Annotated in this window: 55 protein-coding genes (2 of these 55 cut by a window edge); 27 read left to right on the top strand and 28 right to left on the bottom strand. The window is 55.8% G+C overall.

Annotated features, from left to right (window positions below; translation table 11 throughout):
* The 5 genes from PQR63_RS08515 to PQR63_RS08495 all read right to left on the bottom strand — a co-directional run.
* A protein-coding gene (locus tag PQR63_RS08515) for an FAD-binding oxidoreductase (RefSeq protein WP_408167348.1) crosses the window boundary here: on the bottom strand, positions 1–1,345 show its 5' portion. 173 nt of this gene lie to the left of the window's left edge; only the first 1,345 of its 1,518 coding nucleotides appear in the window; the start codon lies at positions 1,343–1,345; its stop codon lies off the left edge, out of view.
* A 497-nt stretch (positions 1,346–1,842) separates the two neighbouring features.
* The gene (locus PQR63_RS08510; protein ID WP_408167346.1) at positions 1,843–2,973 is read right to left on the bottom strand and encodes a GGDEF domain-containing protein; all 1,131 of its coding nucleotides are present in this window, start codon (positions 2,971–2,973) and stop codon (positions 1,843–1,845) included.
* Between the two features lie 393 nt (positions 2,974–3,366).
* Entirely contained in the window at positions 3,367–3,606 is a 240-nt protein-coding gene (locus PQR63_RS08505) for a hypothetical protein (protein ID WP_408167344.1), read from the bottom strand.
* An 84-nt stretch (positions 3,607–3,690) separates the two neighbouring features.
* Positions 3,691–4,242: a hypothetical protein gene (locus PQR63_RS08500; RefSeq protein ID WP_408167342.1), complete on the bottom strand. Its 552-nt coding sequence runs from the start codon at positions 4,240–4,242 to the stop codon at positions 3,691–3,693.
* A gap of 74 nt (positions 4,243–4,316) precedes the next feature.
* Positions 4,317–4,700 (bottom strand): TipAS antibiotic-recognition domain-containing protein, encoded by a 384-nt coding sequence (locus PQR63_RS08495; RefSeq protein WP_408167437.1) that lies wholly within the window; start codon positions 4,698–4,700, stop codon positions 4,317–4,319.
* 793 nt (positions 4,701–5,493) lie between these two features.
* Here PQR63_RS08495 and PQR63_RS08490 point away from each other — a divergent pair.
* From PQR63_RS08490 to PQR63_RS08445, 10 genes are all read left to right on the top strand, one after another.
* Positions 5,494–6,402, top strand: coding sequence for a nitrilase family protein (locus PQR63_RS08490; RefSeq protein WP_408167341.1), 909 nt, complete (start codon positions 5,494–5,496; stop codon positions 6,400–6,402).
* Positions 6,403–6,505: 103 nt separating this feature from the next.
* Positions 6,506–7,477, top strand: a complete 972-nt coding sequence (locus PQR63_RS08485; RefSeq protein ID WP_408167339.1) for a porin — start codon at positions 6,506–6,508, stop codon at positions 7,475–7,477.
* A gap of 98 nt (positions 7,478–7,575) precedes the next feature.
* The gene (locus PQR63_RS08480; RefSeq protein ID WP_408167337.1) at positions 7,576–8,748 is read left to right on the top strand and encodes a substrate-binding protein; all 1,173 of its coding nucleotides are present in this window, start codon (positions 7,576–7,578) and stop codon (positions 8,746–8,748) included.
* Between the two features lie 92 nt (positions 8,749–8,840).
* Positions 8,841–9,674 carry a branched-chain amino acid ABC transporter permease gene (locus PQR63_RS08475; RefSeq protein ID WP_408167335.1) on the top strand — a complete coding sequence of 278 codons (834 nt, stop codon included), beginning with the start codon at positions 8,841–8,843 and terminating at the stop codon, positions 9,672–9,674.
* Positions 9,667–11,526, top strand: coding sequence for a branched-chain amino acid ABC transporter ATP-binding protein/permease (locus PQR63_RS08470; RefSeq protein ID WP_408167333.1), 1,860 nt, complete (start codon positions 9,667–9,669; stop codon positions 11,524–11,526). The genes PQR63_RS08475 and PQR63_RS08470 overlap by 8 nt, the downstream gene beginning before the upstream one ends.
* Positions 11,523–12,230: a branched-chain amino acid ABC transporter ATP-binding protein gene (locus PQR63_RS08465; protein ID WP_265215725.1), complete on the top strand. Its 708-nt coding sequence runs from the start codon at positions 11,523–11,525 to the stop codon at positions 12,228–12,230. Before PQR63_RS08470 ends, PQR63_RS08465 begins: the two co-directional genes overlap by 4 nt.
* A 25-nt stretch (positions 12,231–12,255) precedes the next feature.
* On the top strand, positions 12,256–13,524 hold the full coding sequence (locus tag PQR63_RS08460) for an amidase (protein WP_408167331.1): 1,269 nt from the start codon (positions 12,256–12,258) through the stop codon (positions 13,522–13,524).
* A 58-nt stretch (positions 13,525–13,582) separates the two neighbouring features.
* Positions 13,583–14,770 carry a transporter substrate-binding domain-containing protein gene (locus tag PQR63_RS08455; protein ID WP_408167329.1) on the top strand — a complete coding sequence of 396 codons (1,188 nt, stop codon included), beginning with the start codon at positions 13,583–13,585 and terminating at the stop codon, positions 14,768–14,770.
* Positions 14,771–14,779: 9 nt separating this feature from the next.
* A complete protein-coding gene (locus PQR63_RS08450; RefSeq protein ID WP_265215722.1) occupies positions 14,780–15,391 on the top strand; it encodes an ANTAR domain-containing response regulator in 612 nt (203 codons plus the stop codon).
* Positions 15,392–15,529: 138 nt separating this feature from the next.
* A complete protein-coding gene (locus PQR63_RS08445; protein WP_408167327.1) occupies positions 15,530–17,125 on the top strand; it encodes a methyl-accepting chemotaxis protein in 1,596 nt (531 codons plus the stop codon).
* Positions 17,126–17,273: 148 nt separating this feature from the next.
* Here the strand turns inward: PQR63_RS08445 and PQR63_RS08440 are convergent, their stop codons facing one another.
* From PQR63_RS08440 to PQR63_RS08420, 5 genes are all read right to left on the bottom strand, one after another.
* The gene (locus PQR63_RS08440; RefSeq protein WP_408167325.1) at positions 17,274–17,966 is read right to left on the bottom strand and encodes a hypothetical protein; all 693 of its coding nucleotides are present in this window, start codon (positions 17,964–17,966) and stop codon (positions 17,274–17,276) included.
* A gap of 151 nt (positions 17,967–18,117) precedes the next feature.
* Positions 18,118–18,708, bottom strand: coding sequence for a hypothetical protein (locus tag PQR63_RS08435; RefSeq protein ID WP_408167323.1), 591 nt, complete (start codon positions 18,706–18,708; stop codon positions 18,118–18,120).
* Positions 18,709–18,864: 156 nt separating this feature from the next.
* Positions 18,865–19,227: a hypothetical protein gene (locus tag PQR63_RS08430; RefSeq protein ID WP_408167321.1), complete on the bottom strand. Its 363-nt coding sequence runs from the start codon at positions 19,225–19,227 to the stop codon at positions 18,865–18,867.
* Positions 19,228–19,449: 222 nt separating this feature from the next.
* Positions 19,450–19,797, bottom strand: coding sequence for a hypothetical protein (locus tag PQR63_RS08425; RefSeq protein ID WP_408167319.1), 348 nt, complete (start codon positions 19,795–19,797; stop codon positions 19,450–19,452).
* A gap of 270 nt (positions 19,798–20,067) precedes the next feature.
* Complete coding sequence (locus PQR63_RS08420) at positions 20,068–20,934, bottom strand: LysR substrate-binding domain-containing protein (protein WP_408167317.1); 867 nt, start codon at positions 20,932–20,934, stop codon at positions 20,068–20,070.
* A 114-nt stretch (positions 20,935–21,048) separates the two neighbouring features.
* On the opposite strand from PQR63_RS08420, the gene PQR63_RS08415 reads away from it, so the two are divergent.
* On the top strand, positions 21,049–21,351 hold the full coding sequence (locus PQR63_RS08415) for an antibiotic biosynthesis monooxygenase family protein (RefSeq protein ID WP_408167315.1): 303 nt from the start codon (positions 21,049–21,051) through the stop codon (positions 21,349–21,351).
* Between the two features lie 181 nt (positions 21,352–21,532).
* Here the strand turns inward: PQR63_RS08415 and PQR63_RS08410 are convergent, their stop codons facing one another.
* A complete protein-coding gene (locus tag PQR63_RS08410; protein WP_408167313.1) occupies positions 21,533–22,894 on the bottom strand; it encodes a branched-chain amino acid ABC transporter substrate-binding protein in 1,362 nt (453 codons plus the stop codon).
* A 666-nt stretch (positions 22,895–23,560) separates the two neighbouring features.
* Complete coding sequence (locus PQR63_RS08405; protein ID WP_408167311.1) at positions 23,561–24,547, bottom strand: NAD-dependent epimerase/dehydratase family protein; 987 nt, start codon at positions 24,545–24,547, stop codon at positions 23,561–23,563.
* Positions 24,548–24,628: 81 nt separating this feature from the next.
* Here PQR63_RS08405 and PQR63_RS08400 point away from each other — a divergent pair, with 81 nt between their 5' ends.
* Complete coding sequence (locus PQR63_RS08400) at positions 24,629–25,168, top strand: TetR/AcrR family transcriptional regulator (RefSeq protein WP_408167309.1); 540 nt, start codon at positions 24,629–24,631, stop codon at positions 25,166–25,168.
* 287 nt (positions 25,169–25,455) lie between these two features.
* Here PQR63_RS08400 and PQR63_RS08395 read toward each other — a convergent pair whose 3' ends face one another.
* Positions 25,456–26,202: a DUF2076 domain-containing protein gene (locus PQR63_RS08395; protein WP_408167307.1), complete on the bottom strand. Its 747-nt coding sequence runs from the start codon at positions 26,200–26,202 to the stop codon at positions 25,456–25,458.
* A gap of 379 nt (positions 26,203–26,581) precedes the next feature.
* The gene (gene yddG, locus PQR63_RS08390) at positions 26,582–27,505 is read right to left on the bottom strand and encodes an aromatic amino acid DMT transporter YddG (protein ID WP_408167305.1); all 924 of its coding nucleotides are present in this window, start codon (positions 27,503–27,505) and stop codon (positions 26,582–26,584) included.
* Between the two features lie 457 nt (positions 27,506–27,962).
* On the opposite strand from yddG, the gene PQR63_RS08385 reads away from it, so the two are divergent.
* Both PQR63_RS08385 and PQR63_RS08380 read left to right on the top strand, forming a co-directional pair.
* Positions 27,963–29,111 (top strand): GGDEF domain-containing protein, encoded by a 1,149-nt coding sequence (locus PQR63_RS08385; protein WP_408167304.1) that lies wholly within the window; start codon positions 27,963–27,965, stop codon positions 29,109–29,111.
* 221 nt (positions 29,112–29,332) lie between these two features.
* A complete protein-coding gene (locus PQR63_RS08380) occupies positions 29,333–30,814 on the top strand; it encodes an MDR family MFS transporter (protein WP_408167302.1) in 1,482 nt (493 codons plus the stop codon).
* 87 nt (positions 30,815–30,901) lie between these two features.
* Here the strand turns inward: PQR63_RS08380 and PQR63_RS08375 are convergent, their stop codons facing one another.
* The gene (locus PQR63_RS08375) at positions 30,902–31,246 is read right to left on the bottom strand and encodes a hypothetical protein (protein WP_408167300.1); all 345 of its coding nucleotides are present in this window, start codon (positions 31,244–31,246) and stop codon (positions 30,902–30,904) included.
* Positions 31,247–31,470: 224 nt separating this feature from the next.
* Between PQR63_RS08375 and PQR63_RS08370 the strand changes: the two genes are divergently transcribed.
* Positions 31,471–31,941, top strand: coding sequence for a cupin domain-containing protein (locus PQR63_RS08370; protein WP_408167298.1), 471 nt, complete (start codon positions 31,471–31,473; stop codon positions 31,939–31,941).
* A gap of 233 nt (positions 31,942–32,174) precedes the next feature.
* On the opposite strand, the gene ilvD is transcribed toward PQR63_RS08370, so the two are convergent.
* Complete coding sequence (ilvD, locus tag PQR63_RS08365; protein WP_408167297.1) at positions 32,175–34,037, bottom strand: dihydroxy-acid dehydratase; 1,863 nt, start codon at positions 34,035–34,037, stop codon at positions 32,175–32,177.
* A gap of 153 nt (positions 34,038–34,190) precedes the next feature.
* Here ilvD and PQR63_RS08360 point away from each other — a divergent pair, with 153 nt between their 5' ends.
* Positions 34,191–35,204, top strand: coding sequence for a GlxA family transcriptional regulator (locus PQR63_RS08360; RefSeq protein ID WP_408167295.1), 1,014 nt, complete (start codon positions 34,191–34,193; stop codon positions 35,202–35,204).
* Here the strand turns inward: PQR63_RS08360 and PQR63_RS08355 are convergent.
* Entirely contained in the window at positions 35,179–36,174 is a 996-nt protein-coding gene (locus PQR63_RS08355) for an SLAC1 anion channel family protein (protein ID WP_408167293.1), read from the bottom strand. The genes PQR63_RS08360 and PQR63_RS08355 overlap by 26 nt on opposite strands.
* A gap of 371 nt (positions 36,175–36,545) precedes the next feature.
* On the opposite strand from PQR63_RS08355, the gene PQR63_RS08350 reads away from it, so the two are divergent.
* From PQR63_RS08350 to PQR63_RS08325, 6 genes are all read left to right on the top strand, one after another.
* Positions 36,546–37,307, top strand: a complete 762-nt coding sequence (locus tag PQR63_RS08350; protein ID WP_408167291.1) for a hypothetical protein — start codon at positions 36,546–36,548, stop codon at positions 37,305–37,307.
* Positions 37,308–37,435: 128 nt separating this feature from the next.
* Positions 37,436–38,395 carry a GGDEF domain-containing protein gene (locus tag PQR63_RS08345; protein ID WP_408167289.1) on the top strand — a complete coding sequence of 320 codons (960 nt, stop codon included), beginning with the start codon at positions 37,436–37,438 and terminating at the stop codon, positions 38,393–38,395.
* 538 nt (positions 38,396–38,933) lie between these two features.
* A complete protein-coding gene (locus PQR63_RS08340) occupies positions 38,934–40,226 on the top strand; it encodes an EAL and HDOD domain-containing protein (RefSeq protein WP_408167287.1) in 1,293 nt (430 codons plus the stop codon).
* 269 nt (positions 40,227–40,495) lie between these two features.
* The gene (locus tag PQR63_RS08335; RefSeq protein WP_408167285.1) at positions 40,496–42,052 is read left to right on the top strand and encodes a PAS domain-containing sensor histidine kinase; all 1,557 of its coding nucleotides are present in this window, start codon (positions 40,496–40,498) and stop codon (positions 42,050–42,052) included.
* The gene (locus PQR63_RS08330) at positions 42,049–42,711 is read left to right on the top strand and encodes a response regulator (protein WP_408167283.1); all 663 of its coding nucleotides are present in this window, start codon (positions 42,049–42,051) and stop codon (positions 42,709–42,711) included. The genes PQR63_RS08335 and PQR63_RS08330 overlap by 4 nt, the downstream gene beginning before the upstream one ends.
* A gap of 261 nt (positions 42,712–42,972) precedes the next feature.
* Positions 42,973–43,254, top strand: coding sequence for a hypothetical protein (locus tag PQR63_RS08325; protein WP_408167281.1), 282 nt, complete (start codon positions 42,973–42,975; stop codon positions 43,252–43,254).
* A 96-nt stretch (positions 43,255–43,350) separates the two neighbouring features.
* Here PQR63_RS08325 and PQR63_RS08320 read toward each other — a convergent pair whose 3' ends face one another.
* Positions 43,351–43,518, bottom strand: a complete 168-nt coding sequence (locus PQR63_RS08320; protein ID WP_408167279.1) for a hypothetical protein — start codon at positions 43,516–43,518, stop codon at positions 43,351–43,353.
* A 246-nt stretch (positions 43,519–43,764) separates the two neighbouring features.
* On the bottom strand, positions 43,765–44,268 hold the full coding sequence (locus PQR63_RS08315) for a MarR family winged helix-turn-helix transcriptional regulator (RefSeq protein ID WP_408167277.1): 504 nt from the start codon (positions 44,266–44,268) through the stop codon (positions 43,765–43,767).
* Positions 44,269–44,381: 113 nt separating this feature from the next.
* Between PQR63_RS08315 and PQR63_RS08310 the strand changes: the two genes are divergently transcribed.
* From PQR63_RS08310 to PQR63_RS08300, 3 genes are read left to right on the top strand one after another with little or no spacing between them, the layout of a single operon-like run.
* On the top strand, positions 44,382–45,506 hold the full coding sequence (locus PQR63_RS08310; RefSeq protein ID WP_408167275.1) for an HlyD family secretion protein: 1,125 nt from the start codon (positions 44,382–44,384) through the stop codon (positions 45,504–45,506).
* Positions 45,503–47,056 carry an MDR family MFS transporter gene (locus PQR63_RS08305; protein WP_408167274.1) on the top strand — a complete coding sequence of 518 codons (1,554 nt, stop codon included), beginning with the start codon at positions 45,503–45,505 and terminating at the stop codon, positions 47,054–47,056. The genes PQR63_RS08310 and PQR63_RS08305 overlap by 4 nt, the downstream gene beginning before the upstream one ends.
* Positions 47,056–48,501 carry an efflux transporter outer membrane subunit gene (locus PQR63_RS08300; protein ID WP_408167272.1) on the top strand — a complete coding sequence of 482 codons (1,446 nt, stop codon included), beginning with the start codon at positions 47,056–47,058 and terminating at the stop codon, positions 48,499–48,501. Before PQR63_RS08305 ends, PQR63_RS08300 begins: the two co-directional genes overlap by 1 nt.
* A 29-nt stretch (positions 48,502–48,530) precedes the next feature.
* Here PQR63_RS08300 and PQR63_RS08295 read toward each other — a convergent pair whose 3' ends face one another.
* On the bottom strand, positions 48,531–50,249 hold the full coding sequence (locus tag PQR63_RS08295; protein WP_408167270.1) for a methyl-accepting chemotaxis protein: 1,719 nt from the start codon (positions 50,247–50,249) through the stop codon (positions 48,531–48,533).
* Positions 50,250–50,449: 200 nt separating this feature from the next.
* Here PQR63_RS08295 and PQR63_RS08290 point away from each other — a divergent pair, with 200 nt between their 5' ends.
* Positions 50,450–50,923: a GNAT family N-acetyltransferase gene (locus PQR63_RS08290; RefSeq protein WP_408167268.1), complete on the top strand. Its 474-nt coding sequence runs from the start codon at positions 50,450–50,452 to the stop codon at positions 50,921–50,923.
* Positions 50,924–50,925: 2 nt separating this feature from the next.
* Here the strand turns inward: PQR63_RS08290 and PQR63_RS08285 are convergent, their stop codons facing one another.
* From PQR63_RS08285 to PQR63_RS08265, 5 genes are all read right to left on the bottom strand, one after another.
* Positions 50,926–52,005 (bottom strand): NAD(P)H-dependent flavin oxidoreductase, encoded by a 1,080-nt coding sequence (locus PQR63_RS08285; RefSeq protein WP_408167266.1) that lies wholly within the window; start codon positions 52,003–52,005, stop codon positions 50,926–50,928.
* Between the two features lie 45 nt (positions 52,006–52,050).
* Positions 52,051–52,635, bottom strand: coding sequence for an MFS transporter (locus PQR63_RS08280; RefSeq protein ID WP_408167264.1), 585 nt, complete (start codon positions 52,633–52,635; stop codon positions 52,051–52,053).
* A 57-nt stretch (positions 52,636–52,692) separates the two neighbouring features.
* Entirely contained in the window at positions 52,693–53,181 is a 489-nt protein-coding gene (locus tag PQR63_RS08275) for a RidA family protein (RefSeq protein WP_408167262.1), read from the bottom strand.
* The gene (locus tag PQR63_RS08270) at positions 53,175–53,900 is read right to left on the bottom strand and encodes an SDR family NAD(P)-dependent oxidoreductase (protein ID WP_408167260.1); all 726 of its coding nucleotides are present in this window, start codon (positions 53,898–53,900) and stop codon (positions 53,175–53,177) included. The genes PQR63_RS08275 and PQR63_RS08270 overlap by 7 nt, the downstream gene beginning before the upstream one ends.
* Positions 53,901–53,979: 79 nt before the next feature.
* Complete coding sequence (locus tag PQR63_RS08265; RefSeq protein ID WP_408167259.1) at positions 53,980–54,528, bottom strand: carboxymuconolactone decarboxylase family protein; 549 nt, start codon at positions 54,526–54,528, stop codon at positions 53,980–53,982.
* Positions 54,529–54,662: 134 nt separating this feature from the next.
* Here PQR63_RS08265 and PQR63_RS08260 point away from each other — a divergent pair, with 134 nt between their 5' ends.
* Positions 54,663–55,559, top strand: coding sequence for a LysR family transcriptional regulator (locus tag PQR63_RS08260; protein ID WP_408167257.1), 897 nt, complete (start codon positions 54,663–54,665; stop codon positions 55,557–55,559).
* A 14-nt stretch (positions 55,560–55,573) separates the two neighbouring features.
* Here the strand turns inward: PQR63_RS08260 and PQR63_RS08255 are convergent, their stop codons facing one another.
* From PQR63_RS08255 to PQR63_RS08245, 3 genes are all read right to left on the bottom strand, one after another.
* Positions 55,574–56,473, bottom strand: coding sequence for an EamA family transporter (locus PQR63_RS08255; protein WP_459251785.1), 900 nt, complete (start codon positions 56,471–56,473; stop codon positions 55,574–55,576).
* A 211-nt stretch (positions 56,474–56,684) separates the two neighbouring features.
* Positions 56,685–57,131, bottom strand: coding sequence for a type II 3-dehydroquinate dehydratase (locus PQR63_RS08250; protein WP_408167254.1), 447 nt, complete (start codon positions 57,129–57,131; stop codon positions 56,685–56,687).
* A gap of 50 nt (positions 57,132–57,181) precedes the next feature.
* Positions 57,182–57,267: the 3' portion of an MFS transporter gene (locus tag PQR63_RS08245; protein ID WP_408167252.1), read on the bottom strand. The gene runs 1,306 nt beyond the window's last position; the window shows 86 of its 1,392 coding nt (coding positions 1,307–1,392); the start codon falls outside the window, past its right edge; it ends in the stop codon at positions 57,182–57,184.

Here is a 57,267-nt window from a genome sequence, read left to right as displayed (position 1 = left end):
GCATGGCCGCAAAATATTCCGTGAGCCACGCTTGCTGCCTGCGCACCACATCCGGACGATCTATCGGCGCCCAGGCGCTTTCCATTTCAAATATGTAGTTGGCCTTTCGGTGCACGTACGCGGAGGCATCCGGCGCTACGTCCCTGACCTTGCCTCCGATGGCAAATAGAATCCCCATATTTTCCGGCAGCAGCGAGCCTCCGGGCCATTTCATCATCCATTGCAGCATTGTCTCCAGCGCTTCCGGTGGCAGGGTTTCGGCCACGTAGCTTGAGCGCAGGTCATACATGCCGTTCGGATCATCGGTTATGAGATAGTCACGCGCTTGCCAGTAGCTCATCTGGCGGATATCGCGCTTGATCGGTTTGACCAGCTTGAGTGCCGGAGCGAGCGCTTCCAGCGCCTTGTCGAGCGGCCCGAAAAACTGGCCCAGTGTGGTTACTTGCAACTGATCGCGTCGCGGCCGCGGTCCGGGGGCATCGGGATAGGCCTTGGTGCGGGTTGAAATCTGCAGCGCGTGATTGTTTTGTATTTCCTGCAATGTACTGAGCAACTCGATTTGCTTTTCGGCCGGCCACAGGATGTTGAAGATCGTCACGTCATCCTTCACCTCGTGCAACGCGAAACTGAATCCCGTGTTGACGCCAAAGTTACCGCCGCCACCGCCGCGGAGAGCCCAGAACAGGTCATTGAAGTCGCCGTTGGCGTCGGCGCTGATCTGCCGGCCATTGGCCAGCACGATATCCGTTTGTACCAAGCTATCGCAGGTCAGCCCTGCATGGGTTGCAGCAAAACCCCAGCCGCCCCCGAGCACCAGGCCGCTGGCGCCCACGGTGGGGCAGCGGCCGGAGGGAATAGCAAAGCTGGAGCCGCTGAAGGCGTCGGCCATATTTTGATTGTTGGCGCCAGCCTGAATGTAGCCGCGATTTTTATGGATGTCGAACCACACCTTGTTCATGGCCTTGACGTCGATCAGCAAGCCTCTGGTGGTTGAGAAGCCAGCATAGTTGTGGCCCCCCGAGCGAATCGCAAACTTCTCGCGATGGTCTGATGCCCAGCGCAGGCAAAGCTGGACGTCGTGCGCGTCTGCGCACATCGCTACTGCCAGCGGCAATACATCGGCATAACGGGCATTGTTGGGCGCTGCAGCCATCGCGTAGCCCATTTCACCTGGCAATATCAGGCGACCATGCAAGCTGCTGCGCAAAGCCCGTAAATTTTTTGGTGAATGGAGTGCAGGCGCCGCATTCACTGCTGCAGGAAAACCGCCCGCGTATAACAACGCAGATAACGCAGCCCCTGTTTGCAAAAACTTGCGCCGTGGCATGAAATTGGAATCGCGCATTATTACCCCCGTTGAAGTTTATTTTTTCTGTTCGCGCGAATGGATTCGCTTAGGGGATTAATTTTATCCGAACCGTATGACCGTATTATTTTGGTTTACCTTGATCAGCCAACAAGTGCAGTTCTTTCTAGACCTCCGGTATGGTGATCCCTGTAAGTATTGCCAAAAACCAACGAAATACTGTCGGTGTGCTTATTGGCAAGAGATGATTCCCCTCTGCAATTGCTAAACAACGGAGGTGCGGTCAAGGTTTCTTGGACGTTAGGTCACAAGATGATTGGTGGTCAGATTTACTGCGGCCTAATGCAAACTCCGATGCCTCGGTGCAAACGCGTAAAAATAGTCCGGACGAATTTGTCTATTTGTGTTCATGCATGTTTCGCTACTGGCCGGAACCTACCGTTAATACCGAAGCGACCAAGTCACGCGAGTGACTTCATGTTGTGCTGCGAGTTTCGAGTGATGAGGAGGGGCTTACGATCAATGCGGGGCTGTGGCTATAAACAAACCGTGGCGTTCCGTCCACTCGCCTTTGCCTGATACATCGCCATATCCGCACGGTGCAGCAGCGATTCCAGATCGTAGCTATCGGCAGCGACGCCGATGCTGATGGTCACGCCGAGATTTTCTGTTTGCCAGGGAATCGCCGTGTCGGCGACGGTTTCCCGAAATTTATCGGCAAGTATTTTGGCAGCGGCGATCTCCGTATTCGGCAGCAGGACGGCAAACTCTTCCCCGCCGAAGCGGCCGCATATATCCGTTTTACGGAATTGAGATTCGAGCAAATGCCCCATTTTTTTCAGCACAAGATCGCCGGCGCCATGACCATGGGCGTCATTGACGTGTTTGAAAAAATCGATATCGATCAGCAGAATGCTGACTGGATGCGCGTTGCGTTCGCACAGGCGAATTGCCTGTTCGCCGCATTCGGCGAAGGCCCGTCGGTTGAAGATGCCGGTGAGGGCATCGGTACGGGCCATGTTTTCTGCGATATCGCGGGCGTGTTGCAACTGATAACTCAGCAACAGGCTGCTCTGCATGGCCTTGGAAAGTACTTTTGTCCCCAGAAATGCGGTGGCGATCATGACGGTGGAAGCGATCGCCATGCCAAGTGCGGCCTGGCCCGGCTGGATGTACAGCCATAATGTGCTGGGTACCATCACGCAGCTCATTGCGCAGATTGTCATTACGCGATGAGAGGCGTAGGTAACCATGCTGCCACCGAGCATGCCGGCCAGGAAGAACAGCACAATCCCCTGTTGCATCGTTTTGACTTCGTGTATCAGATACAGCGCCCCCAGTCCCCATATAAGCGAAGACAGCATGAGCGTTACCGCATAGGGACGTTCCCAGGCAAGAATCTGCTGCCCCTGAGGGCGAGTCCCAAAATAACGCAAGAACATGATCAGGCGGATAAGTGTGCTCACACCAAGCACGCTAATCCATGCATAGACAGCGTGCGGCGAAATGCTCCCCCACAGTGTCCAGCACATGATGCAGGCGATCAGCAGACTCAGAAAAAGAGCCGGGAAAGACTGACGAAAAAGAAGTGAAAGCCTATCGGCGCGAATCGCCGCGTCATAGGGGGATACAAGCTGGTCGGGAATCGTCGGCGGAACGTTTGTCATTATTTTATTGGCTTTAACGAGTTCCCGTGGGCTGCCGCCATTTTTGCAGGAAGGAGAGAACGACGCTGTCTTTACGTTTGTCGAAGCATAGGGAGCGCGCTTATCTTCTAATTATTTGTCATGTTGTGCAAGAGGGAAAGAGCTTGCCCGAAGAGTTGCTCGTGCGACATTTTTAAAATTGAAATGTCGATGATTATTGATTTGCAGGTTCGTTTCAGTCAGCGTCGACTAGGAAGCGGTGGCCTTTTCGATTTTCTGGTAAAGCTCTGCGGCGCCTCATCTTTACCGTATCCGTGTTGAATTTCGTGCCTATTGAAAGACGGCTTCTGGCCGAGAGCTGCCATCTTCAGATGGGCTTATGCTAGCTGTACGAATAAATTTTAGTCATTATTTTTACCCAAAATCTCTTTTGGCAACACACACAAGTACTTCAAAATCCTCTGCAATTTGCTCGTAAGGGTTTCCAATGTAGCCGCATCGGCCATTCGCAATTGCCGCCCCCTGACGCAGTGTGTCTAGATGTTCAATAAAGCTCTCTGCAGTACCGAACACGGGGCCAACTGCCTCGACCAAACGTTCAGTTCTTTCAGGATGTAATGACCGCAGCGCAGCCCAAAGGTTAATTGCGTCCATGTTTAACATTGGTGGTAAGGGCCTGTTGCGCGAGGTAAATTAGATATCTTCTTCTGGCCGTTTGCTGACGTCAAAAGAAATAACCTACAAGCGCGTCTTCGATCGGTGAACGGTACGCCCGATAATAAAACCCGCCAGAGTAGCCAGGAGGGAAATAGGCCACTTTTCTGCGTCGTCGAGGAAATAGGACTCCAAGACGGTATTCAGTGCTACCCAGGCGAATCCAAACGCGGCCAGAGCCCCCATAACACCATAGGCACTATGTTCTCGTGCCGATACGGCGATTGAGGCAGTCGCAGGGGGATTTGCATTCCGAGAGGTGTCCACGTAACGATCTTTCAGTCGGAAGACGAAGTGCAGCGTCCTATCACCGACAAGCCATTTAACCGGGGTTTCTGGTCCGACATCGGCCATCCAAACCGGTGGAGCTGACGGAAAAACCTCTGCAACCTGGCGATCATCGATTTCGACGCTTAATCGATCATGGGTAGATGAATACTGCAGAAAATCTGATTCACATATTTTTCCTAGCAGAGTTTCCATTGTGGCTTTTGAGTCTACCTCGTAGACGGCATCAAGCCTGTTGATCTGGTCATCAGCAGAACAACAAGCTTGGCGAAGAACGTTGATTCGCATGGTTTAATTAATGAAGTAGTCTGCTTCTGGCCGGAAGCGGACACCGTGCAGTCATGTTCCGGGCGCACTAATTCTTAGAGATATTGATGCGAATAGTGTTGAATGGCTATGCCAAGAAAGCTAACCATAGCAGGATGATATGCATTGTGGAAATTCCGCATGTCTTCATTCTCTTCGTAAAACAAACTAATCCCAATATAGGCTTGCTTCGATGGAGTATAAAAACGGGAGAGAATTTTGTAGTGACGCTCTATTAACGATTGGACCTCCGGTGAGGTAGCGTCAGAATCTTGAATTAGTGGGCTTAACTCTTTATATAGAACGTCCCAATCTTGATGAACCTTATTTTTATCTACATGGGACCAGTTGTCAGTTGCGGATAGGGACGCGGCCTGCTCTGTAGCGAGTGCATCTCGGCATTCTTGAAAGTATTGAGGGGTTGTGTTTTGTGTCGTCATTATTTTTGGGTGATAAGCGGTTCTACTCATAGTCTCCAAGAAAAAAATCTTCTTGTAGCGATTGCGGGCATCATAGCGACGCACAACTAGGAGAGCAACGGAATCTTAAAGGTCTGTTCCCAAACGACAAAAACCTTCAGCATTTTCTCTTCCCCCTCCAAGCAAGAAAACACATCGACGCTACAAGATATTGTGTATTGGATGGCTGCTTCTGGCCGATTGCGGTCGTTGAGACTCTGGTGCACTGGATCTTGCATCAAGTTGCATCGTTTTTTGAAATACATAAATTGGCAGATGAGTTCTTTCTCAGGCGGGCTTCTTTCAGAGATTGCAAAGTCTCTCGGATAGAGGCCGAGTTCTTATCTGATATACCCACGATTCTTCACGAAGAGTTATACGGATATCACTCATGTTTTCACTTAAGATCAGAAGAGCGAGATGGACTACGAACCGTGACGCAAGTCAATTGCGTCACCCGATGTTTATAAAAAAACCGAGTGCGTTTAGTTTATACAATTTACTTGACACGGTATTTTGTTGGACCGATACTAAAACCCATATTAATTTTGTGACTATAGAAGTTACGAAATTTTCACTCTGTTTTTTGGCAGCAATATTGCTGCATAAATAGTGGCTATACAGCCTTCGATCTGCGCGTCAGCGCATCGAAGGCTTTTTTTTTCAAATTCACGGTTGTGGCAGCAGTACTGCTGCTTTACATATACCGGGCTATAAAGCCCCCGCTTTGCGCATGTGCGCATTCGGGGGCTTTTTTTTTGCGTTAAAGGCGGCTATGGCAGGGCATGGACAAAAAATTGAGACAGTAAAAATCGCTTGCATACAAATGGAGCCGCATATCGGCGACGTTTCCGGCAACCGGGCGGCGGGCATCTGGCTGATTGAAGCCGCGGCGCGCCAGGGCGCCAAGGTGATCGTGCTGCCGGAGCTATCCAATTCCGGCTATGTCTTCAACAGCACTGAAGAAGCGTTCGGTCTGGCTGAAGAGGTGCCGGACGGGGCATCTTGCCAGGAATGGATTGCCGTGGCGCAGCGTCTCGGCTTGCATATCGTGGCAGGCATCGCTGAGCGAGAAGGAGGGGTGCTCTACAACAGCGCCGTGATGATCGGGCCGGATGGCTACATCGGAAAATATCGCAAGCTGCATCTCTGGAACCAGGAAAACATTCACTTTGCGCGCGGCAATCTCGGCGTGCCGGTGTTCGACACGCCGTACGGGCGCATCGCTGTGGCGATCTGTTATGACGGCTGGTTTCCCGAGGTCTATCGGCTTGCCGCGCTGCAAGGTGCGCAGCTTGTTTGCGTGCCCACCAACTGGGTGCCGATGCCGAGCCAGCCCGCCACGCGCGACCCCATGGCGGTCACCTTGACCATGGCGGCGGCGCACGCCAATTCTCTCTTCATTGCCTGTGCCGATCGTGTCGGCGTCGAGCGCGGTCAGGAGTTCGTTGGTCGCAGTCTCATCACCGATTGCAGCGGCTGGCCGGTGGCCGGGCCTGCCAGCATCGCGCAGGAAGAAATCATCTACGCAGAAATCCGTCTGGCCGATGCGCACGAGCAGCGTCGCCTGAACAAATTCAATCAACTTTTACAAGATCGACGCAACGATGTCTATGGCAGTTATGACATCGCTGACGCGACAATCGCCGCCGCCGAAGTATTGAAACAGACATTCGAAAAATGAAGTGTCGGGGCGAGGCGGCATGCGTGGGGACGGAAGTGGTGTGAAGGGTAGCGAACAGGGAGTTCTTTCATTTTCAATCATGGGGAAAACAATGAAAAGTTTCATGAAGAAAAAATCGGCAGGGATGGTGCCGGCAGCAATCGTGGCGGCAATGGTGGCTGGCTTCGCATCGCCGGCGAAGGCACAAAGCAACGTGACTATCTATGGCAATCTCGACACCGCCATCGGCAAGACCAGCAACGGCGCCGTGACGATGGGGCCGGGATATTTCAACTGGCTAGGCTTCAAAGGCACGGAACAACTCGATGGGGACCTGAAAGCCGTGTTCAATCTGCAGATGCGGTTCAATCCCGACACGGGCGGCTTGTCGAATCCAGGTACCTTTTGGCAAGGTGAATCTACCGTCGGCCTGCAAAGCGCCACGCTCGGGACGGTGCGTCTCGGACGGGCGATGACGCCGATGTGGAATTCGCTCTGGTTGTTCGAGCCGTGGGCCAATGGCGCGACTTTTGCTACGTTGTCGGGATACCAGACGGGCAGCTACAGCAGTGATGGGGTAACCGACACGGCACAGAATTTTGCAACGTTTGCGCGTATTAACAACGGCGTCTTTTACGATTCGCCGAGCTGGTCCGGCGTCCATTTTTCCGCTGCGGGCGAGGCGGAACTGGCGCAGGGCGCGCGTGCGCGCAACAAGGGTCTGTCGTTGAACTATGACGGCGGGGCCTTGACGGCGATGGTGTCGTACGAAAAGAACCATCAGTACGATGAAATTGCCTATGCGGGCGCCACGTATGTGCTGGGAGGACTCAAGGTGTTCGGCAGCTATGCGCATACCAAAGTATTGAACGTGAAACCGGAAAGCCTGTATCTGCTGGCCGCGACTTATGCCCTGAATGCCAGCGATTCGCTGCGCGCCGGCCATGGTCGCAACAGCGGACTGCGCAGCCACAAGACCAGTCTGGGTTACGTACATGCTTTCTCGAAGCGCACCAGCGTGTATGCCGACGTGTGGAATGAACACGTCACCACCGGCGTCAACGGCTACGTCGTTGGTATCAGTCATTCGTTTTAAGGCCGGCGTAAACGGCCGGCTCGGCAATTAATGTTCAACGCTGCTTGCGTCACACGCGCAAGAGGGCGTTCAATGAAACCATCTCAGGGAGATACATCATGTTCAAACACATTCAACTTCACACGCAACTGCATACCCTTGCCCTGGCCGTCGCCTGTCTGGCGGCAGGTTCCCCGGCGCTGGCGGCGGACGCCATCAAGATCGGCGTGCCGATCGGCCTGTCCGGCGCCAACAGCGTGGTAGCGCCGGGCGTGGTGCAGTCAGCGCAATTGGCGGTCGATGAAATCAACGCCGCCGGCGGCGTGCTCGGTCGCAAGCTGCAACTGGAAATCGCCGATGACGGCTCCGGTGCCGTCGGCGCACAAAAGGCCTTCGATTCGCTGGTGTTTCAAAAGAAGGTCGACGTCGTGATCTCGATGGAAACCAGCGCCGCCCGCAATGCCGGTCTGCCCATCGTCAACCGTGGCAAGGTGCCGTACATCTACACCTCGTTCTATGAGGGACATTCGTGCAGCCCGTGGCTGTTCGTCAACGCCTGGGTGCCCGAGCAGCAGGTGCCTCCGGTGGTCGATTACTTCATGCACTACAAGAAGGCACAAAACTTCTTCCTGGTCGGCAGCGACTATTCCTTCGGTCGCGGCATGCTGGCGTTCACCCGCAAGTTCATTGAAAGCCAGGGCGGCAAAGTGGTCGGTGAGGAATATCTGCCGATGGATGGCACCGACTGGACCGCGATCCTGAGCAAGCTGCGCGTCAGCAAAGCCGATGCGCTGATCACCTCGACCGCCGGCGGCGCACCAAACGTGTCGCTGACCAAGCAGCTGCGCGCCACCGGCCTGAACATGCTGTATGGCAATCTCGCCGTGGATGAAGGCACGGCCAAGAGCATGGGGGCGGACGGCCAGGGCTTGTATATCTCGGCGTCCTACGTCACTGGTATCGACAGCCCACAAAACAAGAAATACCTGAGCGACATCACGAAGAAGTTTGGCGCTGACCTGAAGGTGCCCAATGACTTGTCCGTGCCGCAATACGAAGCCATCTATCTGTACAAGGCAGCGGTTGAAAAGGCCGGCGGAACCCAGGCCGACAAGGTACGCCTGGCGCTCAGCGAAGTGTCCTATGACGGTCCGCGCGGCCACGTGCAAATGTCCAAACAGCATCATGCGCCCTTGAACATGTATCTCGGCCAGGTGCAGGCGGACGGTAGCGTCAAGGTGATCCAGAACTTCAAGAATGTCAGCCCCGGAGAGCAATGCCCAAGTAATTGAAGCAGTGCGGGCTGCATGGTAGTGAAGCAGGTTCGCGCACCGGCCCGGCCGGTGCGCGGCGGCAAACCGGCAAACAAGTATAAGGAGGAGAGATGTCGTTGTTTTTGGATATTGTGAGTTCAGCCGCGATTTTGTATCTGGTGGCGGCGGGGCTGCTGATGATCTTCGGCGTGATGAAGATCATCAATTTTGCGCATGGCGCATTTTTGACGATCGGCGCCTATGCCAGCCTGGTCGTCACGCAACTGGGACTCAGTCCCTGGCTGGCGCTGCCGGCGGCGATGATCACCGGCTGGGTGTTCGGCATGGCAATCGAGTATTGCATCGTGCGGCCCTTGTATGCGCGTCCGCTGGACGCCATCCTGGCGACCTGGGGACTGGGCATCGTGATTGCCCAGGTCATCACGCTGGTGTTCGGCCGCGAAGGGCAGTTCGTCAACAGTCCTCTGTCCGGGCCGCTTGACGTTTTCGGTACCGATTACTCTGCCTACCGCCTGCTGCTGATCGTGTTGGCGGCGATCCTGGCGCTGGCCATGAGCCTGCTGCTGACCAAAACGCGCTTCGGCCTGGTCACCCGCGCCGTGATCATGAATGAAGAACTGGCACGTGGACTCGGTATCCATTCGGGCCGTGTGCGTTTCTTCACGTTCAGTCTGGGTGCGGCGCTGGGTTGTCTGGCAGGCACGCTGATTACGCCACTCTCGGGCGTAGATCCGAATATGGGCATCCCTTGGCTGATCAATGCCTTCATGCTCGTGATGGTGGCGGGTTCTTCCATGTTCGGCCTGGTGGCGGCAGCGTTGCTGTTCGGCGGCATCCAGATTTTGTTGAGCACTTACGTCAGTCCGGTGCTGGGTGGGATCGCCATTGTGCTGTTGTCGGCGATCACACTGCGTATTCGTCCCAAGGGGTTTTCTCATGATTAACAGTATTTCCACGAGCGGCCTCACACGCCAGGCACGAGCCAGTCGGTCCTTGTTGCCGGTGGCAGGCGTCTCGATCGCAGCACTGGTGCTGGTGGCAGTGATGCCGTCCGTGTTGGACACTTACCTTCTTAACATCCTGATCCGCGCCTTTTGCTTTGCCATGGTGGCGCTGACGGTCGACATCCTGTGGGGCTATACCGGCGTGCTGACTTTCGGCCAATCGGCGTTCTTCGGCATCGGTGCTTATGCCGCCGGGCTGGTGTTTACCCACATGGGCTTCAGCCCTGCCCACGCCTGGCTGGCGCTGGGCATCGCCGTGGCAGGCGCTGCAGCCGTTGCGGTGCTGGTCGGCTGGCTGTCGTTTTATCAAGGCGCGACGCCGCTGTATGCCTCGGTGATCTCGCTGGTGTTGCCGATCGTGATGACGCAGTTGCTGTTCTCGGGCGGCACCTTCACCGGATCGAGTTCGGGTCTGACGGGCTACACCATGATCGACCTGTCGCTGGAAGCCTGGTTCTGGATCGCCGGCGTGACGCTGGTGCTGGTCACCGCCGCGGCCTGGGTGTTCGTGCATAGCGACGCCGGCAAGATCCTTATCGGCATTCGCGACAATGAATCGCGTTGCGAATACCTTGGTATCAATCCCTCGCTGGTGAAGATCGGCTTGCTGGTCGTTACGGCCGTGGTCGCCAGCGTGGCCGGTTTCGGCTACGCCTCGTTCAGCGGCGTGGTCGCGCCGGAACTCTCGGGCTTTGTGTTCGGCACCGAAATCATCATCTGGGTTGCACTCGGTGGACGCGGCACGCTGATCGGGCCGGTGCTCGGCGCCATCTTCATCGAAACTACCAGCGCCTACCTGAGCGGGAGTCTGCCGTTCTTGTGGAAGTTGCTGGTCGGCGTCGGTTTCGTGCTGGTCATCATTCTGTTGCCGCAAGGGCTCATGCCGCTGGCGCTGCGACTGCGCCGGTTCTTGCCGCGCCGCCTGGCCGGTGGCGTCAACGCGGCGGCGCCGACATTGCTGGAAGCGCCTGGACAGAAACCCCACAGCATCGATCGTTCCACCCCGGCCATGCGGCTCGAACATGTCGCCAAGAATTTCGGCAGCCTGAAGGTGCTGGAGGGCATCGACATCGTGGCCTATCCCGGTGAACTGGTCAGTCTGGTGGGCCCCAACGGCGCCGGCAAAACCACCCTGATGCGTTGCATGAGCGACGGTGCAGAGAGAACTTCCGGCACCATCAGGATCAATGAACATGATATCCGCCGGTTGCCCGCCTACCGCTGCGTGGGATTCGGTATCGGCAGGAAATTTCAGACCGCCAACGTGTTTGAATCGCTGACGGTGGCCGAATGCCTGCGTATCGCCAGGGCCAAAGTCGAGCGGCCGTCGTTGCTGCGGCAAAAAAACACGCTGTCGCTGCCGTCGTATGCACTGGCGGTGTTACGCGCCACCGAGCTGGATCGCAAGCTTGATCAGGTCTGTCGCAACTTGTCGCACGGCGAGCAGCAGGCGCTAGAACTGGCGATGGTGCTGGCGCTGGAGCCGCGCGTGATTTTGCTCGATGAGCCGACGGCTGGCCTGACCAAGGCCGAACGCACGAAGATCGGTCATATTCTTATCGAGCTGTCGCGCGACTACGGTCTGTGTTGCCTGCTGGTGGAACACGATCTTGATTTTGTGTGTGAAATATCGTCGCGCGTGGTGGTGCTTCATCAAGGAAAAATCGTCATGCAGGGCACCGTGAAAGAAGTGGTCGAATCCGAACTGGTGCAATCGGTGTACGCGGGTAACGCAACGCCGGTATCCCAAGCCTTGCAGCAGGCAACAGCATCGAAAGGAGCGACGGCATGAGTGAAGCAGCATTGACCCTGAGCGACATGTCGAGCGGTTACAAGGATTCCATCGTCGTCAGAAACGTGTCCTTGTCGGTTCATCCCGGCGAAATTGTCGCGCTGGTAGGCAAGAACGGCATGGGAAAAACCACGCTGCTCAAGTCCATCATGGGCTATTTGCCGAAGCAGAACGGGTCCGTACGCCTGTTCGGCAAAGACGTCACCAGACAGCCCGCGCATCGGGTGGCGCGCAGCAACATCGCCTACGCTCCGCAGTCGAGATCGCTATTCCACGATCTGAATATCCGCGACAACCTGCGCCTGGGGCTATCGAAGGATAAACTCTTCGACGAGCGCTTTGCCGAAGTGGAGGACTTGTTTCCTTTCCTTAAGGGGCGCATGGCGCAACGGGCCGGCACCCTGTCCGGCGGTGAACAAAAGATGTTGCTCATTGCCCGCGCCCTGATGGTGCGTCCGGCGCTGATTCTGATCGATGAAGTGACCGAGGGCATGCAGCCGTCGGTGATTGATCGGGTCGCCACGGCCTTGCTGCATCAACGCAAGACGCATGGCACCTCGATACTTTTCGTGGAACAAAACGTGCCGTTTGCGGTGGCCGTTGCCGATCGTTACACGGTGCTCAAGCTCGGTGAAATCGTGGAAACCGGTGACACCGCCGGTGCCGACTGCCAGCGCGATATCATGCGCCATCTGAGCGTATGACGCCGCTTTGAAGGGAATAAGGACGATGGAAAAAAATTCAGGAGTGCAGCTCGCGCGGCGCATTGCTGCCGGCGAGTTGCCGGCGCAAGACGCCATGGCCGAAGCTTGTGAACGGATTGCCACATCGGAGCCGGAAATCCAGGCCTTTGTGGCGACGCTTGACCGCGCTACAGCGCTGTCCCATGCGGCACAGGCGCGCGGACCTTTGGCTGGTCTGGCGGTGGCGGTCAAGGATATTTTCGACACTGCCGATCTGCCCACCGCCTATGGCTCGAGCATCTATGCCGGCTATCAACCGGGCAGCGATGCCGCCATCGTGTCCTTGATCCGGCGCGCGGGGGGAACCGTGATCGGCAAGACCGTGACCTGCGAATTCGCCTACATGGCGCCGACGCAGACCCGCAACCCGGCAGATCTGCGGCGCACAGCGGGGGGCTCCTCGTCCGGTTCCGCCGCCGCTGTTGCCGCCGGCATGGTGCCGTTCGCCATCGGCACCCAGACCGGCGGTTCGACGATCCGGCCGGCCTCATTCTGCGGCATCGCCGGTTACAAGCCGAGCTACGACTTGTTTCCCACACCGGGCATGAAATGTTTTTCGTGGTCGCTCGATACGGTAGGCTTGTTCGCCGCCACGGTCACGGACGTGGCGTGGTTTGCCGAGGCGCTGATTGGACGGTCGTTGGCACGCTCCCCGCTGGACATGCGCCAGCTGGTGGTCGGCATCCCGCAAGCCTATCCCTGGGAAGCGCCGTCGGCCTCGGCCACACAGGCCGTGCAGCAAGCTTCAACAGCGATTGAGGCCGCCGGCGGCAAGGTAAGGCAGATCGCGCTGCCGGCCTGGATCGGCGAGCTCTACCGCGCTCACGCGCCCTTGCAGGAATACGAGGCGACGCAAACGCTGGCGTTTGAATTTGACCGTCATCGCGGCAGCCTGTCACCCATGCTCGGTGACTTCCTGCAACGTGCGCAGCGCATCTCGGTGGTGCAATACGACGCCGCGCGCAAGCTGATCGATGACGCCAAAATGCAGATGGATAGTCTATTCGAGGGTATCGATGTCTTGCTCACGCCCAGCGCACCTGGAGAAGCACCGATGGGATGGACTTCAACCGGCGACCCTGCCTTCAACAAGGTATGGACATTGCTTGGTACGCCGTGCGTCAGCGTTCCCGGTTTGTCGGGCCTGGAAGGATGCCCGATGGGCGTGCAAGTGATTGCGCCCCCGTGGCAAGACCAGCGCTGCCTGGCTGCAGCCGCCCTGGTGGAGGCAGCGATCAGGACATGCCGATTCTGACGCGTGCGCCGGCAATCGCCCGCAGCGGGCGCGATTTTATTTGAAACGAGCAACCAATATGACGGCCATGCAGAGAACCACAGAGAACGCAGCAAGGGAAACACCGTTGTCGGAATCATCCACCGAGCCGTGGCGTGTGGGCATCCTGTTTTCACGCGCCGGCATTACCTCGGTCACCGAGTCTGAGCATTTCTTTGGCACCGTGCTGGCCATCGAAGAAATCAATGCGCGCGGCGGCGTGCTGGGACGCCCGCTGGTCCCGGTTGCACTCGACCCCAAGGGCGACCTTGCGGAGTATCGCCGGATGGCGCATCAGATGCTGTCGCGTGAAGATGTCAACGTCATTTTCGGCTGCTCGACTTCATCCAGCCGCAAGGCGGTGCTGCCCGAAATTGAACGCAAGAACGGCTTGCTGTGGTATTGCTCGCTGTATGAAGGCTTTGAATATTCGCCCAACATCATTTACACCGGCGCGGTGCCGAATCAGAACAGCTTGCAGCTGGCCGCCTACCTGCTCAAGAATTGCGGAAAACGCATCTACCTGATCGGCTCGGATTATATTTATCCCAGGGAATCGAATCGCATCATGCGCGATATCGTCGAGCAGCATGGCGGCGAAATCGTCGACGAAATCTATTTGCCGTTCAACGTCAGTAGCGCAGAAATAGAACTAGCCGTACGGGAAATCAACAAGGCGCAGCCCGAGGCCTTGTTTTCCACCGTTATCGGCAGCCCCTCGCGCGAGTTCTATCGCGTGCTGCACGATCTGCGCATCGATCAGAAACCGTTACCCGTCGCCAGTCTGACGTTGGGCGAGACAGAACTCAAGCTGATCGGACCGCAATTTTGCAAGGGCCACATCGTGTCGGCTACCTATTTCAGTTCCTTGCCCTCGGAGGAAAATCAGCGCTTCGTTGCCTCCTATCGCCAGCGTTTTGGCAAGGATGCCACCGTCAGCGCATGGGGGCAGGCGGCTTACGGCCAGGTCTGTTTGTTCGCAAAAGCACTCGAACGGGCTGCATCGATGGACACGCAGAAATTGGTCGAAGCCGTTCTTGAAGAACGCTACGATGCGCCGGAAGGCGCCATCTCCGTGGAACCTGAAAATCATCACCTATGGTTGCAGCCGAAGATAGGCGTGGCGTGTGAGGATGGCAATTTCGACGTGGTCTGGCAGGCAAAAGAGGCTGTCAAGCCCGATCCTTACCTGACGACCTATGAGTTTTCTGAATTCTGGCTGGAGTAGGAACGCGACATGAGCAGACTGTTTGAAGACTTGCGCCATTTGCGGGTGGCGGTGATTCATCCCCCCGGGGAGGATCGCGATATTTTGCAAGGTCAGCTCAAGCGCATCGGTTGCCAAGTGCGTTGGATATGGCCGTTTTGCGCGACACGTCCGGCCGATACCGACGTCATATTCTTTCTGGTCGACAGGGAGCAAACCGTCACCGCCGAATGGTGTTGCACCGAGACGGACGCGGCATTGATTGCTCTGATCGACTATGAGAATCCGACAGTGCTCAGCGCCTTGCTGGAAACCAATGCCAGCGCCGTCATCACCAAACCTTTCCGCTCGTTCGGCATTCTGAGCTCGCTGGTGCTCGCGCGCTCGTCCAACGACTACAAGAAGCGCCTGAACAATAAAGTGAAACGGCTGGAAGACACCTTGCGCTCACGCCGTGAAATCGAAAAAGCCATCGGCATCCTGGTGGCGCGCAAGAGCATCACTGCCAGTGAAGCCTACGAAGCCATCCGCAAACAGGCAACGTCGCAGCGCATACCGGTCGTGCAGGTGGCGACCGATTTGATCCGTGCCAACGAAGCCTTCGACAAGATGGGTTTGCTGAGCGGGGATAAAAAAATCTAGTTATCAAGCCGTACCGGCGTCAGGGCTCATTGCCGCAGCAATGAGGGGGGACTGTTGCGTCCGTAATTTGCAGCGCAAGGCGGCTGCGTGCTCATTTGAGAATCTGTGCCATCGCGCACTTTTTGGAATCGGGATGCTATGAAAATGATATCTGACATCAAGATCGGCGTGCGCCTCGCTTGTGGATTCGGGCTGGTGTTGCTGTTCGCCATCGGGTTGCTGGCGCTGGGCATGCTGAGGATGAGTCAGCTGCAGCACTCGACCGACTTCATCGTCAACACCAAGGTCGCCAGCCTTGATGCGGCAACCGAAATGCGCGAGCAGGGCCGTGCCTTGGTGCTCGTGTTGCGCAGGATCACCACACCCGTCAATCAGGCCGAGGCGGACCGCGAAGCCGCCAACCTGGCGCTCACGCTGGCCGCCTACGCCCGGGCCGAGGTGCTGGCGAAAAAATTGATTGCCGATGAGGCAGGGCGCAGCGCATTGGAAAAAACTGTCGCCAACAAGAGTTCCGTGCTCCAGGTCGTTGACAAGATCCGCAGCATCGTCTCGCAAGGAAATACCTTCGACGCCGCCACGCTCTTGCAAAATGACTTCGACGTACCGCACGGAAAATGGATGCAGGCATTGGGCACGCTGGCGCAAGAGCAGCACGGTGCAATGCGAGTTGCCTACGATGAATCGCTGCGCAACTATCACAGCGCGATGATCGGCATGGCCGCCATCGGGATTGGCATCGTGTTGCTTGGAAGTCTGGCGGCATGGATCATCACAGGGACCATTTCGGGACCGATCAAGCGCGCCGGCATCATTGCCGACCACATTGCAGGTGGCGATTTGTCGCATCAGATCAAGCTCGAAGGAGCCGATGAAATCACCGATTTGCTGCGCTCCCTGCGGGCAATGCAGGCCAATTTGCTGATGATGGTATCCAACATCAAATCGAGTACGACCAACATGGTCATCGCCTCCCAGGAAATCGCTGCAGGCAATCTGGATCTTTCGCATCGTACCGAGTCGCAAGCCAGCTCGCTCGAAGAGACGGCTAGTTCAATGCATGAGCTGACCAACGCAGTCCGCAAAAACGCGGACAGTGCGCAAGCAGCAAATCAACTGGTCCTGTCTGCCAGCGATGCTGCCGCTCAGGGTGGAGTGGTGGTGGGTCGGGTGGTGGAGACCATGAGTTTGATCAAGCAGCATTCCCACAAAATATCCGACATCGTGGGCATGATCGACAGCATTGCATTTCAGACCAATATTCTTGCGCTCAATGCAGCGGTAGAAGCCGCGCGTGCAGGTGAGCAAGGGCGCGGTTTTGCCGTGGTCGCTGCAGAAGTACGTAACCTGGCGCATCGCTCCGCCAATTCCGCCAAAGAAATCAAAGACCTGATCGGCAACACGACAGAAAAGATCGACCAGGGCAGCAAACTGGCGGAAGAGGCTGGTGCATCGATGGCGCGCATTGTGGTCGGCGTTCAACACGTGGCCGACATCATGACGGAAATCAGTTACGCCAGCCGCGAGCAAAGTGAAGGCATCGAACAGATCAATCTGGCGATCGGTCAAATGGATGACATGACACAAAAAAATTCGGCGTTGGTCGAACAGGCGGCAGCAGCAGCTGACAGTATGGAGAAGCAGGCTGCGGGTCTTGGACGTGTCGTGGATACGTTCAAAATCACGATCGATAGCAGACCAAATACAAAGTCAGCCATATTGTTATCGCGGCCATAAACTTGCGCTGACAATGGCTTTCCGTTTAGAACCATTGCCGGGTATAAGGCAACAGTTGCGGCCAGTAATGTTTCTTGTTCGATGGCTGCTTCTGGCCGATTGCGGACGTCCAAGGAATAATATTTTGTACGTTCAAAAGCGTGCCAGCTCACAAAGGACGCCACCAAGATTTTTTCTCAGTTACGACATTCTCCATGAAGACCGGCTCAGAACGCATGTATGCCGTCCAGACATCCTCACCCATCAATTCACTAAGCTGGTCTATAACTTTAACCGAGCGCTCCATAACTTGTCGCACCTGTATTACAAGTTCGCTCCTAGGAACTCGAATGCAAACGTGTGTCTCGTCATAATCGGGGTCTCGCTGCCGAAGATAGATATCGTCTTCATAGGCGTCAACTTCCATTTCCCAGCATTGGTCAACGTCGTAATAAATTTCCCCAGATTCGACTGACAATAGCGCGTTCAGAAATCCTGACACCTCTGAGTAATTGTCATACCAAGGAAAAGAAATATGAACGTCGTCTTCGCTATTCCATAGCCAAAACCGCACCCAGAAGTGATGACGAATTGACCTAAATGAAAGTCGATGATGAACTGCAAATCTAACAACCTGTTTATAGTAAGCAGCCAATTCGCCCTCACGCCCAATAAGCTCGCTCGTACAAACCATTGAGGACTGTCGCCTTGGAATTGAGGGCAGGTCAAGACTCTGTGTGAATTTTGAGCGGTCTGCGTCTATGTGCCTGTCCGGACCGAAATCGAGTTCGTCCTTTAGGAGAAAACACAGTTCCGCATTCAGCATCGATACTGATTGCGCTTCAGAGAACCAAGGTTTCATATTTTGCGTTCAAGTCTGGTAGCAAGCATTCTGTCGGAGTGTCCGTTTCTGGCCGTTTGCGGACTTAGTCCGTCGTTAAAAAAGCCGAGGTGCGTCATCGGCTTCCCCTGCAATGAGATAGCATCTGTTTTTGTTTTTTCTTGTTCAGCTACTATTTTCGATAAATAGGAATGTAGACGATACCGCCGCCTTGCGTGCAACGTCCCTGTTGAAAGAACTGCATGTTCGCGTTGGTAATCGCAATGGTATTTTTGGGATACAGCGATGCGAAATGTGCTTTTGCCGCTTCGAAATTGTTGTCGAAATTAATATTTATGCCGGACAGTTCTTTCGAAAGATGAAAATCCCCGTAGTACTGAATTTGGCCAGCTTTCACGTCGAACACCGGGAGTGCCTGGGTGCAATTAGCTGCATAAGCTTGGTCAGCGACGATGCGGAACAACCCATAGCCTCTCGATTGTTCAGTGACTTTCAACTTGCGAATCAAGTATCCGTTCTCTGGCTTGCCAACGATCCCGCTAGGAAGCTTATAAGTGTCAGAATAGAATTTTCCATCTTCCTTGTCGCCACTGTGGAACACAAGCCGCACATCAACAGGGCCCCCAATGATGACCAAACCTTCGTCGGGTCCCAAGACGATTTCTTTTCCTGATGGAATGTTCGAAAAGGTAACGCATCCCGCTAGCAATGCTGTAGAAAAAAGTGGCAGTAGAATATTTCCATATAGCTTGCGATTTATCATAGCCATTTATTATTAAAAATTGGGGTAAGTGGAACATCAGGAAGGTGCCGATATGTACCGTTCCTTGATTGGCTATTCTTGGCCGATTGCAGGCATTTTATACACCGCTGGCCGCCTGTAATTGATGGTCAGCTTATTATTTTTGTGGCTCACTAGTTATGACAACTCTTGTCTTGAATTTTCCTCTAGAGAGATTTTATGTCGTACCAGTGAACTCATCCGAAAATAAGAAACAGTTAGCCCCATAGGTCCGAATACTAGTGCGCAAAAGACCCATAAGCTTCCATTTTTTCCTACTTTAAACGCCAAATCATCCAGAATGAAAAGGTAATAAATATAAGCCACTATCGCGAGCAAAAATAGATAGCCTAAAACGACACCGGCGCTCTCCGGAATATGCGCTGCAAATATCCCACTAAGAATCCAAATAGCGACTACTGCAACCATTAAAAAGAACGTGTAATTAAGCCAATTCAAACGGCTAACAAGACTAGGATTAGGCATTAAAAAGTAGAGCATTAAATTTTCCTTTTTTTGTTATAACGGAACATTCATAAAGCAGAGGCCTATCCCTCCCCCTAAGACCTGTGTACGTGCGCTACATCTGTAATCGTCATTATTTTCAGAGGTCCCTAAAGCGGGATTTTTTAGACAAACGATCCAACTAGAAATGGCATCAAAACTGCAAAGACCGTTTCTGGCGGCTTGCAGACGTCCATCATTGTTTTAATAGTCTGCTGATTACTCACGAGATTGATTCTGCTCTCGTTGCGCCAAGAGAAAATTTCTTTGAACGGGGCTCTTCAGTACAAGTTGGTGCTCTTCAAGAAACTTGGCCAGGTGCGGTTCGTTCTCACGGACTCCGACGAGCCTGGCGCGCGTATTATCGAGTGCGATAGACGCCCTGCATGTCGAGCAGACAACGTAAGACTTGGAGAGAAACGGGATAGTCTTGATGGTGAAGAACGACACCCACTCGTTTTCCTTCCAGTGCTCCCACGTGCGTTTTTTTTGGCAACGGTAGCAATGGCAACTGAGTGCAGGACCAATCTTTTTGGTCTCCTTGAGCCAACCGAACATGACTAACATCAGTTCTTCCCTTGTAATGGTTCTTAGTTTTTAATGCGCGAGCAGTTTACCAGTCGATATCGCACCTACGCAGACTTATGCAGAGACCAAAGACCGAATTTTGCTTTCCTGCTAACGCTTGCTCCTGGCTGATTGCGGACGTCGATTCTTACTTGAATTATGCGGCGTCGATGAAGACGAAAGTCGATAGCCTGATCGCTTACTAAGCTAGCCAGCCAGGATTCCCTGCCATTGCTAGTATCGGCTCAGCACGTAGTAGCCATATCTTTTTCAACGCTGATTTTGTTCTTGTACGAGTTGCGCCAAAGCCTTCACTTTAGGTTGTACGGAGTCTTTACGCGATATAAGCATTGTGTTGACTGAGTTTATTTTTCCTTTGGGGTAGTGCTCCGATAGTCTCGAACGCTCGGTATAGGTCTCAAGCACCGCAGCAGGTATCAGCGCGACGCCCATGCCGGCAATACAGCAACCAAGAATCGCATGATAAGAACCCAATTCCAAAATCTTCAGAGGGGCGACATCGTCGCTGACGCACCATGCTTCCAGACGTTGGCGATGAGGGCAGTCAGGTTCAAACGCCAATAAGGTACTTGTTCGCATATCTTTTGCGGAGCGAATCTTTGGATGACCAGGTGGACCGATAATCACCAACGGTTCGGTATAGGCCAATATGCTATTGAGCCGGGGATCAGATACAGGTTCAGCCACGAGCGCGGCGTCAAGCTCTCCGCTAAGTACGCGCACAGTGAGCGGTCGAGGGGCGCCAGTTCTCAGTTCTACCGAAAGCCGTGGATATTTTTCATTCAGTTTTCCGAGCAGGGACGGCAATCGTATCGCGGCAGTGCTTTCCATCGCTCCCAATGCCAGCACCCCGGACGGAGCTGTATCGTGCATCGCGGCCCTTGTTTCTTCCGCCAGTGCCACCAAACGCACAGCATAGCCAAACAATAATTTTCCATGACCGGACAACTGAAGCCGATTTCTTTCTCGAATAAAGAGAGAGATATCGAGATCTGCTTCCAATTTCTGAATACAGGTAGTGACGTTGGAGGGCACGCGGTGCAGCACTGACGCTGCATTTGTGATGCCTCCTTCGTTGACTACAGCGAGAAAGACACGCAGATCGGAAAGTTTCATATTCTTATTTTGGAAACGAAAAATTCATTTTAATTCAATATTAAAGAATTTATATAAGCTCTACTATTCGCCAATCAGCCTTCATTCAGAAGGAGGAAATCATTTGGAGACGACATGTTGCTAACGGTATTTCGGTCAAGACTACGTTCTGAAAATCAAGAAGAATATTTAGCCTGGGCGTCACGTATGAGCCTATTGGTAGCAAAAATTCCTGACTACGTTTCACATAAAGGATTTGTCTCAGCGGATGGAGAACGTGTGACGGTCGTGGAGTTTTCTAGCGAAGAAGGAATGAAAGCATGGGCGACGCATCCTGAACATCTGGAGGCAAAGAAAAAAGGACGAGAGTCATTCTTTTCAGAATATCGTGTTCAGATTTGCAATGTCTTACGAGATAGCGCGGATCGGACTCGTTGAAGATCGTCGGCTGGAAGTACTGCACAGATCGGAGAGAATACGGAGGTGCATTGGGGCTATGCACTGAGGACAATTGTGTTTGTGCTTCTGGCCGATTGCGGACGGTCAAGTACGATTGTGAGCCGATTGTGGATTGTGGACTTTGAAATCTGATAATACTCACCGAATCGATATCGTCGCCTTATTTTCCACCATAAGTCTGGGTCGGCACCCATTTTCCACCCTGGACGCGAAACACCGTATAGGCGGGATTATTGAGGTTGCCCTGGCTGTCGAACGAGATCTGTCCAGTCAGACCTTTGTATTTCAGATTGTGCAAGGTTTGATTTAGTTTTGCCGGCAACAGTGAGTCTGCTTGCATGATGGCCGCTATGATGACATTGGCCGCATCGTAGGCAAATGGCGCGTAGTAATCAATGTGATCGCCGTAGGTGGCGACAAATTTTTTGTGAAATTTTTTCCAGCCATTCATGCTGCCTTGCGGCAGACCAGTGGCAATGCCAAAGGTGCCTTCGCCGGTGGCACCTGTGAGGCTCAGGTAGATCGGACTGACGATTCCACCGGCGGCGATCATGCTGGCGTTAATGTGTGCCCGTTTCAAGCTGGCCTGTAATACTGCGGCCTGCGCCATCAGCCCGCCAAAGAAGACGATATCAGGATTCTTGATTTTCAGGTCGTTCATGGCGGCATTGAAATCGGAGGTTTTGCTGCTGATGCTGTGACGTGCGACCAATGCGCCTTGTTTAAGTTGAAGATCCTGGCTGAACAGGTTCGCCAGCATAGTGCCGTAGATGGTGTCATCGTTGATCACGGCGATACGTTTGGCATGCAGGTTTTGTTGCGCGAACTGGACCAAGTGGCGGCTGATGTCGCCGTCGTGGCCCACTACGCGAAATACATTCTCGAAGCCGTTGGCAGTGAGCTTCATGCTGCTAGAGCCGGGCGAAACTTGTGGAATATTGGCGGCGTGATAGACCGGCGCTGCGCTCACACTGGAAGTTGATTGCCAATGGCCAACAACGGCGATGGCACCTGCTTTGACCAGATACTTGGCGACCAGCGCGGCAATGCGCTCGTTGCCTTGATCATCTTGGGCCAGCAAACGAAATTCTACCGGCATGCCGTCAATGTGCGGATCGCCCGCATTTGCCTCGGCGAGCGCCATTTCTGCTGCATGCACCATGCTTTGGCCAATGCCGGCCGAGTCTCCTGAAAGCGGGCCGGCGAAACCGATTGTCACAACCCGGCGTACCACAGGGACGGTTTGGACTATATGGTTGGAATTGTTCGCGCGGCTTGAATTGGAAGGCGTTGCGGCATTGCTGCCGCCACTCAGCAGCATTGCGACCGTCAGGACGTATGCTGACAACCTGACCGATAGCCAAGCGAATGGCATGATTGACGGTGACTGATTCCAACGCGATGCACCGGTGCTGAGCCCGGCAGAAACCGATTTCATTGCGTTCCTCCTGATGGCTAAACGGTTGACATTGCCATGGGTCACACAGGATGCGCCGTTGCGAAGGCCTGCAAGCAAGAGCATTCAATGCATCATTATCGGCTAGCTACGCTGATTTTAGGGTGTCATTGACAGAAAAAGGCAATGCTGACAATTTCCATACATGTTTTGGATTGTTCAAGCGCAGCGTAAGGTGCGCAATGCCGGGGTGTTGAACAACACTGCAATCCCCCCGTACGCCCCCTTGAGTACTCACTTTAATATAGTTCTTGTCGAACTTGGTTTGATAGGCGAAGGGCTCATGTGAACTACCAAAAACATTGGGATATAAGGCACTTAGATTTGGTGGTTCCGACGGTCTTTGAATTCCGTGATTGCGGCGCGAATCTCCTTTTACTTACACAATGATGAATGACGACTTGAAAGTTGGTGCTTCGCCTCCCTGCGCCGGTAACTGACGTTAAGAACGTAGACCATGCTTTGGTACTATTGGGCGTCCGCAAACGGCCTCGGCTGCGTAAAAACGTAAAACATCAGAAAAATCATGTGTAGGGAGATGCTTCCCGATGCCAAGAAAATCGAATACAACGCGATCTGAGAGGCCGATTTTTAAGATGACTAAAATTTCTACGTTTTTATACAGCCGCGGCCAGATGCGGACGCTACTCGACGTAAAAGAGGGAAATTTCACGCATCGCGATAGTTTCTGATTGTCCGGCTCCAGCAGTTGGTGGAGCCGTTTTTTGGTTATCAACCGACGTGTTTTTCGCGCATTAATTCAATACCTGTAGACCAAGCCATCTCGGGTCGATACCCAAGATCCCGCTGTGCTTTCGAGATATCCAGAGTAAAGTCTTTACTAATGAACCGCAGGAGCTGCCGTGTTATTGGAGGCTCTCCCTTACGGGAGAAGAGCTTCCAAATTGCTTCCATCATCGTAGCCATGAACCATGCCATCCCAGATGGGATAGAACGTTTCGGCGCTTGGACGCCCTGGCAATTCAGGAATGCGTTCAGTATTTCACGAAAGCTTTGGTCAATGCCGTCACTGATGAAATAGGCTTCACCGCCTCGACCTCTATCGATGGCAAGCTCGATTGCGTGGCAGACGTTATCAACGTGAACGGTCGACATCACTGCAGAGCCGTTATTCACGAAGCGGAATTCCTCAGTCTTCACGTTCTCTAAAATGTCCTCCAGCATCGGCATACCGTCGCCCCAAATCATCGGCGGACGAATGACAACAGTGTCGAAAGTGCCGGGTCGGTTAGCTTTTAGAACCAGCATTTCGCTGCGTGCCTTCGAGGCAGCGTAAGGAGCCCAAAACCGTTCTTGAAGTGGCAGGCTTTCCTGTGCTTTGTGAATATCGACCATATCGCCCATGATGACCGCCGCAGCGCCGACCTGTATAAAACGCTTGACCCCGGCAGCCTGTGCAGCGTTGAGGAGCAACTCGGTGCCGCGAACATTCACCGCCTCAAATTCAGCATTGGTCCCCCAAAGCTTGAAGAGTGCCGCCACATGGACCACAATGTCGCAGCCGCGCAACGATGCGACCAGCTCGCTGGCTTCGTTGAGGCTACCGTGAACTGGCATCGCTCCTAAGCTTTTTACAATCCGACCTCCTTCGTCGTTGCGCACCAAGGCTCGCACTTGCCATCCTTGTGCAACCAAACGCTTGATTAATCGGCCGCCGACGAACCCGGAGCCTCCAGTAACAAAACATGTGTGGTTCATTCCAAACTCCTATAACAATGTTATACAAACTTTATAACATTGTTATAATGAATGTCAATAGCAAGCTGATTTCATATAACCATGGACAATATTTCTGTAATCCTTGACGCTGCCGCGGCGCTGCTTGAAGCACACGGTCCCGAGGCACTTACTGCGCGCGCAGTTTGTGATGCCTCGGGTATCAAGGCACCCACGCTTTATCATTATTTCGGGGGAAAGCAGGGCCTTGAACGGGCGTTGATTGAGCGCGGGATGGCTGAGTTCATGCAAAAGAAACGCATGCCTCCGCCTTCAGCTGACCCACTTGAGCAACTCAAGTCTGGATGGGACATTGCAGTCGAATTCGCCCTCAAACGGCCTGCATTGTGGCGCCTTCATGCTCAGTATGCGATGACGCATCCCGAAGTGTTTGCGGACGCGTATGCGCTGATGCAATCGCGAATACAGCGGCTCGTGGACTTAGGTATTTTCAACGGTCCTGTCGATGTTTCGGCTCGTTCTTTTTGGGCAGCATGTCAGGGGGTGCTTGCTCTGATTCTGCAGGGACATAGCAACCAGGACGTCGAGTTCACGAGCGAAGCACTTTTCGATGCGGTTACGGCTCGGCTGAGACGCCTATGAGTCGCCAATCGTTTTAAAGACACGAGTGCTTGGCCCTGACAATGTACGTGTTTGATCCAAAGATGACGATCTCCTGCAAGATTTAATATCAAACGCGAGGCCTTCCGATGGCTGTACAGGACCTGAATCGATAGCATGTTTCACCGTGAGCAACCGGCCCCGGCTGCGTAAAAACGTAAAACTGCGGTACTAAAACTATCCGTTAATCCATAAACGACAAAGCCTGCATACGCAGGCTTTGTTCTATCTCTGTAATCATCCAACATATGCAACCAGCCATGCCGCGCTTACGCCATGGAATCGTCGTAGCTACCGCTGTCACTGCTGTCATCAAGATCAATGTTGCTGAGGTCTGCGAGATCGTTGTTGGACGCCGTTTCACTGCTGCTGTCGTTACGGTCTTGAGCATGCGTCTCACGTCCCTTGTCGGCGCTGTCGCCGTAGTAATTGTTGACCGTCGTGTTCTCAACGTTTTCAACAGGGGCGCTCAATCCATTCTGATGCGCTGATCCTAAGCCGCTGCTGCTGCCGCTATTCATCAGATGCTCGATTCCTTGGTAAAGGAAAGCGCCACCCGCCACGCCGGCTGCGGTGGCTGCAACAGTACCCAGCATGCTGCCCATGCCGCCACCAAAAAATCCCGCGGACGGCGCCGGTGCCGCCTGGTATTGCGGAGCTGTCTGTGCAGGCGCAGGTGCGGGCGCATACGCCGGTGTATAAGCAGGAGGCGGCTCGGAACGCGCAACCGCAGCAGGCGAATTGCCCCAGGAATTGCTATCCAGAAATCCACGTGCCGGGCCTGCGCTTGATTGCAATGCCTGTACCTGACTTTGCAATGAGGCAATCTGAGCCTTGGATGTTGCGAGCGCCTGATCCATCAACAACGCTCGTTGCACCAGCAGGTAGGCTGCATCCGGCTGCTGCGCGATGGCACTGGCGATCATCGCGTCAGCTTGCGGATCTTTGCCGATGCCGCGTACCTGTGTCAGTTGATTGAGAAAATCTTGAAGCATTTGTGTTTCTTGAGGACTCATGATGCCTGGCTCCCAGCCTGTATACAAAGCGATAAACGCACAACAATAAACGAGACAATATGCCCCCGTCTTCAGACGGCTTTGATGCTCATTATGCGCGTGATATCGCCCTGCATTTGTGACTGGAATTGCAAAGTTCGAAACAGCTTGTAACTTGATCTCTTCAAACTGCCGACAGCAGCTATCTGGAACACCCTGCGATCAAGCGGCGCTCAATGTCAATATCGACGTGGCCTACTCTGCTGACTGGTTTGACTGCTGAGCGATGAACTCAGTCGCACGATCACCAGGCAAGAAATGGATTGTCTTCATCGAACCGATAGCAAAAATAAAACCCGCTACTTCGACCTTGTTTGTATGTGGGGTTTTAGCTGGTGCCTTACAAACAATCGGCGACGGCTTCCTCTTGCGCTGCCGGTGATTTCTTGAATCTTGTTGCCAGCCAACACAAGATCGAACCGGCGCATACCAACGATGCGCCCACCCAGAATGACTTCGGCAAAGGCGCATGCAACAAGACTGCTGACAGCGCCGAGGAAAAAACAGGGATGAAGTACGACGCGCCCGCCAGAACAGTGACGTTGCCATGCAGGATACCCACGTTCCATGCCGCATAGCCAAACCCCATCGCTGCCGCCGCCAAGAGCAGATAAACAACCGCCGGGGTGCTGAACGACATCGCAGCATGATCGCCGAGGAAAAATTTCCCCCACAGCGTCAGCGCGACGAGGATGAAGAACAGCGTCACCCCATTCTTCCCCTGCGCGAGGCGGGCTGTCACGCTGCAATAAGCGGCCCAGATGATGGCGCCAAAAAAGGCTAAACCATAGCTAAGCGGATTGTCCTGAATGTTGGCGAGCATGCTCGCGATATCCAGCCCCTGGTCGCCGCCCAGCACCCAGCAGATGCCAAGAATCGAGAAAACGAAACCGGGAACGACCAGCCAGGTAGCGCGCTGCTTGTTGAATGCGATAGAAGAGATGAGCGTGAACGTCGGCCACAGATAGTTGACCATGCCGACCTCGATTGCTTGCCGGCCTGTGTTGGCATAGCCTATCGACAGGGAAAGACAGAGCTCATAACTTACAAACAGGAGGCTGCCCCAAAACAGATATTTTCTGGGGAAGCTGCTGAGTTTGGGAAAGCCAACCGACAACAACAGGAACAAGGAAGCCACGCTGTAAATCATCGCTGCGCCGCCGGTTGCACCGAGAGTTTCGCTGACGCCGCGAATCAATCCGACAATCGAACTCCAGAGGACCACTGCGGTAAGTCCAATCATCGTGGCCTTCTTGCTAGTCATTCATGCTCATCAAATAATGGTAATAGGGTAAAGGCCAGAATCATGTTGCCAAAGAGAAGAGCCGATGATCGTCAGTGAGCAACTGCATGTCTGGTTTGCGGATGGGACGTGGAATGTATGCGTGGTGGGAAATGCGCTCGATCGGATTCAACCGAACGCAAACTCAATATCCCCGAGCGCGGGTATCTTATCATCCTCGGCGTTGGTGGCACACGGCAAACCCATCAGAGAACGTCCATCCACCGCTTCTATTTGATTATCAAAAAATCAATATCCCCACATGGATTTACATGTGATTTTGTTCAAAAACGTCCGGTAACCGACCAGACGTGAACATCACACAACGGGCGGCTGCAGATCAACATCCGGTTGGCAAGCCGAGGAGACCGGCAGGCGCTAAAATAGCTTCCCCGTTTTCATAAGTTTGTTTGGGCAAGCCCACGCGCATCTGTTATTCATGGCACTAGATCCCTCCACCATCCTGATTCTCACAACCGCCTTGGCTGCCGCCGCGGCACTTTACCTGGCCGTGGAGTGGAATAGCGTTCGCGAGAAATCGCTGTTGTTCTGGAGCGCCGGCTTCGCAGTCATCACCGTGGGTTGCGTGCTGGCGCTACTGCGCAGCAGCGGCTTTTTGCTGATCGGCATCTGGTTTGCCAACGGGCTGCTGATCATTGCTCACTGGCTATTTCTGGCAGGTGTTGCCAGATTCACGCAAACCAAACTGTCGCGCGGCTGGTATCTGATCGCCGTGATATGGCTCGCCATGCTGCTGGTGCCCAGCGAGCCCTGGTGGTCCAAGCTGATGCTGTGCATCCAATCCCTGCTGATTGCCTCCGTCACCCTGCGCGCCAGCTTCATGCTGCGTCCGCATGGCGTCTCTCTCAGCGTCGGCGCGGTGCAGTTACGTTATGTACTGCTGGTACACGGGCTCTTCTATCTTGCCAAGGCCGGTTCAACGGTGGCGCTGAATACCTTTGTCGACCTTGCCGCCTTCCGTGGCGAAGTGATCCAGATCTCGCTGGTGGAAGGTGCGATGGCGATCATGCTGATCGCCTTGTCCATGACCGGTACCGAGCGCCATCGCCGCGAAGAACGCATCGAACAACTCGCCGCCCGTGATCCATTGACCGCGCTGTACAACCGTCGCGCGCTGGACCGGCGTGCGCCCGGCTTACTCGAACAGGCCTCGCCGGCGAATCCCGGGGCTTTGCTGTTGATCGATATCGACAACTTCAAATTAGTCAATGACCTGCATGGCCACAGCGCCGGCGACAAACTGCTGGTTGCCCTGAGCGAAATGATCCGGGATGCCTTGCCGCAAGGATCCTTGGCCGCGCGGTTGGGTGGAGACGAGTTTGTTATCTTGCTGCGCAATGCTTCCAACGACAGCGTAGTCACGCTGGGCAATGGCCTGCGTGAGAGTTTCGGACAGATGGCGCGAGAAGCGTTTTCCACCCCCATGGCGGTTACTCTCAGTGTCGGTGGCGCACTGTTCGACCATCCACCGACAGGCTTGGCCGCGTTGCTCGAACTGGGGGACACCGCCTTGTACCAGTCGAAGCGTGGAGGACGGGACAGAGTCAAGGTCGTGACTTCCGTTTAGCGAAAGCATCGCAGGACCAAAAACAATCAGCGCAGACAGACTGAGGAGCAAACCATAGCTGCTCTATAAGAGCAGACAATTCCTCCTGCCTGCAGGTTTCCGCGAGACACGGCATAATGCCCGACACCAGCCCCCCATCTGACGGTCGCCTTTGTTGAGGCCGACGCCGCGCATGTTGCGGTGAGTCAAACAGAATCAGGCAGCTATTCCTAACCGACGCCATGTCCGAATCAATCCAAGCAAAACGCCACCTCGTCATCGCAGCAGTGATGGCCTCCATGGCAATGGTCGCCCTCGAAGCCACCATTGTCGCCACCGCCATGCCGCAAATCGTCACGCAACTGGGAGGACTGCACCTCTACAGCTGGGTGTTTTCATCTTTCCTGCTGACGCAGACGGCGATGACGGTGGTGTTCGGCAAACTCTCCGATCTGTATGGCCGCAAACCAGTGATGCTGGCCGGTATCGCAATCTTTTTGCTGGGTTCCGTACTGGCCGGCTTCGCCTGGTCAATGCCCGCGATGATCGTGTTTCGCCTGATTCAGGGTGTCGGCGCAGGAGCGATCCAACCCGTGTCGATGACCATCGTCGCCGATCTGTATCCGGCCCGCGAACGCGGCAAGGTGCAAGGTTATCTGGCCAGCGTCTGGGCGGTATCGGCGGTGCTTGGCCCGCTGGTCGGCAGCCTGATCATTCACGATATGTCGTGGGCCTGGATCTTTTGGCTGAATGTGCCGATCGGCCTGGCGGCGGCAGTCGGCTTTGTCATGTTCTTGCGGGAAGGCGAGCGGCACGGCAAGCCGTCTCTCGATATTCCGGGGGCCGTCTTGTTTACCGCCGCGATCGGTGCGCTGATGTTTGCGCTGACCGACATCGGTGCGTCCAACACAGAACACGCCTTGATCGAACTGGCCATCTTCGCTGCCTGTACGGTGCTATTTGTATTGCAGGAACGGCGTGCGGCCGATCCGATGATTTCGTTCAGCATCTGGGCCCATCGCCCGATTGCAGCGTCGAATTGCGCGACGGTGTTTGTGGGCATGGCGATGATGGGATTGACGACGTTCCTGCCGGTGTATGTGCAGGGCGTGTTGCATCGCACGCCGGTTGTCGCCGGTCTGGCGCTGACCATGATGATGGTCGGCTGGCCGCTGGGCGCGACGACCACGGCAAAATCACTGCATCGTTTTGGCCTGCGGCAATTGATGGTGTTCGGCAGTGGTGTGATTCCGCTGGGCGCACTGTTCTTCGTGCTGCTCACGCCCGATAGTTCGCCGTTGATGGCCGGCATCGGTTCGCTGATCATGGGGCTTGGCATGGGTATCGCCAGCGTCAGCTCGCTGGTGCTGATTCAGGAAATCGTGGAGCCGCGCCAACGCGGCAGCGCCACGGCATCGAATCTTTTCTCGCGCAATCTGGGCAATACGCTGGGCGCAACACTGTTCGGCGCGGTGCTCAATTACGGACTCGCGCATGCGCCGGGTTCGGTTCCCGTGACTGCCGATCAGATCAAGCATTTGCTCGATACACAAGCCGACAGCGGCGTGCAAAATATGCTGGTGCAGGATGCCTTGCATCATTCGCTGCACATTACCTTTGTGATGATGTTTGTGATTGCAATCGCAGTGCTGCTGGCCGCGATGGTGGTACCGCACATTTCCCTGCGACGCAACGTACAGGTGTCGCCGCACGAAAATCTCTGACATATCTGATATCGCCGATAGCAAGCCTGTCAGCTGCAATGGCTGACAGGCCATTTCATTCGACGTACCCTCCGCACAACGGCGCCGTCAGTCGCTTTTTTCCGCATTCAGGGCGGTGCGAAAGCACAGCCCTGCCAGAATGACGGCAGCAATCGCCAGCACATACGCCAGACTCTCTCCCTGAAACAGATTGTGCAGCTTGCGCTTGTAGGCGGCCACAATCATGGCGGGTGCACCGCCGAACCTCTGCACGCTATCCGCATCCTGCTTTGATTCTTCGCTTTGATATGCCTGGCCGCCGACGAGGCTGTACTGCGCCGATGCGCTCGCAACAGCGCTGGTTTTGATCAGATAGGCGCCGGCGAAACCGGCAATGAGAATCACGATTCCCAGCACGAACCAGAATCTGAATGCTGAAGAACTGCTCTGCATGCTTGCTTCCCTTTCCCGATAGTCCACCTGGCCCACAAAGTCCACACTGTGCCGGGAGGAAACCCGACTGTTGCTCCGGAAAGGAATTTATCACTGATCGAGGCCATGCGTGTAACGCATTTCACGGCGATACGGTGTAAATTGTGAGCCGGTGGCGGTGTTGCGATCACCACCATCTGCATGAACCATTCGCACAATCTGACATGATTAAAAAAGGATCTCATATGCGTCAAAACATCATGGTTCTCTCCATTGCAGTTGTCGGTGCGTTCGTGGCCGGCATTGCGGTATCGCCATTAGCCCAGCACGCGATTTCCACCGCACATGCTGAACAGGCGCCGCTGGCGCCTGCAGTGATTGATCTCAACACGATCACCCATGCGATGCTCCCCAAGACGCCATATCCCGAGTTGAACTCGAAGACGCTCGTCAATACGGAAAACGCCACGATCAATCTTCAGTCGGGCAACGTCAACAAGCACATTCACGCCAAGACCGACGAGATCCAGTACATCATTGAAGGCAGTGGCTCGATGTGGGTGGGCGGCGAGCTCAAGGAATTCAAGCCGGGCACGCTGATCATCATCCCCAAAGGAACACCGCACGCAGGCGCTGTCGTCGCCAACGGGCCGGTCAAAGCCCTGGCGATCAAGATCCCGCCTCAGGGCAAGGACGATATTGCGTTTGTTAACTGAGCGTCTGCATAAGGCACTTTTGAAATGCCTTTATAACAGGCCGTGCGATGTCACTGTCCTGCCGGCCTGCTTCCAGGATTTACGCGTATTGAAAAAGACAGAGCGAGAGAGAAAAGGCGATGGTTCGGGATGAACCGCGGTGACATACAGAGAATGCTGCAGCTGATCGCGTATCCGTGCCGGCAATACTCTCCGCCACGGATACTTACTTGCTAACCAACTAACGCAGTCGATCAACGCTTCAATTGCGACAAATCGCGCACTGCGCCGCGATCGGCGGAAGTCGTCAGTGCTGCGTACGCTTGCAGTGCTTGCGACACCACACGTTCACGGCCCAGCGGTTGCCATGCATCGTGACCGAGTGCTTCCATCTTGGCACGGCGTTGCGCCAGATCTTCGGCGCTAACTCGCAGGTTGATCGTGCGGGCCGGGATGTCGATATCGATCATGTCGCCCTCTTCCACCAGACCGATGGCGCCGCCTTCAGCCGCTTCCGGCGAAGCGTGACCGATCACCAGCCCCGAGGAACCACCCGAGAAACGGCCGTCGGTGAACAAGGCGCAAGCTTTGCCGAGCCCCTTGGACTTGATGTACGACGTCGGGTACAGCATTTCTTGCATGCCCGGGCCGCCCTTCGGACCTTCGTAACGAATGATGACGACGTCGCCGGCGTGCACGGTGTCGCCGAGGATGCCTTCGACGGCTGCATCCTGGCTTTCAAACACGCGTGCCTTGCCGGAGAACTTCAGGATGCTTTCATCCACGCCGGCGGTTTTCACGATGCAACCCTTTTCAGCGATGTTGCCGTACAGGACCGCGAGGCCGCCGTCCTTCGAATAGGCGTGCTCGATATCGCGGATGCAACCGATGCTGCGGTCGAGATCGCCGTGTTCGTAACGCTCAGCCTGCGAGAATGCAGTCTGCGACGGCACGCCACCCGGTGCGGCGCGGAACAGCTTGTGCACGGCCGCATCGCTGCTGATGCGGATATCGTACTTTTCGATCGCTTCGCCCATGCTCTTGCTGTGCACGGTCGGCAACGAGGTGTCGAGCAGACCGGCGCGCGACAGTTCACCCAGGATCGCCATGATGCCGCCGGCGCGGTGTACGTCTTCGATGTGGTACTTGTCGGTCATCGGCGCTACCTTGCACAGGCATGGCACCTTGCGCGAGATGCGGTCGATGTCGGCCATGGTGAATTCGACCTGCGCTTCGTGCGCCGCAGCCAGCAAGTGCAACACGGTGTTGGTGGAGCCGCCCATCGATACATCCAGCGCCATCGCGTTTTCAAACGCGGCCTTGCTGGCGATGCTGCGTGGCAGAACCGAATAGTCGTCTTGCTCGTAGTGGCGCTTGGCCAGCTCAACGATCAGGCGTCCGGCGCCCAGGAACAGTTCCTTGCGATCAGCATGAGTCGCCACGATGGTGCCGTTGCCCGGCAACGCCAGGCCCAGCGCTTCGGCCAGGCAGTTCATCGAGTTGGCGGTGAACATGCCCGAGCACGAACCGCAGGTGGGACAGGCGGAACGTTCGATTTCGGCCACGTCCGCGTCGGATACGGTGGCGTCGCCGGCTTTGATCATGGCATCGATCAGATCAAGCTTGATGACCTTGCGATCATTGTTGACGACCTTGACTACCTTGCCCGCCTCCATCGGACCACCGGAAACAAACACCACAGGAATATTGAGGCGCATCGCGGCCATCAGCATGCCCGGTGTGATCTTGTCGCAATTGGAGATGCACACCATCGCATCGGCGCAGTGCGCGTTGACCATGTATTCGACGGAGTCGGCGATCAGGTCGCGCGATGGCAGCGAGTACAGCATGCCGCCGTGACCCATGGCGATACCGTCATCGACGGCAATGGTATTGAATTCTTTGGCGACGCCACCGGATGCTTCGATCTCGCGCGCCACCAGTTGGCCCAGATCCTTCAGATGGACGTGGCCCGGAACGAATTGCGTGAACGAATTGACCACGGCGACGATAGGCTTGTCGAAATCGCCATCCTTCATGCCGGTGGCGCGCCACAATGCGCGAGCGCCGGCCATGTTGCGGCCTTGGGTGGTGGTACGGGAACGATAGACTGGCATGTTGGGTGTCTCCTCAGGGCAGCAAACTAAATGAAAGCGGAAAATTGAAGCGCAAGGGTGCCGTTTTCGCAACCAACTGTCCAATATATAATTGAATGCCCTGTAATTCGTATTGCATATAATTCATGCCCGGCGAGAAAAAGGAATGATGGAATGAAAGTGACGCTGGTGGTTTTCGATGGCGTGCAAGCGCTTGATGTCGCTGGACCTCTCGATGTGTTCGCCGAGGCGAATCTGCTACTGCCGAAGAAAGACCATTACGACATCACACTCGTTGGCGAACGGCCGGATAGCGTCATGTGTTCCAGCGGCATTGAATTCAAGGTGCACTTCGACTATCCCAACTTCCATGCCGACAGCGATCTGTTACTGGTTGCGGGCGGCCCAAGGGTGCCAGACTATCGTCCGGACCCGGCCTTTCTTGCCTGGCTCAATGCGCGTTCCTGTGAAGCAACCAAGTTCGGCGCCGTCTGCAATGGCGTGTTCTTGCTGGCACACGCCGGTCTTCTTGCGGGACGGGAAGTGACCACGCATTGGGATCACGCCGCGCGGCTGGCAACACAATTCCCCGATCTGAACGTCCGTCCCGATAAGATATTCGTGCGTGACGGCAACCTGTTCACCTGCGGCGGCGTTACTGCCGGCATCGATCTCTGTCTGTCACTGGTCGCAGAAGACTGGGGCCATGATCTCGCCATCAACGTAGCCAAACGCCTGATCGTCTACATCCGCCGCGATGGCGGACAATCGCAGTACAGCCCTTATCTCGCGGTCGGGCCCAATGAGGATTCGCTGGTTGCCAAGGTGTTGAAATATGTGACCGACCACATCAGCGAAGCCTTGACCATCGAAGACATCGCCGACGCCGTGGGCGTCAGCCGCCGTACTTTCTCACGCGCCTTCGCCAAACACGCTCATGTCACGCCATCTGTTTTCGTGGAGCAGGTACGCATCGATTTTGCGCGCAAGCTGCTGGAAGAAACCGACGTGCCGCTGAAGACCGTGGCCTTCCGTTGCGGGTTCAGTACCGCGACACAGATGCGGATGATCTTCTCGCGCCAACTGAACACCACGCCCAAGCTCTACCGAGAGCGCTTCCTGATTCACGCTGACAAATCGCCCTCTCTTGCACAAAGCGAAATCAGGCAATCAGCAGACGGCCGCTGAACAAACCATGCAGCGTGCGCAGCGCCAGCACCGCAATCGATACTGTGAGCAAGAACAGCAGAGCGGCAGCAATCAGCGCCAGACCGGCGCCACCGACGGTACCCGCATAGATGAACGCGGCATTGGTCAACGCCGCCATCGGAAAGCCGATCGCCCACCACGACGGTGAAAACGCCGGCGGCTTCACCATCAGGCGATAGAAGATGATCACGAACAGGAACAGCCCGAAATAAAACAGCAGCGACGCAAACATGTCGACACGGTGCACCAGATTCACATACGCGATAAAGCCGACGCTGAACGGCGCCATCAGTATCATCTTCGACGGCCGCATGCCGTCCACCAGAGGATCATGGTGAATCAGCCGGGAAAAGATCAGAATGAAAAAAACGATGGCGCAGACGCTACCAACGGCTGCGGCAAGCAGGTTCACCTGATAAGCCCATCCCTCCATGAAAGCGCCGCCGCTGACCACGATATCCAGACTGCCGACACCGGCGATCAGCCAGGCCGGCATGACCGTGGCGGGCGCGGCATTGCCGTTCAGCATCCGGGAAATCATGACAATGCTCAGCACCAGCGTCAGCACCGTACCGATGATCCAGACGGCCAATTGAGCCGAAGCGCTGTAGCTGCCGATGATGCTCGACAACAGCAGGATGCTGATGCTCACCGTGCCGAAGAAGCTGGCGATGACGGGATGCGTGAACTCCTGCTTCACTGTTTCAGAATGTTTGATGAGCTTGCTCAGGTAGGACAGGCTCAGGATGGCGAACATCGCCAGCGCGAGGATACCGATGGCCTGCGATACGGCAAGGTCGGCGCCATAGGCCTTGTGGGCAAGACGCCAGGCCAGCGAAAGCCCTGCGACACTCATGACCGAGCCGAAGAGGCTGACTGGCAAATAGCGAACCGACTGTTGAACGCGAGGGCTGGTGAGGACTGTGCGACTGGGATGGAAAGATTCCATGACAACTCCAATGATTAAATAAATGACGGCCACTGGGCTGCTGAACGACTGAGCGGCTTCTACCGGTCACTTCGGATCGGCATTTGAGGTATTTGAATACAGGCCTGTGGCTGGACGCTTTTGATTCTGCACGAGCGGTTGCCGCCTGTGAGCGCTCTTCTCCTGCTTGTCCCCAAACGCATGCGGGTTGTCCCCAAATCGATCAGGCACTGTGACGATTGAGCACAAATAAGCGCCAGTATTGCTTCGGGGACAGAGCACTTCGTCTGATCTCCTGAAAGCGCATGTTGTCCATAACAAATTCCGGGTTCCCATGTATGCTTAGCCAAACAACCGGGGCATTGCGCCAACACCGGAACAGGGGGATTCCGATGCAGAGAACACAGCCGTTCGCCGCAGTAAAAGTCATTGCCGTTGCAGTGATGCTCGCCGTCGGTGCAATCGCCGGCCATGACGCCAACGCGGCCACCGGCTACTACCTCGTGTCGGTCTACAGCGACGCCAATCAAGTCTCGGTCGACTACAAATATTGGAATGCCAAACGAAACGACGCACCGCCGTTTGGATCGTCCGAGCTGGGCATCGGCTATGGCGTCAACTCGCGCTGGTACACCGAGGTCTATGGTACGACTACCCAAACTGCAGCCCAAGGCACACAGTTCAGCAGCCTCAACTGGCAAAACGATTTCCTGCTGACGCAGGGACAGTACTGGTTTGATCTCGCCATCCATACCAACATCGAGCAATACACGCGCCGCGATGGGTATGGGTTGGAATGGGGGCCGGTGTTCCAGACCGAGATCTGGCGAACGCAACTCAATGCCAATGTGTTTCTGCAGCGCGATTACCGAACCACCGCCGACAACAACGCCACACAACTGGTTTATCAGTGGCAAGTCCGGCAGCACTGGAAGCCGCTGCTCAACTTCGGCCTGCAGGGTTTCGGCGAATTGGGTCGATGGGATAACTGGAACAGCACCGCAACGCAGTCACATCGCGCCGGCCCCGCGCTGTTCGGCACCTTGTATCTGCCCAACGGCCACAAGGTCCTGTACGAAACAGCCTACCTGCTGGGCAAGAATTCCGGTCGTTCCGCCAAGAGCTTCACCATGCGGGTGCAATACGCCTTCTGATTTTCATTGCTTTTGAGCATAAAAGACTAAAGCGCGTGACCGTAAAAGAACACCCGGCGTTAGCTGATTGACATCAATGTGCGGCGAGGATTACGCTGGACGAAACGCCGTCAACCGGAGATGTTTGCATGGCACTGATCAAATCCCAACCAGCCACGCTCCTGGAAGTCATGGAGCATCACATCCAGTTTACGGAAAATGGGATTGCCGTCTTCGACGCAGAAGACCGCTTCATTTTTCATAACCAGGCCTTTGACTGCATCTTCGGCCTGGATGCCAGCGCCATGGAAGGCTGGACGCAGGACGACTGGCTGACCTGGATGTATGTGCATCGGGGCGGCGTCAACATCGAATGGGATTCCCTTGAATCCTGGCTGGCCTATGTGCATAGCGTGTCACGCTCCAAACCCTTCCGGCGATTTGAGACGGATCTGATGGATGGGCGATGGCTGCTTGTCAGTGAGCAAACCTATCCTTCCGGACATCTGGTTTTGCATTTCGCCGACATCACGCTGCAGAAGAAGACCGAGATGGAATTGAAGGAAGCCATCGCCAAGATTGAACACATCGCACAGACCGACGAACTCACCAATCTGCCCAACCGCCGCCATATCCTGAGCCGCTTCCATGAAGAGCTTTTGCGGGCGGCACGCTACAAGCATGAGTTCTGTTTCGGCATCCTCGACATCGACCATTTCAAACTAGTGAACGACAAATACGGCCACCCGGCCGGCGACGAGGTGTTGCGGCATTTTTCCAAATTCTTGCGCGACCATCTGCGCTCGCAGGATATTGTCGGCCGCGTGGGCGGAGAAGAATTCGCCATCCTGTTTCCGGAAACCAAACTGGACGATGCATTGCTGGTCCTGAGCCGGATCAACGAAACCTTGCGTAAAGAACGCCTCGGGCAGATCGCGCCGGATTTCTCCTATAGTTTTTCGGGCGGACTGGTGTCATCAGAACCAGACCTGATGGAAGACTGTACCTTGCTGATGGCAAAAGCCGACAAGGCGCTTTATCAGGCCAAGAACGGCGGGCGCAACCGGGTGCTGCGGTATCAGGACGATTCCCTGATCAGTATTCCTTGATTAGTGCCAGACAGCGGTGCGGTGGGTACCGGCGCCGCCGGCCAAAATCGCTTTCTCGCACATGCACAATGGACGAAGAAGTCGTGGTGAGATCGTCGACGGGTCGTTACCAACTTTCCAGCCTGCGAGAAAGGCTGGCATCATCGCGGCCTTCTTTTCCTTCTTCTCGTACTTTCTCCTCTGCAAACCAGTAATGACAAACTGGCATCACAATCGCTTGCGATAAAACGCATCTTGCGGCCAAGCAGTGAGATCCGATCAAGGTTTCCCGACATACAAAGCCAAAAGGCGTTGTTATGATCGCGCCAGTTGCTCAAGAACGCGTCCCACATTTCAGCATTTTCTCTTCCGACGGTACCACCGCCGGAGGAGTCGATTACTTTTGCGAGCGAGCTTTTCCGCAAAAAACGATCTGCAGCATGTCACCTGTGTTGATGGTTTAGTCACATCGCGATTGATGGATGCACAAGGAGGCGCACTGACGCCCTGTCACGTGCACCTGCAAGCGCGTGAACAGCGAATAAGGGAGAACAAGAATATGGCTGTAGCTGCTGTGAGCATGGAAGTCCCGGATCTGGGTGCGAAGGATTTTTTCCTTGCCCGGCAACCTATTCTGAACATTGAGCAGGAACTGATCGGCTATGAGTTGCTGTTCCGCAGCACTGCCATCAATCGCGCCACCGTTACCGACGACGCTGCTGCGACGGCGGCAGTCATCGAACATGCCGCCGAACTGGGCTTGCACAATGTGATCGGCTCACTGACCGCTTTCCTCAATGTCGATGCCGCCATCCTGATGAGTGACGTGGTCTTCGTGCTGCCCAAGGATCACGTCATCCTGGAAATTCTGGAAACCGTGGAACTGACACCGCCGCTGATGCGCCGTATCGAAACGCTGAGCGAGGCAGGATATGTCTTTGCAATCGACGATCTGGTGCGAGAATCGGACCGTACCGATCAACTCATGCCGTTTGCGCGCATCGTCAAGGTCGACGTCCTGAAAATGCCGGTTGAAGAAATCGCCGCCCTGAGCGCCAGTCTCCGGCAAAAAGGGAAAAAACTGCTGGCGGAAAAGGTCGAAACCATCGAACAGTTCAAACTGTGCCGCGACTATGGCTTTGACTATTACCAGGGCTATTACTTCGCCAAACCGGATGTCCTCCAAGGGAAAAAGCTGAGTGCGTCTTGCGTGATCATCATGCAGATCCTGGCGCTGATCATCAAGGGTGCCAACAACTACGAAATCGTGCGCTTCATCAAACAAGACGTCGCACTGAGCCTCATGTTGCTGCGTCTGGTGAACACACCTTTGTGCGGATTCCGCCGACACATTGCATCGCTGGGTCAGGCCTTGCTGGTGCTAGGCGACCGGCAACTGAAACGCTGGCTGCAAATCCTCCTGTATGCCAATCCCAACAGCAACCGGCAATCGGCCTCGTCACCGCTGATGATCCTGGCTGCGACGCGCGGCAAGATGTGCGAGCTGCTCTCGCAGAAGATCCAGCCGCGCCGTCCAAACAAATCCGATACCGCCTTCATGGTCGGCGTACTGTCGCTGACGGATGCTCTGTTCAACCTGGAAATCGCCGACGTGATCGGCCAGATCGGCGTATCCATCGAGATCAGAGAAGCACTGCTGTCGCGCGGCGGATTCTACGGCGGTCTATTGCTGCTGGTGGAATCAGTTGAAAAACCGGAGTTGCTGAGCCCGGCTCAACTCAATGAGATGTTGAGTAATTTCCAACTTTCTGCAGAAGAGTTCTACAGCGTACAGAAGGAAGCCTTTGAATGGGGCGATAGTGTTTCGGAGAACATGAGCGCTGATGAATAATCCAAACACCAAGCACGGACAGCGACTAACGAAGATTGACCAGTGTATTGATAGATTGACAAGATTAAAGGCAGTCGGCAGACGTTACCCATTCTTTTGCACGCTGCTAGCGTAAAGAACATTCAAAGACTTTCGTCTGCTGTTATGCTGATGCCGCTCAGCAAGTGTCGGCCCGACTGACTGAAGACATGCGGATTACCGCGCGTCCAAGAAAAATCAGCAGTGGGCCATCGACAAGAACAGAAAAATAAAAAATCCATACGAATGATATGAAGAGTCTGATTTGCACATCGGCAGATGACAATTGCCTCAAGAAGGAAGACCTGTACCGGGCGCTGGTAGATGCCTTTACGGATGGCATCGTCATGCAGCACGAAGACGGGACAGTGTTCGATTGCAATGGCGTCGCGGAGCATATCCTTGAGTGTCCGAAAGAAGCCATGGCTGATATGGTCGCGCTGCTGCGTTACCGAAAAACCATGAAAAGCGATGGCACCGCCTTCGACGAAGCGGAGTATCCAATGGTGATTGCCGGCGCGTCGTTACAGCCGGTCAGCAATGTCATGATGGGCATGACGCGTCTGGATGGCCGCTTCTGCTGGCTCGAAGTCAGCGCCAGCCCGATCATGGTCAATCGCGGCAAGGATTTCATCGGCGTCGTTACCTTTTTGCGAGAAATCACCGAGCGCAAGGAAGCGGAAGAAGCGCTGGAAAAGCGGCATCACGAACTTGAAAAAGGCATCTTCAAACGCACCGCGCAGTTGGAGTTCACACTGGGGCAGTTGAAGCTTGCGGTGAGCGCCTCCAATACCGGATTGTGGAACTGGAATCTGCGCACCGATCAGTTCTACTTCTCGCCCGAGTGGAAGCGCCAGATCGGTTATGCCGACCATGAGATCGGCGACACCATGGATGAACTGGTGTCTCGTATCCACGTCGACGACCGCGAACGCGCGGTGACGGCGACCGAGTCTTATCTGGAGGCGCCCAAGGAATCGCTGGAAATCGAGTACCGCATGCGCCATCGCGACGGCGGTTTCCGCTGGATCCTGTCGCGCTCAATGGCGATGCTGGATGAAAACGACAAGGCGATTTTTCTGCAGGGTTCGCATGTCGATATCACCGAACGGAAACAGTCCGAAGAAAATCTGCTGGCGCTGACACGCGAACTGCGCGATGTCTCGCGCGAGCTGGCGAGAGTGGAAGAAGCCGAACGGCGTCGCTTCGCGCAGGAACTGCACGACACCATCGGTTCCGCGTTGGCGGCACTCAGCATCAACATGACCATCATGAGCGGCGAGATCGCAGGAGAAGGTTCGACCGGCATGGAAGCGCGACTGAAAGATTCTATCGTGCTGCTCGATGACACCACTGACGCGGTACGGCGCCTGATGGCGGAGCTGCGGCCACCGGTGCTGGATGATTACGGTCTCGAAGCTGCATTGCGCTGGCAGTGCGAATTATTCGCCGAGCGCTGCGGATTTCAGTTCACGGTGGATGTCTACGGCATTGCCGATCGCCTGGAGCCGGAGCTGGAAATTTCCTTGTTTCGCATCGCCCAAGGCGCCATCACCAACATCGCCAAGCATGCACGCGCAACCAATGTCGAGGTGATGCTCAACATCTTGCAGAACTCTGTCACGCTGACCATCATGGACGACGGCGTCGGCTTCGTGCCCAACGTACATCGGGATCAAAAGTCGAAGCCGACCTGGGGATTGGTATCCATGCGCGAGCGTGCGCAGGCGCTGGGCGGCAATCTGAAGATCATTTCCGAACCCCACAAAGGCACCTGCGTCGAAGTCGTCGTGGAACTCTCATCATGAACACGGCAATGCCTGCGCCCATCCGCATTTACATCGCCGATGACCACACCATCGTCAGAGACGGCTTGGCGGTAATGCTGCAAGTACATAGCGATATCAAGGTGGTCGGCTCCGGCAGCGACGGCAGACAGGCTGTGAAAGAAGTCGCGAGTCTGCGTCCCGATATCGTGATCATGGACATCGCCATGCCCAATCTGAATGGCATCGAAGCGACCATACTGCTAAAGGATGAAGCGCCGGGCGTGAAGACCATCATGCTCTCAATGTACGCGACGAAGGAGCATATTTTCCGCGCACTGCAGGCCGGTGCACGAGGTTATCTGCTGAAGAATTCCGCCGGGTCGGAACTGGTCAACGCCATTCGCGTAGTGCAGTCCGGTCAACGCTATCTGAGTCAAAAAATTGCCGACACGGTAGTGGACGACTATCTTCTCGATCACCGTGTCACCGGGCCGCTTGATGCCTTGAGTGCGCGGGAGCGAGAAGTCTTGCAACTGGTGGCAGAAGGACATTCCAGTGCGCAAGTGGCGGCGATGTTGTCGCTGTCGCCCAAATCCATCGAGACCTACCGCAGCCGGCTGATGCAAAAGATCGGCGTCAGCGACTTGCCCAGCCTGGTCAAATTCTCCATTCATCATGGATTGATTTCACTGGAGTAGTCCGCTCCGCAGTCTCCTTGACTTTCGCGCATCGTTGCCGACGCAAGTGTAGGGATATTCCCCTGCACTTGTCATGCTTTCCCTACAGAAATATCGCTGCATAGCCTTTAGTATCAAGGCTGCCCGCGCTGCGCCTGTCCGATCTTTCCGCGCGGCCCCGGCAGTGGCATGCCAACAGCAAATCCATGTGTCCCGTGTATCGCCTGACCAGAACAATGAACGCAAAGACCGTATTGCGCGAACGTCGGGATGAATAGCGGCATGGAGACTGCCACCATAAAAAATGCCCTGCATACGTCACCGATGTCTGTCTCGATGGGTAGAAACATGCGATTGATTTACGTATTTCCGTTGCTGCTTTCTTTGCTGGCAGGATGCGAACGAAGCCCGCTGGAAAAGCTGGTGTTCGAGCACGCCAGAGAACAGGCGAAGATTAACGCCGCTAATTTTGAGCGCAATAAAGAAGCGCGCGAGCGGCAGCAACTCGCGCTGCGCAGGAAGTTTGATGCCGATGAACCGGATGCGGAGACAGGTTCGCCTTGACGGCATCACCATTGATCATGTGAAGCGATGCCGCGAGGCGGTATAGCTGCGACGGTTGAAGAAGTGGCGACGATAGGTACAGCAACTTCGCCACGATCAGTGAAGATGAGAAATCTGCTTGTAGCGGTACTCGTCTTGTTCCTTCAACTTCTGATCTTCGTAGTCGAGCAGTTTCAGATGTTTGTCGACGCTCAGGCAAGCCCAGACGAGCAGCACGTCGAGAAGAATAATGCCGATGTTTGTGAAACTGATTCCGTAAGTCATACAGCCCCCTTTTCCAATCACATTGAGTAAATTCCTCTGTTGCTGATTACAGCATACTCATTAGGTTGAAATTTCCAATCAGGGAATTCCTGATTTCTGCGAGGTAATTTGCCGGCGGAAAAGTTTACTTTCCACCGTGCAAACAAGGACTGCCGCTATTCGACTAATACTAAGGCGAGCGCTGAGTGATGAGAGGACGAAATGCCGGTGCTAAAGATGCGGCAGATGTGGGAAGTGTGAGGGATGTCAGGTGCAACCGCTGTCGTTGTTGTTATTGTTGTTGCCAGGCTCGTCACCTTCTTCGCCCAGTTCACGCAGTCGCACATTGAGGCGACCAATCAACTGCGCCAGTTGTTTTTTCTCCGCCGGATCCAGGACTTCAAACAGCTGGTCGGTGAAACGCTTGCGTATCGGCTCCGTTAACTGCACCACCTCGACACCCGCCGCCGTCAGCGAAATGTGCTTGACCCGGCGATCAGTCACGTCCGCCACGCGCTCTACCAGGCCATCTTTTTCCATCGCATCCACCGCTTCGGTGATCGTGCGCGGCGCAAAACCGAAGGCCTCGACCAGATCGGTAGAGCGTACCTTTCCCTGACGATGTATAAAAATCATCATTTTTGTTTTTGCGAACGAAGCGCCCTGGGCTGCCATCAAACGGTTCAGCGTGCGTTGCGAGGTCAGGTAAAAATCGCGCAAGGCTTCGCCGGCTTCGACGTTTTCAGAGGCAAGTGTAAAGCTGTTGGACATATTTTTCTCTATTGGCATATTATATGGTACCTCCACTAATTTGAGGCGCCAACGATTTCAACTCCGGTGCCGATAGTTTCAGATAGTTTCATACCGACCAGGACAGAACAAGCATGAGCGCAGCGGATACTCCTACCCCAGCAGCCCCTACCCCGGAAAAGCCCAAAAAACGCATGAGCCCACGCGCCAGATTGATCTTGCGCAGCGTTGCCACTGTCGCCGTGATCGCGGTCGCGGTGTGGTTCTTTTACCATGAAACGCGTGGCAAATATATCGAGAGTACGGACGACGCCTACATCCATGCCGACAACGTGACGGTCTCGCCCAAGGTCTCCGGCTACGTGGAACAAGTCTACGTCGCTGAAAATCAGGACGTGAAAGCCGGTCAGCCGCTGGTGCGCATCGACCCGCGCGATTATGCCGCGCAAAGCGCGCAGTTCAAGGCGCAGATCGACGCCGCAACGGCCAGCGAAGAATCTGCCAAGGCATCCCTGCAGGAGCAGAAGAGCGCCATCGCCCAGGCCCAGGCGCAACTGGCCTCGGCCGAAGAAGATGCGCGCTTCGCCGCCAGCGAAGTTGACCGCTATACGCCGTTGGCAGCCACCGGTGCAGAAACACGCGAGAAACTGAACTCGCTGCGCAATCAGGCAGCCTTGTCGCGCGCCACCGTGGCGGCACGGCGCGCCGCACTGGAAGCTGCGCAACTGCGCGTGAACTCGATGCAGGCGCAGATCCGCCAGGCGCACGCACAAGGTGAAAACGCCCAGGCGCAATTCGACGCCGCCAACGTCAATCTGGCATCGACTGAAATCAAGGCCAGCACCGATGGCCGTATCGGCGACAAGTCGGTGCGCGTGGGTCAGTTCGTCTCGGCCGGCACGCGCATGATGTCGGTGGTGCCAACGGCATTCTATGTGGTCGCAAACTTCAAGGAAACGCAGATTGGCCTGATGCGCATCGGCCAGCCTGCAACAGTGGAAATCGACGCACTGCCGGGTCAGGAACTGCAGGCGCATGTGGAAAGTATTTCTCCAGGCACAGGAGCACAGTTCTCGCTGTTACCGCCGCAAAACGCAACCGGCAATTTCACCAAGATCGTCCAACGCGTACCGGTGCGCATCGCCGTGGATGTCGGCCCGGAAACACGTCGTCTGTTCGTCGCCGGTTTGTCCGTGACCGCCAAGGTCAACACCATTAATGCTAAAGACGCCAAGGACAGTGAAGGGAAACACCTTTGAGCACGCGTCAAGCGCAACATCAGCAGCCTGCGCGTGCTGACGCCGCAGCGTGGCTGGCGGTCGCCGCCGGTACGCTCGGCGCGCTGATGGCAACACTCGACATCTCCATCGTCAACTCGTCGCTGCCGACTATTCAGGGTGAAATCGGCGCCAGCGGCACCGAAGGCACATGGATCGCGACCGCCTATCTGGTCGCCGAAATTATCATCATCCCTCTTTCAGGATGGCTGGAAAAATTGCTCGGCCTGCGCACGCTGTTGTTGCTGGCCGCCAGCTTGTTCACCGGCTTCTCGATCCTGTGCGGCTTCGCCAACAGTTTGCCGATGATGATCATCGGCCGCGTCGGGCAGGGCTTCACCGGCGGTGCGCTGATCCCTACCGCGATGACCATCATCGCCACGCGTCTGCCGCGCTGGCAGCAGCCGGTCGGCAATGCGATGTTCGGCGCCACCGCGATCCTCGGCCCCGTGCTGGGGCCGGTGCTCGGCGGCTGGCTGACCGAAAACGTCAGTTGGCATTACTCCTTCTTCATCAATGTCCCGGTCGGTGCGGCACTGATCACACTGTTGCTGGTGGCGATGCCGTATGAAAAACCGAAGTTCGATCTGCTGCGTGAAGCCGACTGGTTCGGCATTCTCGGGATGGCGCTCGGACTGGGCGGCCTGACTGTGGTGCTGGAAGAAGGCGAGCGTGAACAATGGTTTGCTTCCACCGATATTCGCTGGCTGGCATTGGTTTCGGTGATCGGTTTCATCCTGCTGGCGATCGGACAACTACGCGCACGCCACCCGGTCATCCAGCTGCGGCTCTTGCGCGACCGCCAATTCGGTTCGGTGGTGGCGATGGCGATGGTGGTCGGTGTTGCCTTGTACGGCACATCGTATGTGATCCCGCAATTCCTTTCCGGTATCGCCGATTACAACTCGCTGCAGTCCGGCCAGATCGTGCTGTTGTCCGGCGTGCCGATGATCATGCTGATGCCCTTCACGCCGATGCTGATGCGACGTATGGATATCCGCCTGGCGGTCGGTGCCGGCTTGCTGATGCTGGCCTTCAGCGCCTTCATCGAAACCGATCTGAGCCCGCTGTCGACGGGAGGATCTTTCATCGCGTCGCAATTGCTGCGCGGTCTCGGCACCGTGCTGGCCATGATCTTTCTCAATCAGGCGGCGATTCGTTCGGTACCGGCGTCGCAGGCGGGCGATGCAGCAGGCTTGTATAGCGCTGCGCGCAATCTCGGCGGCTCGCTGGCGCTGGCCGGCATTGCGGTGATTCAGGATCAACGCATCTGGTTGCACAGCCGTCGTCTGGAAGAGAGCCTGTCGGCCAACTCCGATCTCGTTCAATCTTTCATGAGCGCACAAAGCGCCTCACTCGGCGGACAAGCCACCGCACTGCAAGCCCTTGGCGCGACGATCCAGGTGCAGGCACTGACGATGACTTACGCCGATCTGTTCTGGTTGCTCGGCGTCGGCATCCTATGCGTGACGCCGCTCGTTTTTTTCCTGCGTCCGCTGCCGACCAACGCGCCTCCGGTCACGACTCACTGATGAATACCATGCTCCCTACTTCTACCTTCGTTCCACGGTTGATCCCACGATTGATTTCCATCGCTGCGGCTGCGCTGCTGTCGGCCTGCACGCTCGGTCCCGACTATGCCGGCCCGCCGGATGTCGCGCCGCACGCCACGCAAAACGGTCATTTCCTCCGTGGCGGCGACGCCGTGCAGACTCAAGCCTCGCAGCTTAACAACTGGTGGGAAGGCCTGTCGGATCCGCTACTCAATGAACTGGTGCAACGCGCACTTGTCGCCAACCCTAACCTGAATGTTGCCAAGGCGAGACTGCAGCAATCGCGGGCTGCGCTGAATCTGGAAAAAGCCAATGCCATGCCGACCGCCAGCGGTTCGGCACTGTATGCCCATGCGAAGCTGCCGCCGTTGTCGAGCGGTGGCTCATCGACCACCTTGAATCTGTACAACCTTGGATTCGACGCGTCATGGGAAGCCGATATCTTTGGTGCGAACAAGCGCAGCATTCAAGCTGCACGCGCCACATCTGAGGCGGCAGAAGCCTCGCTGGCCGACGTCCAGGTCAGCCTCGCCGCCGAAGTCGCCAACGCCTATATCAGCCTGCGCGATCGCCAGCAACGCATCGCACTCGGCGACCAATCGATTGCTGCGCAGGAAAAAATGATTGCGCTTGCGCGCCAACGTCTCGAGCGCGGTACGGCGTCGAACCTCGATATCCTGCGTCTGCAAAATCAACTGGAAGGAACGCGTGCCGATCTCACGCCGCTAAGCGCAGAAATGGAATCGTATCTGAATCAGCTGGCAACACTCGTGGGTGAAGAACCCGGCGCGCTGGATGACAAATTGAATGCCGCAGCACCCTTGCCGTTGCCGCCGGCCGCTGTCGCCGTGGGTGATCCGACCGAGCTGCTGCGGCATCGTCCCGATATCCGTGCAGCCGAACGCACCCTCGCCGCCGATACCGCAAAGATCGGCCAGGCCGAAGCCGCGCGTTACCCCAGCCTGAAATTGTTCGGCGTGATCGGACTCGGCGGCACGCATGCTTCCGACCTGACTAACCTCGATGATTTCGCGACTATTCTGGCGCCGATGCTGAGTTGGAATTTTCTCGACTTTGGCCGCAATGCTGCGCGCGTGACCCAGTCGGAAGAAGTGCGCAATGAAGCGGAAATGAAATATCGCCAGACCGTACTGGAGGCATTGAGAGATGCGGAAGATTCGCTGTCTCGATTCCGTCATGGCCGCATCACCGTAGCAACGCTGGCGCGCAACAAGGTGTCGGCAGATCAGGCTTTGGATCTGGCGCAGCAACGCTATCGTGCAGGCACGACGACCTTCATTGATGTGCTCGACACCACGCGCCAGCAACTCAGCGCACAGCAAAACCTGCTGCAAGCCGAAGCCAATCTGACACGCAGCTTTGTCGCCATTCAGAAAGCACTAGGACTGGGCTGGAACAGCTAAGATCTAAGGCTTCATCGTGGCAGCGACGTTCAGAACTGTTCCCATGATGCGTCGCTGTTCTGCGCAATCGCTGCAGGCTTGATTGCAGACCTGGCGACCGGTTTGCTTGCAGGCGGCACTGCCAGCTTGGGAGTGACAGGAGTGATATCGACGGTCGTCTTTTGATGCGTCAACTTCGGTGCAGCACTCGATTCAGCGCCAAGCTTGAAGATGCCGACCACTTCCAACAAGGTCCCGGCCTGATGCTGCATCGATTGCGCCGCCGCTGCGGCTTCTTCCACCAGCGCCGCATTCTTTTGCGTCACTTCATCCATCTGCGTAATGGCGAGGTTGATCTGCTCGATGCCGTCGCTTTGCTCTTCGCTGGCTGAGCTGATTTCCCCGACGATGTCGGTGACGCGTTTGACGCTGTTGACGACGTCGGTCATGGTGGTGCCGGCCTGCTCGACCAGTCGGCTGCCGGCATCAACCTGCGCCACCGAGCTGTCGATCAGCGCCTTGATTTCCTTGGCTGCTGCAGCGGAACGTTGCGCCAGCCCGCGCACTTCGGAAGCAACCACTGCAAAACCGCGTCCTTGTTCGCCTGCACGCGCTGCTTCCACGGCGGCATTCAACGCCAGGATGTTGGTCTGAAATGCGATGCCATCGATCACGCTGATGATGTCGACGATCTTCTTCGAGGACTCGTGGATCGTGCCCATGGTTTCCACCACCTTACCGACCACGTTGCCGCCGGCGATCGCCACCTCGGATGCGGAGGCAGCCAGCTGATTGGCCTGACGTGCGTTATCGGCATTCTGCTTCACAGTCGAAGTCAGTTGTTCCATTGCCGACGCGGTCTCTTCCAGCGAACTGGCTTGTTGTTCGGTACGCGTCGACAGATCCAGATTTCCCATGGCGATCTGATTGGAAGCGGTGGCAATGGTGTCGGTACCGGTACGGACATGGCCGACAATTTCCGCCAGGCGGTTACGCATCACCCGGATGGATGCCATCAGGCTGGTCTGGTCGCCCTGACGCAACGTAATCGACGTCGCCAGATTGCCGTTGGCGATATCGCTTGCCACCGCCATCGCATAGTCGGGCTCGCCACCGAGCTGGCGAATGATGCTGCGTGTAATCAACCATGCCGCAATCAGACTCAGAAAGAATGCCGCAGCACTGACGGCAAACAGCAAGGCCGTCGTATAGTGATAGGTCTCCTGGCTGTCGGTCACGGTTCCATCCATGGCCGCATGCTGGAAGTCGGATAGCTGCCTGAGCGCAGCAAACATCGCCGTCTGCTTGGTGCGCATGGCACCAAACAGCAAGGCCCGTGCTTCATCTGCATTTCCTTTTTCCAGCAAGCCGAGCAAATTCTGTTGTTCGGCATAGTATTCGTCACCAGTCTTTTGCAACGCAGTCGTCAAGCCCGCACCTTGCGTGCTGGTGATCAGGCCGGCCAGCTTCTTCAAGGTGGCATCGTTTTCTTCACGTGCCTTCTTGATGCGCACCAGCTCCTGCGAATTCATCTCGACACTGTTGGACAGCGCCACGTTTCTCACCGCACGCGCGATCACATTGACGTTGTTGGAAATCGAATCGATCAGGAGATGTTTTGCATAACGGTCATGCACTAGAAAGTTGATGTTCTCGTTCAGTAGTGCCAGACGCGTGAAACTGAAGATCGCAATACCCAGCAGCATTATCAGGATCAGGCCGAATCCGAGATACAGACGGCTGGCGACTTTTAATTTGGACAAATTCATGACGCAGTTCTCCTGAAGGGACATACAAGGACGTGATGCTTTCGGGCCTGCCTGTTTCAGAGAATTCTACTGCCAGAACGGCAATAGCTGTGCGGGCATTTGAAACCTGCTGTCGGCAAACGACACTCCGCACGCGAGGTACGCAAGAGGACGTTGGGTAGAAATGATGTCTCTATAACAAGCTGCGATAGAATCTCGGCATGACCGATACCCCCGACATCCGCCACGCCCAATTCCCCGCAGACCGAGACGCAGTCATCGATATCTTCCGCGAATACATCGGCAGCGTGAGCGTCGATCTTGGCTTCCAGGATTACGAAACTGAATTTACTGCACTACCGGGCAAATATGCAGCACCCGACGGCCGGCTGCTGCTCGCCTGGCACGGCAACCGCGCAGTTGCCTGCGTGGCCTTACGTAAAGTCGATGCGCAGATTTGCGAGATGAAACGTGTCTATGTACGACCCGAAGCACGCGGCGAACAACTCGGTCGCCGTCTGGTGGAGCGCATCCTGCAGGAAGCGCGTGAGGCCGGCTATGTGCACATCTGTCTGGACGTATTGCCGGAGTTTGCTGCCGCGCAGCACATCTACGCCTCGTTCGGTTTTACCGAAACAACGCCGTTCACCTTCAATCCGGTGCCGGGGACGAAATTTCTCGGCCGGGATCTCTAGCCTTATCCGTTCCTGAGTCGCTCTACTGCAGCGGCATATTCTTCCGCCAGCAAGCCGATGATCTCCGCCGTATTGCCCGCACGAATCAACGGTGCCCCCTGCCCCGCCCAGAATGCGGCGAACTCGTGGCTGCCACGCTGGCTGGCGAGCGCGTGCAATTGCTTGCCGGCATCGTAAGCGATCGGATAATCGCTGGGCGCTGGTGCACTGGCGGCGCCGACTTCGTTCATGATCCGATTTGCAATGCCGCGCGCCCCCCTGCCGGAAATCGCGCGCGTGACTTTCGTGTGTTCGGCCCGGCTGCTGGTGAGGCTTTGCCGGTACTGCGGACTGGCGTTGGATTCTTGTGTCAGCAAAAAGGCCGTTCCCATTTGCACCGCGTCGGCACCAAGCATGCGCGCGGCGGCAATGCCCTGACCGTCCATGATGCCGCCCGCGGCAATCACCGGCAGTGAAGTCTGATGCGCTATCGCCCGCACCAGCGCAAAGGTGCCTATGGCTTCATCCTCTGCGCTGCCGTCAAAGACACCGCGATGTCCGCCAGCCTCGTAACCTTGCGCGACGATGGCATCGACACCCGCAGCTTCCACCGCGCGTGCTTCGCTCAATGTCGTTGCATTCGCCATGAGAAACACGCCGGCCTTCTTGAGCGCTTCAATCACCGATGCATCAGGTAAGCCGAAGTGAAAACTGACGGCCGCAGGCGGCGCATCAAGCAACAGTTGCTGCATGTCATTGTCGGTGACGAAGCTTTGATAGATTTCTCGCAACGGCAATTTCAGCATGCCACCGAACTCATTGAAGTAAGGTTTCAGATGGTCGGCCCAGGCCTGATCGCGTGCCGCATCAGCCTGCGCCGGACGATGCGCGAAGAAATTGACATTGAAGGGACGTGAAGTCAGGCTGCGCGTTTCCGCCAGCAACTCTTTTGCCTGAGCGGCGTTACTGGCGCCAAGCGCCAACGAACCGAGCGCACCGGCATTGGATGCCGCCGCTGCCATGCGTGGTGTTGATACACCTGCCATGGGCGCCTGGATGATGGGATGGCTCAAACCCAGTCGGGTTGCGATGACGCTGTTCATTGATCCTCCGGTTTGCTGTGATGCATTCATCTGCACTTCACTATGTCACTGCCCCGTCGCCTTGCGACTCGCCCACAGATTGGCGGCAGCCCCGCACAACAACATGCCGCTCGTCAAAAAGAATACCGAGCGCATGCCAACCAGTCCGCCCATCGCACCGCCGGCCAACGGACCAAGTACCTGCCCGGCATATTGCGAGGATTGCGAATAGCCCAGTACTTTCCCCAGCGCACTCTCCGGTACGGATTGGCGGATCTGCCTGGCGATCGAAGGCAGCAATCCGGCCAGCGCCGCTCCCAGCAGGAATCGCAAAATCGCCAGCTGCCACCACGCCGACACAAATGCCTGTGGAATCATCAACAAAGCGGCAGCCGTCAGACAATACACGATAACGCGCCAGCCACCAATGCGGTCGGCAAGCCGTCCCACCGGGGCTGCCATGATGATGCGACCCAGCGCCGATGCGGCCATCACGATGCCGGCATCCAGTACAACATGACTGCGGTCGACGTGAATAGTCTGCAAATAAACGGTGATGATCGGTTCGATCGACATGCTGGCAAACAGCACCAGGATGGCGGTCGCAAACGTGGTGCCGACGATCAGGCGCAGATGCTCTTTTTCCGCCAACGCCGGTGCCTTGTGGTGGCGTGGACGTGGTTCGGCTCTCTTATTGCTTCCGCTTGCTTACTGAGCGGTTTCGAAGATCAGCTCCAGCTCAAGCGGCGCACCCAATGGCAGCGACACCACGCCAAGCGCTCTGCGCGTCGACGTCTTGTCCTTGCCAAACACCGCCTCCAGCAGTTCCGACGCGCCGTCCGCTACCAGCGGATGCGAACGGAAGTCCGGTTCGGACACAATGCTGACCGCAAGCCGCACAACACGGCTCACCTTGTCCAGCGAGCCGAGTTCGTCACGCACTACCGCGAGTGCGTTCAGACAGGCAGTGAAGGCGGCGTCGCGCCCGGCTTCCAGATCCAGCTCGACACCGACACGGCCAACGTGCCGCGGCTTGCCATCCACCACCGGCAGAATGCCGCTGAGGAAAAGCAGGTTGCCGCTCTGCACCGCCTCGACGTAAGCGCCCAGAGGCAGGGGCGCTGCCGGCAACACGATGCCGAAATCCTTCAGGCGTTGCTCTGCGCCGCCCGCCGACACACCACGCGCGATTACCATTTGCCCGAGTGTGCGCCGCCATCGACGTGCAACACTTCTCCGGTCACATTCCGTGCCTCAGTCAGATAAACCACCGCGTCGGCGATATCCTGCACGTCAGAAATCACGCCCATTGGCGACAAGGTCTTCAGGAAATCCTTTGGATTCTTCTCATGCAGAGGCGTGTCGACGATACCGGGTGCGACCAGGTTGAAACGGATGCCGTCCTTGGCGTATTCCAGCGCCAAATTGGTCGATAGCGAATTGATGCCGCCCTTGGTGATCATCGGCACCGATGCCGTCACGCCGGCAATCGGATGCTCCAGCAACGAGGTGGTGATGCCGACCACGCTGCCGCCGGTGCCTTGCTTGAGAAATTGGCGTACGACGTGCTGGGTGATGTAGAGATAGCCTTGCAGATTGGTCGATACGAAGGCCCGGAAGTCCTCTTCCGTGTAATCGATAAAAGGCTTGGTGTAGAAGATGCCGGCGTTGTTGACCAGCGCATCGATGCGATCGAATTTTTCCAGTGCGGCGGCAACCACCAGCGCCGCCGTTTTTTCCAGGCCGATGTCGCCATCAACCAGCACCAGATTGGCGGAAGCCGTAAAGCTGCCGCGCTGTGCGATGCTGCGCGAAGTGGCGACCACGTTGTAGCCGCGGTCGAGGAAGTTTTGCACCAGGCCGGCGCCGATGCCTTGCGATGCGCCGGTGATGATGATGGTTTTATTCATGCTCATGGTAATGCTCCTTGTAAGTAAATAAGTAACTGCGTGAGTGAAACAAAGAATGCTGTCTCGTCAGGTTCCTCCCCAAGCCTTATCGCGCCTGAGCCTGCTCCTGGAAGACGGTGTCAATCGAAATCGGGTTGAGATGATCGAGATAGTTGCTCATGGTCTTGAGCGCTACACCGATCAGGATTTCCATCAGGACAATCTCGTCATATCCTGCTGCGAAGAATTTTTGCTTGGCGACCTCGCCGACAAAGCCACGCTCATTGACCAGCTCGCGTGTCAGCCCGACCAATGCATCCAGACCGCTATGCGTTAAAGCCGTGCGATTGCGCACCGACTGGATGATCTCCGCATCGACGCGCATGCCGGCCAGCGTGGTGGAATGCGCCGCGATGCAGTAAAGGCATTTGTTCTCGACCGATGCCGTCAGCAAAACCAGTTGCCGCTCGCGCACTGTGAGCACCGTGGTTTCCCATGCGGCGTCCAGCGCCAGATAGCCGTTGAGCATTGCCGGCGAATTGCCGAGCGTGGCCATCAGGTTAGAAATCGATCCCAGCCGCTTTTTTACGAACGCCATGCTTGCTCTGGCGTCGTCGGGCACGGATTCGATGGTGAGCGGTTTCAAGGTTTTCATGGAGAAACTCCGGATTGATACTGTTGCGTCATCAGGGATGCCGGATGGCGTAGACAGGAGAATGAAGCAAAGGCGCTTGTTTGATTAGATGGAAATATGTGGAATTTCTTTTCCATTTATGAAAATATCGCGACATGGCGGATCTCAACGACATTGCGATATTTGTGAAGGTGGCTCAGTTCGAGAGCTTCAGCAGGGCTGCGCACGCACTGGGTATGCCGGTGTCGACGGTCAGCCGCCGTATCTCCGAGCTGGAGTTGCAACTGGGCGTCACCCTGCTGCAACGAACCACGCGCAAGCTGACCCTGACGGTGCAGGGTCGGGACTACTTCCATCAATGCCAGGAGCCGCTCAACATCCTCGCTGACGCCGAGCGCGTGTTGACACAAACGCAGAAGAAGCCGGAAGGCCTCTTGCGTGTCACGGTTCCCGTGGTATTGCGGGAAGAAGCGTTTTTGAACTTCGTGTCGGATTTTCTGAAGAACTATCCGCGCATCAAGATCGATCTGTTCATCACGAATGAATTCGTCAACTTCGTCGCGCAGAACATTGATGTGGGTATACGTTTTGGCGAGCTGGAAGACTCAAGCCTGATCGCAAAAAAATTGGGCACCAACATCCGCTATCTGGTGGCGACGCCGGCTTACCTGGAAGGCCGGCCGCTTCCCGCAAAACCAGAAGACCTGCGCGCGCATCAGTGCGTATTGATGAATGGAAAAAACAACGAGGCGAAATGGAATCTCGCCAGCGGCAAGAAGCAGGTGTCGGTACACGTTTCCGGTGCGATCTCCAGCCGCGACTTCAACAGCGTGAGCCAATTCACTTATAACGGCCACGGCATCGGCTTGCTGCCCTTCAATTATTGCGATGACATGCTGGCCGACGGCCGCTTGCAGCGCGTCTTGCCTAAATGGAGCTCACCGAAGATTCCGGTCCATGCGCTGTACCCGACACGCAAGTTTTTGCCGGCCAAGCTGCGCGTTTTTCTCGACGCGCTGGATGCCTGGCAAAGTCCGTTCTGGAATAAATGAATTGAATATGCCGGTCAGGATTGACGTGCTCTCCAATTCAGCCGCGCAAACAACGATGCACCGAACAGGTTGACGATCAACCCCACCATCAGCAAGGCTGCACCGATGAAATGGATAGCCTGCAGTTCTTCACCGAAGGCCAGCCAGCCTGTGGTCAAGCCCACCAGCGGCACCAGCAAGGTAAACGGCGCCACGCGATTGACCGAGTAGCGCGCGATCAGGAAATTCCACACGGCGTAGCCAAACAAAGTCGAGGCCCATGCGATATATGCCACGGCGGCAATGGATTGCAGGCTCATCTGTTGCAGTGCTGAACCGATCACGGCTGGACCTTCCATCACCCACGACAAAGCGAACATCGGCAATGGCGGTACCAGGCTAGCCCACACCACGAAGGCCAGTTGATTCATCGGACCATAACGGCCCACGGTACGGCTGACGATATTGCCGCATGCCCACATGGCGGCCGCAGCAATCGTCAACAGAAAACCCAACAAAGGCATCGATGTGCCATGTGCGCTGCCGATCAGCGTCAGGCCGCCGGCTGCCAGCAAGAGGCCGGCCAGTTGATTGGCGTGCCACTTTTCACGCAGCCATAGCACGGTCAACAAGAGCGTAAAGAAGGATTGCGACTGCAAGACCAGTGACGCCAATCCCGACGGCATGCCGACATGAATCGCGCTGAACAGAAACGCGAACTGACCGACCGACATGGTCAGTCCGAAGGCCAGATAGAGACGCAACGGCACCTTGGGCGGACGCAAAAACAGCAGCGCCGGAAACGCCGCCAGGATGAAACGCAAGCTCCCCAGCAGCATCGGTGGCACGCCGGCCAGACCGACTTTGATGATGGCAAAGTTGACGCCCCAGACCAAAATGACAAGCAGTACGAGAGCCAGGTGAGCGGGACGCATGGGATGGGCTTGCATGGGCGCCTTAGGATGAATGCCGAAAATGAAGGTGAAGCGGGCATTCTACAAAAAACTTCCCGCTTCTGCCGCGCGACGATATCGTCGCCAGTTCGGCAAGGCATCCATCATACGATCACACTCCCCGTCGGCAAGACGCCGTACAGACAAGCTACGGACAAAATCGGCCACATCAGCAACAAATCAGGACGAGGTATTAAGCGGCGTCCGCCAAAGCCTGCGCCATCGCGCGTATCGCCAACGGATAACCGGCAGCCCCCAATCCACAGATCACACCGGTCGCCGCCAACGAGATCAGCGAATGGCGATGGGTTTCTTCGCGTCGGTGGATGTTGGTGATATGCAGTTCGATCACAGGCGTGCGCAGCAGCTTGACGGCATCCAGCACCGGTATCGACGAGAAAGAAAAACCCGCTGGGTTGATGATCACACCGGCATCCCGCTCGTAGGCTTCGTGCAACCAGTCCACCATGACACCCTCGTGATTGGTCTGACGGAATTCGCATTCCAGATCCAGCTCGCGCGCCGTCGCCAACGTGCGCTGCTGGATTTCCGCCAGCGTGGTGGTGCCATAAATGTGCGGCTCACGTTTGCCGAGCATGTTGAGATTGGCGCCGTTGAGTACATAAACCAGCTTGGTCATGAAATACGATCCTTCAGAGATGTGGTGCGTGTGCGTTAAATAAGACGGGGTCAGGTGGCGCGATGATGGCCCGCATCTGCGGACAGACCGTGACCGGCATGTACATCGTCCACTTGCGAGACGGAGTCCACGCGGT

Origin of the sequence: Herbaspirillum rhizosphaerae, assembly GCF_046025915.1 — a bacterium.
Taxonomy (GTDB): domain Bacteria; phylum Pseudomonadota; class Gammaproteobacteria; order Burkholderiales; family Burkholderiaceae_D; genus Herbaspirillum; species Herbaspirillum rhizosphaerae_A.
The sequence above is the reverse complement of the archived record's forward strand: the minus strand, read 5'-3'. Positions and strand labels throughout refer to the sequence as shown.

Coding starts and splice junctions, on each gene's coding strand:
- PQR63_RS08500 (WP_408167342.1), bottom strand. CDS start 4,242: ATGCGAATCAACGTTCTTCGCCAAGCTTGTTGTTCTGCTGATGACCAG.
- PQR63_RS08490 (WP_408167341.1), top strand. CDS start 5,494: ATGGCAGGGCATGGACAAAAAATTGAGACAGTAAAAATCGCTTGCATA.
- PQR63_RS08295 (WP_408167270.1), bottom strand. CDS start 50,249: ATGAATTTGTCCAAATTAAAAGTCGCCAGCCGTCTGTATCTCGGATTC.
- PQR63_RS08485 (WP_408167339.1), top strand. CDS start 6,506: ATGAAGAAAAAATCGGCAGGGATGGTGCCGGCAGCAATCGTGGCGGCA.
- PQR63_RS08480 (WP_408167337.1), top strand. CDS start 7,576: ATGTTCAAACACATTCAACTTCACACGCAACTGCATACCCTTGCCCTG.
- PQR63_RS08300 (WP_408167272.1), top strand. CDS start 47,056: ATGAATACCATGCTCCCTACTTCTACCTTCGTTCCACGGTTGATCCCA.
- PQR63_RS08430 (WP_408167321.1), bottom strand. CDS start 19,227: ATGCTCTACTTTTTAATGCCTAATCCTAGTCTTGTTAGCCGTTTGAAT.
- PQR63_RS08255 (WP_459251785.1), bottom strand. CDS start 56,473: ATGCGTCCCGCTCACCTGGCTCTCGTACTGCTTGTCATTTTGGTCTGG.
- PQR63_RS08260 (WP_408167257.1), top strand. CDS start 54,663: ATGGCGGATCTCAACGACATTGCGATATTTGTGAAGGTGGCTCAGTTC.
- PQR63_RS08345 (WP_408167289.1), top strand. CDS start 37,436: ATGGCACTGATCAAATCCCAACCAGCCACGCTCCTGGAAGTCATGGAG.
- PQR63_RS08415 (WP_408167315.1), top strand. CDS start 21,049: ATGTTGCTAACGGTATTTCGGTCAAGACTACGTTCTGAAAATCAAGAA.
- PQR63_RS08250 (WP_408167254.1), bottom strand. CDS start 57,131: ATGACCAAGCTGGTTTATGTACTCAACGGCGCCAATCTCAACATGCTC.
- PQR63_RS08285 (WP_408167266.1), bottom strand. CDS start 52,005: ATGAACAGCGTCATCGCAACCCGACTGGGTTTGAGCCATCCCATCATC.
- PQR63_RS08400 (WP_408167309.1), top strand. CDS start 24,629: ATGGACAATATTTCTGTAATCCTTGACGCTGCCGCGGCGCTGCTTGAA.
- PQR63_RS08425 (WP_408167319.1), bottom strand. CDS start 19,797: ATGTTAGTCATGTTCGGTTGGCTCAAGGAGACCAAAAAGATTGGTCCT.
- PQR63_RS08355 (WP_408167293.1), bottom strand. CDS start 36,174: ATGGAATCTTTCCATCCCAGTCGCACAGTCCTCACCAGCCCTCGCGTT.
- PQR63_RS08470 (WP_408167333.1), top strand. CDS start 9,667: ATGATTAACAGTATTTCCACGAGCGGCCTCACACGCCAGGCACGAGCC.
- PQR63_RS08450 (WP_265215722.1), top strand. CDS start 14,780: ATGAGCAGACTGTTTGAAGACTTGCGCCATTTGCGGGTGGCGGTGATT.
- PQR63_RS08495 (WP_408167437.1), bottom strand. CDS start 4,700: ATGACGACACAAAACACAACCCCTCAATACTTTCAAGAATGCCGAGAT.
- PQR63_RS08310 (WP_408167275.1), top strand. CDS start 44,382: ATGAGCGCAGCGGATACTCCTACCCCAGCAGCCCCTACCCCGGAAAAG.
- PQR63_RS08270 (WP_408167260.1), bottom strand. CDS start 53,900: ATGAGCATGAATAAAACCATCATCATCACCGGCGCATCGCAAGGCATC.
- PQR63_RS08420 (WP_408167317.1), bottom strand. CDS start 20,934: ATGAAACTTTCCGATCTGCGTGTCTTTCTCGCTGTAGTCAACGAAGGA.
- PQR63_RS08435 (WP_408167323.1), bottom strand. CDS start 18,708: ATGATAAATCGCAAGCTATATGGAAATATTCTACTGCCACTTTTTTCT.
- PQR63_RS08290 (WP_408167268.1), top strand. CDS start 50,450: ATGACCGATACCCCCGACATCCGCCACGCCCAATTCCCCGCAGACCGA.
- PQR63_RS08440 (WP_408167325.1), bottom strand. CDS start 17,966: ATGAAACCTTGGTTCTCTGAAGCGCAATCAGTATCGATGCTGAATGCG.
- PQR63_RS08275 (WP_408167262.1), bottom strand. CDS start 53,181: ATGGTAATCGCGCGTGGTGTGTCGGCGGGCGGCGCAGAGCAACGCCTG.
- PQR63_RS08375 (WP_408167300.1), bottom strand. CDS start 31,246: ATGCAGAGCAGTTCTTCAGCATTCAGATTCTGGTTCGTGCTGGGAATC.
- PQR63_RS08445 (WP_408167327.1), top strand. CDS start 15,530: ATGAAAATGATATCTGACATCAAGATCGGCGTGCGCCTCGCTTGTGGA.
- PQR63_RS08505 (WP_408167344.1), bottom strand. CDS start 3,606: ATGGACGCAATTAACCTTTGGGCTGCGCTGCGGTCATTACATCCTGAA.
- PQR63_RS08475 (WP_408167335.1), top strand. CDS start 8,841: ATGTCGTTGTTTTTGGATATTGTGAGTTCAGCCGCGATTTTGTATCTG.
- PQR63_RS08460 (WP_408167331.1), top strand. CDS start 12,256: ATGGAAAAAAATTCAGGAGTGCAGCTCGCGCGGCGCATTGCTGCCGGC.
- PQR63_RS08350 (WP_408167291.1), top strand. CDS start 36,546: ATGCAGAGAACACAGCCGTTCGCCGCAGTAAAAGTCATTGCCGTTGCA.
- yddG (WP_408167305.1), bottom strand. CDS start 27,505: ATGACTAGCAAGAAGGCCACGATGATTGGACTTACCGCAGTGGTCCTC.
- PQR63_RS08385 (WP_408167304.1), top strand. CDS start 27,963: ATGGCACTAGATCCCTCCACCATCCTGATTCTCACAACCGCCTTGGCT.
- PQR63_RS08465 (WP_265215725.1), top strand. CDS start 11,523: ATGAGTGAAGCAGCATTGACCCTGAGCGACATGTCGAGCGGTTACAAG.
- PQR63_RS08410 (WP_408167313.1), bottom strand. CDS start 22,894: ATGCTCTTGCTTGCAGGCCTTCGCAACGGCGCATCCTGTGTGACCCAT.
- PQR63_RS08360 (WP_408167295.1), top strand. CDS start 34,191: ATGAAAGTGACGCTGGTGGTTTTCGATGGCGTGCAAGCGCTTGATGTC.
- PQR63_RS08510 (WP_408167346.1), bottom strand. CDS start 2,973: ATGACAAACGTTCCGCCGACGATTCCCGACCAGCTTGTATCCCCCTAT.
- ilvD (WP_408167297.1), bottom strand. CDS start 34,037: ATGCCAGTCTATCGTTCCCGTACCACCACCCAAGGCCGCAACATGGCC.
- PQR63_RS08330 (WP_408167283.1), top strand. CDS start 42,049: ATGAACACGGCAATGCCTGCGCCCATCCGCATTTACATCGCCGATGAC.
- PQR63_RS08315 (WP_408167277.1), bottom strand. CDS start 44,268: ATGTCCAACAGCTTTACACTTGCCTCTGAAAACGTCGAAGCCGGCGAA.
- PQR63_RS08265 (WP_408167259.1), bottom strand. CDS start 54,528: ATGAAAACCTTGAAACCGCTCACCATCGAATCCGTGCCCGACGACGCC.
- PQR63_RS08370 (WP_408167298.1), top strand. CDS start 31,471: ATGCGTCAAAACATCATGGTTCTCTCCATTGCAGTTGTCGGTGCGTTC.
- PQR63_RS08325 (WP_408167281.1), top strand. CDS start 42,973: ATGGAGACTGCCACCATAAAAAATGCCCTGCATACGTCACCGATGTCT.
- PQR63_RS08335 (WP_408167285.1), top strand. CDS start 40,496: ATGAAGAGTCTGATTTGCACATCGGCAGATGACAATTGCCTCAAGAAG.
- PQR63_RS08395 (WP_408167307.1), bottom strand. CDS start 26,202: ATGAGTCCTCAAGAAACACAAATGCTTCAAGATTTTCTCAATCAACTG.
- PQR63_RS08380 (WP_408167302.1), top strand. CDS start 29,333: ATGTCCGAATCAATCCAAGCAAAACGCCACCTCGTCATCGCAGCAGTG.
- PQR63_RS08405 (WP_408167311.1), bottom strand. CDS start 24,547: ATGAACCACACATGTTTTGTTACTGGAGGCTCCGGGTTCGTCGGCGGC.
- PQR63_RS08455 (WP_408167329.1), top strand. CDS start 13,583: ATGACGGCCATGCAGAGAACCACAGAGAACGCAGCAAGGGAAACACCG.
- PQR63_RS08320 (WP_408167279.1), bottom strand. CDS start 43,518: ATGACTTACGGAATCAGTTTCACAAACATCGGCATTATTCTTCTCGAC.
- PQR63_RS08340 (WP_408167287.1), top strand. CDS start 38,934: ATGGCTGTAGCTGCTGTGAGCATGGAAGTCCCGGATCTGGGTGCGAAG.